This is a genomic window from Arthrobacter sp. 8AJ (assembly GCF_902506025.1).
In the GTDB taxonomy this organism is placed as follows: domain Bacteria; phylum Actinomycetota; class Actinomycetes; order Actinomycetales; family Micrococcaceae; genus Arthrobacter.
In genome coordinates this window covers 2,742,770-2,783,307 of record NZ_LR733289.1, presented here as the reverse complement: position 1 = coordinate 2,783,307, position 40,538 = coordinate 2,742,770, and the positions used below count along the sequence as shown (strand labels likewise).

Genomic DNA, 40,538 nt, shown 5'->3' with positions numbered 1-40,538 from the left:
GCCCCGGCGGCTCCGGCGCCGCAGGTCAACGGACCGCAGGCGTCCGCGCCGCAAGCACCTGCGCCATCGGCCACCATGCCTTCGCAGACCATGCCGTACACCTCGCCGGCGTCCTTCGCGCCGCCTGCGGCCGGCTCCCAGGGCGTTCCCCCGGGGCACCGGGTGCCTTCGCAGCATGTGGACGACGACGTCGAACGCACCCAGGTGCGTCCCGGCGCCGGAGGACCAGCCCAGGTGGCCGTCCTCCGCATCCGCCTGGACGACGGCCGCGACTTCCAGCTGGACCGCAGCGTCCTGGTGGGCCGGAACCCGGTGGGGCAATCGGGCGAACAGCACGCCCAGCTGCTGGCTGTAGACGACCCCGGGCGCTCCATCTCCAAGACGCACCTGCACCTGCTCACTGACGGTGCGGGCATCTGGGTGACGGATCGGCAGTCGACCAACGGAAGCGCCGTCACCACCCCGGACGGCCTGCGCACCCCCCTGGTGCCGGGCGTCCCCACGTTTGTTACCCCGGGATCCAGCGTGCACTTTGGAGACCGTACCTTTTACCTAGGACAGGCATGAACCAGCACCCCGCCAGTGTTTCCTCCACCATCCAGCCGGGGCCGGGCCTCAGCCTCACCTACGGCTACGGGACGGACAGGGGACTCCGCCGGGAGCTGAACGAAGATTCCTACATCGCCGCCGACCCGATCTTCGCCGTGGCTGACGGCATGGGCGGACACGAGGCCGGCGAAATCGCCAGCGGCCTGTGCGTGCGCGCCCTGGCAGAAATGCCCCAGGTCACCACGGGGGAGCGGAACATTACCGCGTCCCTCCTCCAGGAGTACCTGGTCCGTGCCGACGCCTCCATCCGCGAAGCCACAGGCGCCCGCGCCGGCACCACGCTGACGGGCGCTGTGGTGGTGGAGCAAATGGGCGTGCCGTACTGGCTGGTCATGAACATTGGCGATTCCCGCACCTACCGGCTCAGCCAGGGCCGGTTCGAGCAGATCAGCGTGGACCATTCCGAGGTCCAGGAGCTCGTGGACGCCGGCGAGATCACCGCACAGGAAGCCACCGTCCATCCCCGCCGCCACGTGGTCACCCGGGCCCTGGGCACCGGGGACGAGACGGAGGCGGACTACTGGCTCCTCCCCGTGGAGGAAGGCGACCGGGTGCTGGTCTGCTCGGACGGCCTCACCGGGGAATTGCCGGACGAGGAGATCCTCCGAATCCTCAGCACCGTGGCTGCGCCGCAGGACGCAGTGGATGCCCTGATCCAGGCCGCCCTGCGCAGCGGCGGGCGGGACAACGTGACGGCCATCGTGGTGGACGCCAGGAACGTAGCGAACGACGACGGCACCGGCACCACGGCACCCCGCCACACCCCGGCGGACGGGGACGAAGTGACGCTGCCGCGGCCGGCTGCGTCCGAAGCCGTCACGCAGCCCCTGCCGGCGCCCGTCGAAGCAAGTACCGACCAGGACGGAGAGCCCGGACGATGACCGGCGCCAGCTACATTCCCGGCACCTGGCTGGGCATCGTCCGGTCCGGGACCGCAGTCCTCCTGGGCCCGGAGACACCCGCCGGACTCGCAGGGGCCATTTGGGAGCTCCTGGCTTCGCAGCCCGAGCCGCACGAGGTCCTGGCAGCCGTCACCAGCAGTTCCGGTGGCTCCCTGACCCGTATCCCGTCCTTTGGCATCCTGGACTTCAACGGGTCCTTGCGGGTCTTCCTGCGTGGTGACCTCGACCTCACCGTGGAGCAGCCCGGCGGCCCGGTGGAGCTCGACGGCCGCGACGTGACCACCTGGAACGAGCGCAGGTTCGTCGTGCCCGGGACATGCCGGCTGGGTATCGCCGGCGGTGCCACGGCGGGGCAGGCCGCGGGACGCTCCGGCCAGCCGCTCGGTGAACAGCTGCTGGGTGAACAGCTGCTGGGGGAACAGCCGCTGGCTGAACTGCCGCTGGGGGAGGGGGTGGTGCTGCTCCAGTCGCTGACCCTGTGCGCGCCGGCCGGCCCTGCCGCCGTCGGTGGTCCTGCCGCAGTGGACCGCGAAGAATCCCCGGGGAAACCGGCCAGTGTTGATGGCCCGTTCGCCGTCAGTTCTTCCGGCGAGGTGGACGGCCCCGCCGGTTTCGCTCCGCCGTTGGCCCCCGAACCTGCCGCTGAAACGGTGGCGGCGGATCACCGGGAGGCGGCCGACGAGTCCCAGGGCCGGCCTGGCACTTTCACTCCAGCTGAATCTTCCGTGGACGTGCGCGAACCTGCGGACATGCCGGATCCGGAACCCGCCGTGCGCCACCTCGACCCGGAGGCCACGATTGCCCCCGGCGCGATCATTGACGCCGACGGAGAGCTTCTCGAAGCAACCGGCACCGAAGACCCGGCCGGCCCTGGGGACCCAGGATCGGAGCTGCCCGGTTCCGCGGGAGCAGGCATAGACTCAACCGCCCCTGCGGCAGGCCACGGTGATGCGGGTCCCGCGGTGGAGATGACCACGTCCTACGACCACCTCTGGGACCGGACCGTGATGCGGAACATCGAGGATGCCGCCGTGCGGGAGGACCCCGACGCCGACTCCGGACATGTAGTGCCGCAGCAACAGCCGGCGCTGCCCGCAGCCGAACCACTCCCTGCCCTGGGCACGGGGGAGGATGCGGCGCCGGGTGGCTCGTCGGCCGAATCCGGAGCAGGACTTGCCGGAGCAGCAGATGCCGGACCAGCAGATGCCCGTTCAGACGCTGCCGCCGGACACGGTGACGGCTCGAACGGCGCGGCTGCCACTCCGTCCCGTCCCGCTTCCTCCGGTGTCCTCATCGATTCCGTCCCCTGGCGCACTGCAGGGACGGCGCCCGCACCGACGGGACCCGGCACCGGCAGCGACGCTCCCGCCCGGGAGCCCGCGCCCTTCCAGGGACCTCCGGCTGCCTATGAGCCCGGTCCGGCTGCCTTCGGGCCTGCCCCGGTCCATGAGCTGCCTGCTGATGGGCCGCCCGCCCATAATCCGCCAGCCCATATTCCACAGGTCCAGCAGCCGGACACGGGCCAGGAAACCGGCGCCGGCTTCGATCCCGACCATGATGGCCAGACGGTCATGAAGAGCAGCGTCGCCGGATCAACGGCCGGCCCTGCCGCGGACGCACCTGCGGCCCGGCAGGATGCGGGCGGCGGCCCGCTGGTGCTGGCGCGCGTCTGCGCCCAGGGCCATGCCAATCCGCCCACCCGCGCCCAGTGCAGCGTCTGCGGGGCCGCCCTGTTGCCCGATGCGGTGCAGGTAGCGCGTCCCAGGCTGGGACGGATGCGGCTGTCCACCGGCGACCTGCTGGACCTCGACCAGTCCATGGTGATCGGCCGCCAGCCGTCGGTGTCCCGGGTCCAGGGCGGCGTGATGCCGCGCCTGGTGCAGGTGGCCAGCCCGGGCGGTGACATCTCGCGGTCCCACGTGGAGGTGCGGCTTGAGGGCTGGCACGTGATGCTCTGCGACCTCAAGGCCACCAACGGCACCGTCCTGGTCCGCGAAGGCCAACCGCCCCGCCGTCTCGCCCAGAACGAGATGGCCATCCTGCTCGACGGTGATATCGCCGAACTGGGCGACAACATCTCATTGCGTTTTGAGGAGATTCCTTGAGTTCCAAACGGCCTGTTGCGCCGCCGCCCCGCATTCCGGGGTTCACCTACATCAGCCTGCTCGGTTCGGGCGGCTTTTCCGACGTCTACCTCTACGAACAGGACAGGCCGCGCCGGAAAGTCGCCGTCAAGGTGCTGCTCTCGGACCTGAAGACCGAGGGCGCCCGGCGGCGTTTCGAGTCCGAGGCCAACCTCATGGCCCAGCTGTCCTCGCACCCGTACATCGTCACCATTTTCGAGGCGGAAGTGACGGACGACGGGCATTCCTACCTGGCCATGGAGTATTGTTCCCGGCCCAGCCTGGACGTGCGGTACCGGCGGCAGCGCTTCAGCGTTGATGAAGTCCTGGCCGTCGGCATCCAGGTGGCCTCCGCCGTCGAAACCGCGCACCGTGCCGGCATCGCCCACCGCGACATCAAGCCAGCCAACATCCTGGTGACGGACTACAACCGTCCCGCGCTGACCGACTTCGGGATCTCCGGTACCCTTGCCGGGGACTCCGACGACGACTCGGGCATGTCCATTCCCTGGTCCCCGCCGGAGCAGTTCCGCGACGGCAGTGTCGACGGCGTCATGGTGGACGTGTGGGCCCTCGGTGCTACCCTGTACACCCTGCTGGCCGGCCGCTCGCCCTTCGTCATGCCGGGGGCGGACAACTCGCAGCGGGAACTGATCAACCGGATCAGCAACTTGCCGCTGCCCCGGCTGGGCCGTCCGGACGTGCCGGAATCGCTGGAACTGGCCCTGGCCACCGCCATGGCCAAGTCGCCGCAGTCACGGTATTCCTCCGCGCACGCCTTCGCCCTGGCCCTCCAGCGGATCCAGGCTGAGCTCAACCTCTCCGTGACTCCCTTCGAAGTCCTCGAGGAACCCCAGCAGGAGGAAAGCCACCCGGACGACGGCACCGAGGAAACCCGCGTCCGCAGCATCGCCGCCATCGAGCCCCTGCCGTGCCCTCCATCCCGGCGGGCCCCGCCGGAGCGGTTGGCCCCCGAGCAGGCGCGGCCGACGGCGGCGGCCAGGGGGAGTGGGCACAGTCCACCGTCCTGCGCGGCAGCACAGGCGCGGCGAACTATGGTGCCCCGGTAAGCGACGACGCCGGGCCGGACACCTACACCGCCGACGCCACCGTCCACCGGCCCGTGAACGTGGACCAGCCCCAGGCGGAGCCGGCGGCAGACCATGGCAAGCGCAACCTCTGGCTCGCGCTGGCCGGCGGAACCCTCCTGGCCCTGGCGGCGGTGGTGGGCATCGTGGTGGCCAACACAGCGACCGGAACGCCCAAAGCCGTGGACACCCAGCAGGTCAGCAAGCCGCCGGCGGACGCCGTGGACAGCGGCACCGTCCCCAGTGTTGAAGGCCTCACGGCATCACGAAAGCCCGAAGATCCAAACACCATCATCTTCTCCTGGACCAACCCGCAGCCCAGGGAGGGCGACTCCTACAAATACCGCACCAAATCCGCCAAGGCGGACGGACCCTACGAAACCACCAAGGTACCGAAGACCTTTGTTTCCGGGTTCGGCCCCACTCCCATTTGCCTGGAAGTGATCCTGGTGCGGGCCGACGGCAGCGCCTCGCCGGAAGGCCAGGACTCCATCGCCTGCCTGCAGGACTAGCCAGCTGATGACGCAAACACATTGCCCACTGAGGAGGCACAGATCATGGGGGATCTAGCAATAGATTTCTGTGGCGAATGGTACGAGCCATCGGATGAGGACATCTTCAATATCGGCCGCGAAGGCGACGTTGAAGTGGACGACAACCCGTACCTGCACCGGCAGTTCCTGCAGGTGGCCCGCTACGACGGCATTTGGTGGCTGAGCAACGTCGGCAGCATGCTGTCCGCCACCGTGGCTGACGCGTCCGGCGGCATGCAGGCCTGGCTGTCGCCCGGCGCCCGGATTCCGCTGGTGTTCAGCCACACCAACGTCATCTTCACGGCCGGGCCCACCACCTACGAGTTCGCCGTGCACCTGAAGACGCCATCCTTCCGGCAGGAAGCCCGGGAAGGCGCCAGCAGCGGCGACACCACCATCGGCCCCGTGGTCTTCACCGACGCCCAGAAGGCGCTGATCGTGGCCCTCGCCGAGCCCGTGCTCCGGCGCGAAGGCACCGGGTTCAGCACCATCCCGTCCTCGGCGGCCGCCGCCAGGACCCTGGGCTGGGCGCTGACCCGTTTCAACCGCAAACTGGACAACGTCTGCGACAAGCTGGACCGCGTGGGCGTGGTGGGGCTGCGCGGAGGCGGCGGGAAACTGGCCACCAACCGCCGCGCCCGCCTGGTGGAGCACGCCGTCACCACCCACCTGGTGACACCCGATGACCTGTACCTGCTCGAAAAGATGAGGGGCGTGGACGAAGGATGAGGATCCGGCTGACACTCCGCCGCGAACCCGCCGACGCCAAGGACCTGGCCGTCACGGTGGACGGCCTGGCCACCGTGGCCGACATCGCCACCGTGCTCTGGGCGGCCGACCCTGACCGGAAGGGCACCCCTGCCCCGGACAACCTGTCCCTGCGCATCGACGAAGCCTTCGTGGGTGCCGGCATCAGCGGCAACGTCCTGGCCCGCGAAGACAACCTGCTCGAATCGGGCCTGCGCCCCGGCTCCGTGGTGTCGCTGGCCCAGGTCAGCGGGCAGTTCCACGAACCCGGAGCCAGCCGTGGGCCTGCTGCGGCCACGTTGCGCGTGTTGTCCGGGCCCGACGTCGGCCGCGAATTTTCGCTGCCCATCGGCACCAGTTACATCGGCCGGGACCGGGACGTGGATATCCGCCTGACGGATCCGCTCACGTCCAAACGGCATGCCCGGATCACGGTGGGAGAAAGCATCGAGATCGTGGACACCAATTCCGCCAACGGCCTCCTGATGGACGGGCTGCCGGTCACGCGCGCCACCCTGAACTCGTCCGACACGGTGACCCTGGGGGACACCACCGTCACTGTGGTGCCCCTGGGGCATAATCACGCGGCAGCGCCGACGTCGCCCCTTGTGGACTTCAACCGCTCCCCGCGCGTGGTGCCCCGCTTCGACGTGCCCAAGCGCGTCCTTCCTGCCGGGCCCAAGCGGCCCGAGGACCAGCCGTTCCCTTACATCATGCTGGTGGCACCCCTGATGATGGGCGCGGTCATCTTCGCGGTCACGCAGAACGTGCTGTCCATGGTGTTCATGCTGATGATGCCCCTGTTCATCGTGGGCCACTACGTGGACACCAGGATGCGGACGCGGAAGCAGCAGAAGGAACAGCTCAAGCAGTTCCGGGCGTCCATGGCCGCCTTCCGGCAGGACATCACCGAACTGCAGCAGGTGGAACGGGCGGTCCGGCTCCAGGAAGCGCCGTCGGTCAGCGACACCGTGGATGCCATCTACAAGCTCGGGCCACTGCTGTGGACGCACCGGCCCGAGCACTCCTCGTTCCTGGGCCTGCGCTTCGGGCTGGGGACCGGGCCGTCACGCATCCCGCTGGAGGAACCCTCCAACAATGACACCGAAGTCCAGTACGCCCGCGAGATCCAGGACTGCATCAAGCAGTTCAGCGAGATCGAAGGCGTCCCCGTGGTCTCCCAGCTGCGCACCTCCGGGGCCCTTGGCATCGCCGGCGCCCGCGGCCTGGTGGACGATGTTGCCCGCGGCATGGTGCTGCAGCTCGTGGGCCTGCATTCCCCGGCCGAGGTGGTCCTGACGGCCATCACGTCCGCGCAGTCCCGCGAACGGTGGAACTGGCTGCAGTGGCTGCCGCACGTGGGCTCGGGGCACAGCCCGCTGGGCGGGGACCACCTGGCAGCCGGGTCTGCCGGCGGCTCCTCCCTGCTGGCCCGGCTTGAGGACTTGGTGGACGCCCGCGAAGCGGCGGCCAAACGGACTGCCCCGGAACTGCGCCCCGGCATCGACCCCGTCAAGCATGAACTCGAAGAGCCCGTCCTTCCCTCGGTGCTGGTCATCGTGGAGGACGACGCTCCGGTGGACCGCGGCCGGCTCACCCGGCTGGCGGAACGCGGGCCCGACTCCGGCGTCCACGTCCTGTGGGTGGCCACCGACATCCAGGCCCTGCCCGCCGCCTGCCGCGACTTCATGGTGGTGGACGGCGACCACGGCACCACCACTGGCCAGGTGCGCCTGGGCCGCCACACCTATCCCGTCAGCTGCGAGAGCGTGGACGCGGAACTCGCCGCCCAGCTCGCCCGGATGCTGGCCCCCGTGGTGGACGTGGGCAAGCCCGTCAACGACGACTCCGACCTGCCGCGCGCCGTGTCCTACGCGACGCTGATCGGCAAGGACTTCCTGGACAACCCGCAGTCCGTGGCCGAGCGCTGGACGGAAAACAACTCCGTGCACGCCACCGCGGTGGCGAACCGCAAGGACAACGGCACGCTCCGGGCCCTGGTGGGGTCCAAGGGCATCGAGCCGCTGTACCTGGACCTGAAGAACGAGGGCCCGCACGCGTTGGTCGGCGGCACCACCGGCGCGGGCAAGTCCGAGTTCCTGCAGTCCTGGGTCATGGGCATGGCCGCGGCGTACAGCCCGGACAGGGTCAGCTTCCTGTTCGTGGATTACAAGGGCGGCGCCGCATTCGCGGACTGCATCAACCTGCCGCACACCGTCGGGCTGGTCACCGACCTGTCCCCGCACCTGGTGCGCCGTGCCCTGACGTCCCTGCGCGCGGAGCTGCATTACCGTGAGCAGCTGCTGAACCGGAAGAAGGCCAAGGACCTGCTGGCCCTGCAGCGCGAGGCAGACCCGGAGGCCCCGCCGTACCTGATCATCATCGTGGACGAGTTCGCCGCCCTGGCCAACGATGTTCCCGAGTTCGTGGACGGGGTGGTGGATGTGGCCGCCCGTGGCCGCTCCCTGGGCCTGCACCTGATCCTGGCCACCCAGCGGCCCGCCGGCGTCATCAAGGACAATCTCCGCGCCAACACCAACCTCCGGGTTGCGTTGCGCATGGCCGATGAGGACGATGCCACGGACATCCTGGGCGTCCCGGACGCCGCCTACTTCGACCCCGCCATTCCGGGCCGCGGTGCCGCCAAGACGGGGCCCGGCCGCATCCAGGGGTTCCAGACCGGCTACGCCGGCGGCTGGACCACCGACAAGCCGCAGCGGCCCCAGATCGACATCGTGGAAATGGCTTTCGGTTCGGGTCCCAGCTGGGAAGCGCCCGCCCCTGACAAGCCCGTTGCCCAGGAACCGGCCGGCCCCAACGACATTGCCCGGATGACTTCCACCATCGTGCACGCCGCGGACACCCTGGCCATCCAGCCGCCGCGCAAGCCATGGCTGGATGAACTGGCCAAGACCTACGATTTCTCGAAGCTGCCCAACCCGCGAACCGACGAACAGCTGCTCCTGGGCGTTGCCGACGATCCCGTGCACCAGGACCAGCCCACCGTGTTTTACGAACCGGACCGGGACGGCAACATGGCCATTTACGGAACGGGCGGTTCCGGCAAGTCCGCAGCCCTGCGCGGCATTGCCATTGCCGCCGCGGTCACCCCGCGCGGCGGCCCTGTCCACGTGTACGGCATCGATTGCGGTTCTTCGGGGCTGCGGATGCTGGAGGAGCTTCCGCACGTGGGCGAGATCATCAACGGCGACGACGTGGAACGCGTTGGGCGCCTGCTGCGCCTCCTGCGGGACATCGCCGAGCTGCGGTCCGCACAGTTCGCAGAGGTGCGGGCGTCCACCATCGTGGAGTACCGGAAGCTGGCCAACCGGCCGGACGAGAAGCGGATCTTCGTGCTGGTGGACGGCATGTCCGCGTTCCGGGAGGCATATGAGCACAGCAAGCTTTCCGGGCTCTGGGACATCTTCCTGCAGCTCGCCACCGACGGCCGCACCCTGGGCATCCACCTGGTGGTGACGGGGGACCGGCCCAACGCCGTCCCCGCGTCGCTGCTCGCCTCCATCCAGCGCCGGCTGGTGCTGCGGCTCTCCAATGAAGACGACTACATCTCGATGGACGTCCCCAGGGATGTGCTCACCGCCACGTCGCCCCCGGGCCGCGGGCTGCTGGACGGACTTGAGGTGCAGCTCGCCGTCCTGGGTGGCAACTCCAACCTGGCCCTGCAGGCCCGGGAAGTCCATAAGCTCAGCGAAGCCATGCTGCGCCAGGGCCTGGACACCGCGCCGGGCATCGAACGGCTGCCTGAGCAGGTGGACCTGGATGTCCTGCCCGCCGGCAGCCCGGACCTGCCGGTGATCGGCGTGGACGACGAGTCCCTGCAGCCCGCGGAGGTCATGGCGCGGGGCCCGCTGCTGCTGGCAGGCCCGCCGGGTGCCGGACGGACCGTGGCCCTGGTGACCCTGGCCTACGCACTGCGCCGGTCCAACCCCGCCACGGAGCTGATCTACCTCGGGTCGCGCCGGTCCGCCGTCGCCTCCCTTCCCATCTGGAACCGCTCGGTGGTGGGACCGGACGACCTCGCCGAGGTGGTGGAGGACCTGGTGGAGCACTCCACCGGGAATCCGGGAGCGGTGGCCTTCTTCATCGAGGGCCTGACGGAATTCACCGACACCATCGCTGAATCCGGCATGGCGCAGCTGGTGACCGCGTCGCTGAAGGCGGACCAATGGGTGGTGGGCGAGTCCGAATCCTCCACCTGGTCCAGTGCCTGGCAGCTTGCCCAGCCGTTCAAATCCGGGCGGCGGGGCCTGCTCCTCAACCCGGGGGACATCGAAGGCGACAGCCTGCTCAATACCTCGCTGGGCCGGGTGAGTCCGGACTTCATCCCGGGCCGCGGGTACGTGGTGGGACGCGGCAAAGCGCGGAAAATCCAGGTGGCGCTTCCACCGGAAAACCGGGACTGAGCAGGCCCGAAAAAGGCGGGGCCGCTGCTGCGGCGGATTTGCGGCCCCGCCCGGCGCTGTAGAAGACTACCGGGGACACCAGAAAGCCGTGGTGGGGGGGCTGCGCGCATCGAAAGGTAGCAATGACCCCGTCCGCCCCGGTCCGCCACGCTGTTACGACGACGGCTTCCGCAGCTGTCCTGGCCCTGGCCTTTGGCTTCTTCCCAACAGGCCCGGCACTTGCTGCCACTGCCGACCCCACGCCCGCTCCGGCGTCGGACACCCTGGCGCCAGCCGACTGCGGATTGCTGTGCATTCCCATCCTTGCCAGCAGCCCCGACGCCGGCCCAACCGGGCGCCCACGCAAATCAAAGGATCCCGTGCCGGTGGCACCGGTCCCCGACGATTCCGCCCCCGAAACCCCCTCAGCGACTGCCGGCTACCGCCCGCCCACCGGCCCCTCCAGTGGACAGGACTGGAACAGTCCCGTGACCCGGACCACTGCGCCCACCAAGTTGGCCGCCGTTGCTCCCGCCGGGGGCGGGGGCCCGGACGGGCCGGCACCGGGGCCGATCGCGATCGGAACACTGCTGGTGGGTGCGTCCGCCGGAGCTTTCGCCTGGTGGAACCGGAACCGCAACCGGCTCCGGTCGCACTGAGCCTGGGTGCCTGCCACGCCGCCGTGCCCGGTGGCTGTCGGAGGTGTAAGGCAAGATAGGTCTGTGAGCACAGGACCAGGACCCGCAGAACAGACCGCCGCCCGGACCACGGCACCGCACGAGCCCGAAGCGATTCCCACCGAGGCCATCCGCGAGGAATATGACAACCTCGCGGACCTGGTCCGGAAGTACCGGTTTGCGTACTACCAGGAGGACGCGCCGCTGGTATCGGACGCCGAGTTCGATTCCCTCTTCCGCCGCCTCGAGGAGATCGAGGCGCTGCACCCGGAACTGGTGGCCAACGATTCACCCACCCAGGAAGTGGGCGGCGAGGTGTCCGCCGCGTTTGCTCCGGTGCAACACCTGCAGCGGATGTACAGCCTCGAGGATGTCTTCTCCCTGGAGGAGCTTGAGGCATGGCTGAACCGGGCCGAGGCCGGCATCGAAAAAATCGGGGACGGCGGAGCAAAGGCGGCGTGGCTGACCGAACTGAAAATCGATGGCCTGGCGGTCAACCTCCTGTACCGCGACGGCAAACTGGTGCGGGCTGCCACCCGCGGCGACGGCACCACAGGTGAGGACATTACCCACAACCTGCTCACCATCAAGGAAATCCCGCAGGAACTGCGTGGCAGCGGTTTCCCCGCCGAAATGGAAGTGCGCGGCGAGGTCTTCATCCCGTCCAAGGCCTTCGCCGAGTTCAATGAGGCCCTGATCGAAGCCGGGAAGGCGCCGCTGGCCAATCCCCGAAACGCCGCCGCCGGCTCGCTGCGGCAAAAGGATCCGGCGGAGACGGCCAAGCGGCCACTGAAAATGTTTGTCCACGGCATCGGCGCCCGGGAGGGCCTTGCCGCCGGCAGCCAGTCGGAGACCTACGGCCTGCTGAAGGAGTGGGGCCTGCCGGTGAGCCCGTACTTCGAGGTGCTGGAAGCCCGGGACGACGTCCTCGGATTCATCAAGCGGTACGGGGACCAGCGCCACAAGCTGCTTCACGAAATCGACGGCATCGTCATCAAAGTCGATGATTTCGCCACCCAGCGCGCCCTGGGCAACACCACCCGTGTTCCCCGCTGGGCCGTGGCGTACAAGTACCCACCGGAGGAAGTCCACACCAAGCTGCTGGATATCCAGGTCAACGTGGGCCGCACCGGCCGCGTCACGCCCTACGGTGTGATGGAGCCGGTCAAGGTTGCCGGATCCACCGTGGAAATGGCCACCCTGCACAACCAGGACGTGGTCAAGGCCAAGGGCGTCAAGATCGGCGACATCGTCATCCTGCGGAAGGCGGGGGACGTCATCCCCGAAATCGTGGGCCCGGTCCTGAACCTCCGGGACCAGCAGGACCCGCCGGTACGCGACTTCGTGATGCCCACCGAGTGCCCATCCTGCGGTACCCCGTTGGCACCTGCGAAGGAGGGGGACGTGGATGTCCGCTGCCCCAACGCGAGGTCCTGCCCGTCCCAGCTCCGGGAGCGCGTGTTCCACGTAGCCGGCCGGGGTGCCTTCGATATCGAGGCCCTGGGCTGGGAGGCGGCCATCGCACTGACCCAGCCTGCCGAACCGGACACCCCTCCGCTGACCTCCGAAGCCCGCTTGTTCGACCTCACCCCCGAGGACCTGGCCGGTGTCCGGATCCGGCGTGAAAAGAAGAGTAAAGGCGTTCCCACCGGCGAATACGAGCTGGTGCCGTACTTCTTCAGCAAGGGCACGGCCAAGTCGCCGTCCAAGCCCACCGCCACCACCCAGAAACTGTTCAAGGAACTTGAAAAGGCCAAGACCCAGCCGCTGTGGCGCGTCCTGGTGGCCCTGTCCATCCGCCACGTCGGTCCCCGCGCATCCCGGGCCCTGGCGCAGGCGTTCGGCAGCATGGACCGCATCCGCGCCGCGTCCGAGGAAGAACTTGCGCATGTGGACGGCGTTGGCCCCACAATTGCCGCCGCACTGAAGGAATGGTTCGCCGAGGACTGGCACGTCGAGATCATCGACCGCTGGGGCGCCGCCGGGGTCCGCATGGAGGACGAACGCGACGAGTCCATGCCGCGCACCCTTGAGGGACTGACCGTGGTGGTCACGGGCTCCCTGCCCAACTTCAGCCGCGACGAAGCCAAGGAAGCCATCCTGCTCCGCGGCGGCAAGGCGGCCGGCTCCGTTTCCAAGAACACCAGTTACGTGGTGGCCGGCGAAAGTGCCGGCAGCAAGCTGGACAAGGCAGAGCAGCTGGGCGTCCGCGTCCTGGACGAGGACGGGTTCCGGCAACTGCTCGACGGCGGCCCGGCGGCCGTGGGGGATGCCGCGGCAAGAGATGCCGTGGAACCGGGCGGGGATGACGGGGGCAACGAAGAGGCGACCGTACCTGCCTCTGCAGGGGAGGACACAGTACAGGACAGCACCGTGGAGGAGAACGCATGACGTCCGCAACGGAATTGCTGGAGGTAGCCAAACAGGCCGCCGCGGCAGGCGCAAAAGTCCTGTCCGGCCGTGACGGCAACGCCCTGGACGCGAGCAACAAGGGAGCCGCCGGGGACTGGGTCACGGCCTTCGACCTGGCCGCGGAAAACGCCGTACGCCGCGTCATCACCGCTGCCCGCCCGGGCGACAGCATCACCGGCGAGGAACAGGGAACCACCCGGGCCGCCGACCCCACCGGTTACCGCTGGTCCATCGACCCCCTGGACGGCACCACCAACTTCATCCGCAACATCGTCTACTACGCCACCTCCGTGGCGGTTGCCGATGCCGACGGCGTCTGGCTGGCCGGCGTCGTCAACGCCCCTGCCTTGGGGCGGGTGTACTACGCTGCCCGCGGCCAGGGTGCGTGGCTGGACGAACGCGGCATTGTCACCAGGCTGGACGGACCGGTTCCGGGCCGCGCCGGGCAGATCCTGGCCACCGGGTTCAGCTACGAGCCCGATGTCCGCGCCCAGCAGGCGGCCGCCTTCGGTACTTTGATGGATGGCTTTGCCGATGTCCGCCGGCTTGGTTCCGCCGCCCTGGACCTGTGCATGGTGGCGGACGGAACCCACGATGCCTACGGCGAGCGGGGTCTGAATGAGCATGACTTTTCAGCCGGCGCCCTGATCGCGGAGGAGGCCGGCTGCTGGGTGCGCAGGCCGCGCCTGACGAGCCCCCTCGACGGCGGCCCCACCGATGGCGAACGCCTGGACGCCTGGACCTGTGCCGCCAGCCTGGAGCTGTCCGGCAAGTTTCCGCTCTGAGTCGGCATGGGAACCGGCCTCATCGAAAGAGCGGGGCCGCCCGTTCTGATAGTTCTGTCACGGAAAGTGCCTTCCTGCCGTACGGCGCCCCGGCCCGCCACTAGCATTGACGGGTGCAGCCGCAGATAACTATCCGTCCCGCCGTCGAGGCCGACTTCGCCGCCATTGCCCGCATCACCGGAGCTTCGTATCTTTCGGCAGGCTACTTCGACGACGCCGCGCACCCCTACATGGTGAAGATCATGGATGTGGCAGAGCGCGCGGAGCAGGCCACCATCTGGGTGGCGGAGCGGGACGGAGCTGTCATCGGTTCCGTCACGCTGGCACTGGCGGGGGAGCCGTACGCGGACATTGCCCTGCAGGATGAGCTGGAATTCCGGATGCTGGTGGTGGACCCTGCCGTGCAGCGCAGCGGCGCCGGCAAAGCCATGGTGGACGCCATCATCGGCCATGCCAGGACCCTTCCCGGCATCCGTGCGGTGGCCCTCACCACCGGTCAAACCTGGGAAAGCGCGCACGGGCTGTACCGCAAGACCGGCTTCCAGCGGGTGCCTGAGCGGGACTGGCTGGTCCCCGGAACCGACATAAAACTGCTGGTTTACCGGCGCGACCTGTAGCAGCCCTACAGTGGTGGCGACCCATTCCAGCTTTGAAAGGCCCACCCATGCGCAAAACCTTCGGCAGCGGATCCGTCTGGGAACAGACCCTCGGCTATTCCCGCGCCGTCCAGGTGGACAACACCCTCTACATCTCTGCCACCGCAGCCAGCGGTGACGACGGAATCGTGGGGGATGACTTCTACACCCAGACCCAGTACATCCTGCAGAAACTCGGCAAGGTCCTGGCTGAGGCCGGCTTCGGCTACGGGGACGTGGTGCAGTCCAAGCTGTACCTGACGGACATCAGCAAGTGGGAAGAGGCCGGCCGGGCCCACGGCGAGGTGTTCGGCGAGATCCGTCCCACCCTCTCCCTGGTCCACGTGCTCCCGTTCCTGGACCCGAAGATGCTCGTCGAGATCGAACTGGTCGCGCAGAAGAGCGAGTAAGTTTCCGGCCCTACCGTGCCGGCAGGCCGTAGCGGTGCTCGGGCCTGCCGGTGGTGCCGTAGCGGAGCTGGATGTCCACTGCGCCGTCGTCCGCCAGCGAGGACAGGTACCGCTGGGCGGTGGCGCGGGAAACGCCCACCCGGGCGGCCACCTCGGCGGCAGAGTACTGCTCGCCGGGGGCCAGCGATTCCAGTACCGCGGCCTCCGTCGCGGAGCGTGGTTTCGACGACGGCGTGACGTCCCCCGGAATCAGCGCGCGTTTGGCGCGCTCCACGGCGTCCTGGTCCAGTGCCCCGGGCTGGCCCAGGAGGCGCCGGTACCGGGCATAGGAACGCAGCTGCTGGGACAGTGACTCCGCCGTGAAGGGCTTGAGTAGGTATCCCAGTGCGCCGCGGCGGAACGCGACCCGGACCGACGCGGGATCAGACGCGGCGCTGAGGATGATCGTGTCCACATCCAGCTGCTGCAGCAGGTCCAGGCCGGAGGCGTCCGGAAGGTACACGTCCAGCAGCACCAGGTCCGGCCGCAGGCTGTGGATCGCCTGCAGGGCCAGCGACGCCGTTCCGACGGGCGCCAGCGCCAGGAACCCCGCCACCGAATCCACGTACGCGGCGTGCAGCTTGGCCACGTGGAAGTCGTCGTCCACGATCAGGACCCGAAAATCGTCAGCCATTCTTTTCCTTTCCGGCTTCCCCCGTGGTCTTTGCGGCAGGGCTCCCTGCCGTCGTGTGCGGAAGGGTGGCCATGAACACGGCCCCCGGGCCGCCCCTGGCTCCGCGGTCGAGCACCTTCACATCGCCGCCCCGGCGCCGTGCCAGCTGGCGGGCCAGCGCCAGTCCGAAGCCCTGGCCGCCGCCGGCGCGGACCGGGCCGGAAGCGGTGGTGAAACCTTCGGCAAACACGGCGTCCGTGTCTGTGCCTTCTGCCAGCCCGTCACCGGAGTCCGCCACCACGACGTGAAGCGTGCCGCCGTCATCGTCCGGCTCATCCAGCACCTCCAGCTCAACCCAGCGGTCCGCGGACGAGCCCGCCACGGCGGCGTTCACGGCGTTGTCGAGCAGGTTCCCCAGCACCGTGGTCACGTCCTGGGCCTCCGTCACCTGCCCGCGGACCAGGGTCTCCGGCCCGATGCGCAGTGCGACGCCCCGCTCGTCGGCCTCCACGCCCTTGGCGCCCACGAAGGCCTGCAGGTACGGGTCCTGCAGCAGCTCGGCCTGGTCCACCGGGAACTTCAGCGGGCCGGTAGCGGCGAGGCCGGCAAGGTAGTCGCGCGCCTCCTGGTGCTGGCCTATGCCCAGGAAGCCGGCAAGGGTGTGCAGCTGGTTGGCGAACTCGTGCCGCTGGGCGCGCAGCGCGGTGGACATGGTGCCCACGGCGTCGAGTTGCCGCGTAAGCTCCTGCAGTTCCGTCCGGTCACGCAGCATGACCACCCAGCCCAGGTCCTCCCGGCGGTGCAGGGCTTTGCGCGCATTCACCACCAGCACCCGGCCGCCGGCCACCAGCTCGAGGGCATCCTGGTTTGATCCGCCGGTGGCAACCGCCGGGCCCGCAACCCCGGTCCCGGGGCGCGTGAGGGACTTCAGCTGTTCCGGGACGGGCGCGTCCTCCCAGCGGGATCCCGACAGGTCCGGCAGTCCCAGCAGCCGCTGCGCTGCGGCATTGAAGACGCTGACCCGGCCGTCGGCACTGACGCCGATCACGCCGTCGTCCACGCCCTGCAGCACCGCCACCTGGTCATGGACCAGCGTGCTGATTTCTTCCGGTTCCAGGCCCAGGGTGAGGCGCTGCAGGCGCCGGCGCAGCAGGAAGGAGCCCAAAACCCCAGCCAGGAGTGCGCCCGCGGCGGTCAGTGCCACGGGCCCGATGTCCCGGGCCACGCTCTGGGCCACGGTTTCCATGGAGTAACCCACGCTCACCTCGCCCACCACCGCGCCGGTGCCGGGTGCGTAGACCGGAACTTTCGCGCCGGCGGACGGGCCGAGTGTTCCGGTGTTGCGGGTGGTGACCTCCTGCCCGGACAACGCCTCGGAGGGGTCCGTGCTGACCTTCTCACCGAGCCGTTGCGGATCCGGGTGGGCCAGCCGGATGCCCGTTTCGTCCGTGATGACCACGAACAGGGCGCCGGTCCTGGTCCGCGCCGCCTCGGCGGATGCCTGCAGCGGCCCGGCCAGGAGCTCTGCCGCCGGGGGAGTGCCGGGCTGTCCGCTGATGGCCAGCACATCGGCGCGGACCTCGGGGTCGGAGGCAACGGTCCGGGCCAGCGTCAGTGCCTGGTTCTCCGCATCGCTGCCCACCCGGTCATACGTCAGCCACGCGTGCACGGAGGTGCTCAGCAGCACCACCAGCAGCACCACGGCCAGCTGCAGCAACAGCGTCTGGGTGGAAAACCGCAGCGGCTGCCGGGGCGCGGAACGCTGCATTCATCCTCCTTGACGGGTGGCGGCGGGCCAGGGTTTCGGCGCCTAAGCGCCGTGAGCACAATGAGCAAAATGCTCCCAATAAGCAGTATGCCAATCAATTGAGCCAAAGGCACTGCCGTGACGCCCGCCACCCTACAGTCTGTAGCACGCGTCACACCGCTGTGCCGCTGTTCACAAGAAGGAGCCGGCTGTGCTGGTAATACTTGGATTCGCCATGATCGCGGTATTCATGGTGCTGATCATGACGAAGAAGTTGACGCCAGTGCTGGCGTTGATCATTGTCCCTACTGTTTTCGGCCTGTTCGCCGGTGCCGGCCTGGGCATCGGCGACATGGTGATGGACTCCATGAAGTCCATGACCTCCACCGCGGCCCTGCTGATGTTCGCCATCATCTACTTCGGCCTGATGATCGACGTCGGGCTCTTTGACCCGCTGGTGAAGTTCATCCTCCGCAAGCTGGGCAACGACCCCGCCAAGGTGGTCCTGGGCACCGCCATCCTGGCCGCCGCCGTGTCCCTGGACGGCGACGGGTCCACCACCTTCATCCTCACCACCGCCGCGATGCTGCCGGTCTACCTGCGCCTCAAGATGAGCCCCGTGGTCCTCACCTGCGTGGCCGGCCTGGCCAACGGCACCATGAACATCCTGCCCTGGGGCGGCCCCACGGCCCGCGCCGCCACCGCCCTGAAGATCGACGTCAACGACGTCTTCGTCCCCATGATCCCGTCCCTCGTGGCCGGCCTGGTGGTCGTCTTCGCCTTCTCCTGGCTGCTCGGCCTGCAGGAACGCAACCGCCTCCGCGCCACGGCCCCCGAGATCTGGGGCGTGCCGGACACTGCGGAAGAGTTCGACGGCGGCACCTCCACAGGTGCCTCAGGCACCGGCGCTTCCGGAACCGGCGCTTCCGGAACCGGCGCTTCCGGAACCGGCGCTTTTGGAAGTGGCCGCCGCAAGGGCGGCAACCCCGGCGGAGCAGCCCCCGCCGGTGGTTCGGTGGCGGTCCTGGACCGCACCGAAACCCTGGTGGACGAGCACGACTCCGCCATGGCGGACACCGCGCTCGACCCCAACCGCAGCACCCTGCGCCCCAAGCTGTTCTGGTTCAACCTGGCCCTGACCGTCGCCGTCATGGTGGTGCTCGTCGCCAACGTCATCCCGCTGCCGTTCGTGTTCATGGTGGGCGCCGCAATCGCCCTGCTGGTCAACTTCCCCAAGGTCAAGGACCAGGGCGCCCAGCTGATTGCGCACGCACCGTCCATCGTCGCCGTGGTCAGCATGGTCATGGCCGCCGCCGTCCTCACCGGCGTCCTCAAGGGCACCGGCATGGTGGAAGCAATGTCCGCGTGGCTGGTCCAGATCATCCCCACCTCCATGGGCCCGTTCATGGCGGTCATCACCGGTGTGCTCAGCATTCCCATGACGTTCTTCATGAGCAACGACGCGTTCTACTTCGGCGTCCTGCCCGTCCTCAGCGAAACCGCTGCCCACTACGGTGTCGGCGCCGCTGACATGGCCCGTGCCTCCATCACCGGCCAGCCGTTCCACCTGCAGAGCCCGCTGGTTCCGGCCATCCTGCTGCTGGTCTCGCTGGCCAAGGTGGACCTGGGCGACCACCACAAAAAGGTCCTGTGGCGCACCGCCGTCATCTCCCTGGTAATGCTCGGAGTCGGCATGCTTACCGGAGCCATTGGAATCGGCTAGTCTATAGCTGCCCGTGCTCCTGTCCCCGAGGCAGGCCGGGTATCGAAGGTGCCCGTCTGACGCCCGCTGGGGGATGTCAGACGGGCATCTGCGTTTCCGCACTAGACTGGATCGGAAAACAATTCGAACTTTGCAGGGGAGATCCATGGCTGCGATCAACCGTGACGACGTGGCGCATCTCGCGCGGCTCGCTCACATCGAGATGAGTGCAGAAGAGCTGGACAGGATGGCCGGCGAGCTCGCCGTCATCGTGGATTCGGTCAAGTCCGTCAGCGAGGCCGCGGGGGACGACGTCCCGGCCACCTCGCACCCCATCCCGCTGACCAACGTGTTCCGTGAGGACGTTGTGGGACACACCTTCACCGCGGAACAGGCTCTCTCCGGCGCCCCGGACTCCGACGAAAACCGTTTCAAGGTTCCGGCCATCCTGGATGAGGCATAGACATGACTGAAAAGAACACCAGCGCCGGCACCCTGATCCGGCTGTCCGCCGCACAGCTTGCCGAGAAGCTGCGCGCCGGCGAAGTCACCGCCGTCGAAGCCACCCAGGCCCACCTGGACCGCATTGCCGCCGTCGACGGGAAAGTCAACGCCTTCCTGCACGTCAACGCGGAAGAAGCGCTCGCCGTCGCCGCCGAGGTGGACGCCATCCGCGCCGCCGGCGGAGCGGAAGCAGAAGCACTGCACTACCTGGCCGGCGTCCCCATCGCCGTCAAGGACCTGATCGTCACCATCGGCCAGCCCACCACCGCCGGCTCGAAGATCCTCGAAGGCTGGCACAGCCCGTACGACGCCACCGTCGTCGAACGCCTTCGCGCCGCAAAGATGCCCATCCTGGGCAAGACCAACCTGGACGAGTTCGCCATGGGCTCCTCCACGGAGCACTCCGCCTACGGCCCCACCCGCAACCCCTGGGACCTGGACCGGATCCCCGGCGGCTCGGGTGGTGGCTCCGCTGCCGCCGTCGCCGCCTTCGAGGCGCCCCTGGCCCTGGGCACGGACACCGGCGGCTCCATCCGCCAGCCCGGCGCCGTCACCGGAACCGTTGGTGTGAAGCCCACCTACGGCAGCGTCTCCCGCTACGGCGCCATCGCCATGGCGTCCTCCCTGGACCAGATCGGCCCCGTCACCCGCACCGTGCTGGACTCCGCGCTCCTGCACCAGGTCATCGGCGGCCACGATCCCCGCGACTCCACCTCGCTGCCCGAACCCCTGGCGGACCTCGTTGCCGCCGCGAAGACCGGCAACGTCGAGGGCCTGCGGATCGGCATCATCAAGGAACTGCACGGCGAGGGCTACCAGGCCGGCGTCGAAAACCGTTTCAACGACGCCCTGGAGCTGCTCAAGGAAGCCGGCGCGGAGATCGTTGAGGTCTCCTGCCCCAACTTCCAGTACGCCCTGGGCGCCTACTACCTGATCATGCCGTCCGAGGCCTCATCCAACCTGGCCAAGTTCGACGGCGTCCGGTACGGCCTGCGCGTCCTCCCCGAAGATGGCCCCATGACCATCGAACGCGTGATGGGTGCCACCCGCGCCGCCGGCTTCGGCGACGAAGTCAAGCGCCGCATCATCCTGGGCACCTACGCCTTGTCCGCCGGTTACTACGACGCCTACTACGGCTCGGCCCAGAAGGTCCGCACGCTGGTGCAGCGGGACTTCGAGGCCGCCTTTGCGCAGGCTGACGTCCTGATCTCGCCCACCGCCCCCACCACGGCGTTCCCGCTCGGCGAAAAACTGGACGATCCGCTGGCCATGTACCTCAACGACGTCGCCACCATCCCGGCCAACCTTGCCGGCGTCCCCGGCCTGTCGCTGCCTGGCGGCCTGGCGGACGAGGACGGGCTGCCTGTCGGTATCCAGTTGCTGGCCCCGGCCCGCGAGGACGCCCGCCTGTACCGGGTGGGTGCGGTCCTTGAATCGCTGCTCGAAGCCAAGTGGGGCGGCCCGCTGCTGGCCCAGGCTCCCGACCTTGCCGTTGCCGGAACCCTCGAAACCCAGGAGGCAAAATAATGAGCACTGATGACATCCTGAGCTTCGAAGAGGCCATGGAGAAGTACGATCCCGTCCTGGGGTTCGAGGTCCACGTGGAGCTGAACACCAAGACCAAGATGTTCTCCTCCGCCCCCAACGTCTTCGGCGACGAGCCCAACACCAACGTCAACGAGGTGGACCTGGGTATGCCCGGCGTCCTGCCCGTGGTGAACAAGACGGCCATCGAGTCCTCCATCAAGATCGGCCTGGCGCTGAACTGCAAGATCGCCGAATCCTGCCGCTTCGCCCGGAAGCAGTACTTCTACCCGGACACCCCCAAGAACTTCCAGACGTCCCAGTACGACGAGCCCATCGCCTACGACGGCTACCTGGACGTCGAGCTCGAGGACGGCACCGTGTTCCGCGTGGAGATCGAGCGCGCGCACATGGAGGAGGACGCCGGGAAGCTGACCCACATGGGCGGCGCCACCGGCCGGATCCAGGGCGCCGACTTCTCGCTGGTGGACTACAACCGTGCCGGTGTTCCGCTGGTGGAAATCGTCACCAAGCCCATCGAGGGCGCCGGGTCCCGTGCACCGGAACTGGCCAAGGCCTACGTGGCGGCCGTCCGGGAGATCGTGAAGAACCTGGGCGTGTCCGACGCGAAGATGGAACGGGGCAACGTCCGCTGCGACGCGAACGTTTCGCTCCGCCCGCACGGCCGTGAGCGGTTCGGCATCCGTTCCGAGACGAAGAACGTGAACTCGCTCCGCGCGGTGGAGCACGCCGTCCGCTACGAGATCCAGCGCCACGCCGCTGTCCTGGACTCGGGTGAACCGGTGATCCAGGAGACCCGCCACTGGCACGAGGACACCCGCACCACCACGTCCGGCCGCGCCAAGTCCGACGCGGACGACTACCGCTACTTCCCGGAACCGGACCTGGTTCCCGTGGTGGCCTCCCGGGAATGGGTGGAGGAACTGCGCGCCACCCTGCCCGAGCCGCCGGCCGAGCGCCGCAAGCGCCTCAAGGCCGACTGGGGCTACTCCGACCTCGAATTCCGCGACGTGGTCAACGCCGGCGTCCTGGACGAGATAGAGGAAACCATTGCCGCCGGCGCCACCGCATCCGTGGCCCGCAAGTGGTGGATGGGTGAGATCGTGGGCCGCGCCAAGGCTGCCGACGTCGATCCCGGCCAGCTGGGCGTCGAGGCTGCCACGGTGGTGGAGCTGAGCCGCATGGTTGAGGCGGGCAAGATCAACAACAAGATGGCCTCCCAGGTGCTGGACGCCGTGCTCGCCGGTGAGGGCACCCCGGAGGAGATCGTGGAGAAGCGCGGCCTCGCCGTCGTATCCGACGACGGGCCCCTCCTGGAAGCCATCGACGCCGCACTCGCCGCGCAGCCCGGCGTCGCGGACAAGATCCGTGGCGGCAAGGTGCAGGCCATCGGCGCGATCGTGGGCGGGGTCATGAAGGCTACCCGTGGACAGGCCGACGCCGGCCGCGTGAAGGAACTGATCCTGGAGAAGCTGGGCGTCACCGTCTAGTACACCCCTGCAGGACCCAACTGGGTAGCGCCAGGTGTCGTTTTGAACCCTCATAACGACACCTGGTGCTACCCAGTTCCGCGTTAAGTACTCAGGCGGCGCTCAGTGAAACTACCCGTGGTTGGGCGCCTGCGGCGGACTTACACTGGAGCCCACAGGGCGCCGGTGCCCTGGCTGCGTGCGGGAGGAACAACCATGGTGGTCCGGGAACCTATGAGGATGCGCAAGGCGGTACTGGGCGGTGCCGTGGCCGTGGCACTTACCGGGACAGGGGCCGCCCTCGCCTGGTCGGCAACCGGGACGCCCGCACCCACGCCGTCGCCCTCACCATCATCACAATCAGCGCCCGGCAACTCAGGCAACGCCCCGGGGCCACATAAGCCCGGCAAGGCCGAGCGCGGGCAACTCCTGCACGGCGAAGGCGTCGCCAGGAAGCCCGACGGAACCTACCAGACGGTCCTGGAACAGAACGGGACCGTGGAGTCGGTCAGCGATACCGCCATCACCGTCAAGAGCGGGGACGGCTTCTCCCAGACCTACACCGTCAATGGCGACACGAAGGTGACCACGATTCCTCCGGCCGCCAATCCAGGTGCAACGCCAAGCCCGGAAGCGACGCCCAGCCCCGGTGGAAAGTCCGACGACGGCAAGCGGCTTAAGCCGAAGGAGGGGACCATCGCGGACATCGCCGCCGGGGACACCGTGCGCATCGCCGGCGTCAAGGACGGGGACAAAGCCACGGCCACGCGGATCGTGAAGGGCGCCGGTGACGGGCCCGGACTGGGGCTGGGGCGTGGGTTGGGACGCGGGCCGGGCCATGTCCCGGGTAACGGTCAAGGACTTGGACACAAGATGGGCAAGGGCAACCACCAGGACGGCCAGGACTCGTAGCCTCCAGTACGCCGGCCGGCTCAGCCCTGTTTCACCAGCCCCGCCATGATGTCCTCCAGCGCCTCGCAGACCATCACCACGGAGCGGCGCTTGAGGTTCTCCGGCCGGGCCAGCAGGTCGATCCTGCGGCGGGTGCTGATCCCCTCCAGGGGTCGCAGCACGATGTCCGGGTTCAGGACCGGGCCCGCCGTGTACCTGGGGAGCAGCCCCACCACACCGCCGGCAGCCACGAGTGCCGCCACGGTGGAATAGTCGTTGATGCGGTGCACGATATTAGGCTCGCGGCTGGAGACGGCGGCGACGGCGGACAGGACATCGGCGGGGGAGTAGCCGGGGTGGCTGGTCACCCAGGCCTCTGTACCGACGTCGTCCGCCGTGACCGTCTCCTGTTGGGCCAGGGGATGGCCGGCGGGCAGCGCCACGTCCAGCGGCTCATGCGCCAGCGGGATCACCGCAACCCGTTCCGCCGGCCAGCGGGGACTGTGGTCCATGCGGTGCGCCAGCACCAGGTCGTACCGGGCGGTGAGGGCCGGGAAGTCCTGTTGCGCGACGTCCTCGTCGGACAGCTCGATCCGCGGGTGCTCCGGCCGGTCCAGCATGCGGGCCAGAGGCGCGAACAGGGCCTGCCCGGCGCTGTGGAACCCGCTGACGGTCACCCTCCCGGCGGGCGAGCCGTGGTACGTGCCCAGCGCGCCCCGGGCGTCGGCCATGGCACTGACGACGGCGGCGCCCGCGTCGGCGAGAACCTGGCCGGCTTCCGTGAGCACCAGGTTCCGGCCTTCCTTGCGCGTCAGCGGCACCTCCACGGTGCGCTGCAGGTGCGCCAGTTGCTGCGATACTGCCGACGGGGTGACCATGAGCGTATCGGCCACGGCCTTCACACTGCCCAGGGCGCCCAGTTCCCGCAGGATTTCAAGCTGATGAACCTCCATACGTCCACTCTAATCATTAGGACTGCTACATCGTCGATTGAGAAAATCCCTGTTGTGCTAAAGCATCGGCAGGGCTTCAATGGGGACGTACCCCGCAGATTGAATGCCAAGCAGTAAGGATGCCAATGAAGGCCCTGTATAAAGCCGGCCCCCACGCCGGATTCGAGCTCGTCGAACGGCCCGAACCCGCAGCAGGCCCGGCTGACGTGAAGATCCGGGTCATGACCACCGGAATCTGCGGCACGGATCTGCACATCCAGTCCTGGGACGCCTGGGCGCAGGGGATCATCGAAGCCCCCCTGATTGCCGGCCACGAGTTCTACGGCGAAGTGGTTGAAGTGGGCGAGGACGTCCGGGAGGTCAAGGTCGGGGACAGGGTCTCCGGCGAAGGCCACGTGGTCTGCGGCATCTGCCGGAACTGCCGTGCCGGACGCCGCCAGATGTGCATCCACACGGTCAGCGTGGGAGTCCAGCGCGATGGCGCCTTTGCCGAATACGTCGTGATCCCCGAAACCAATGTCTGGGTCCACCATGATCCCTCCGTCACGCCCGAACTCGGTGCCATCTTCGACCCCTTCGGAAATGCCGTCCACACAGCACTCAGCTTCCCGCTGGTGGGCGAGGACGTGCTCATCACCGGCGCAGGCCCCATCGGCCTCATGGCCATCGCCGTGGCCCGCCACGCCGGAGCGCGGAAGATCGTCATCACGGACGTGTCCCGGCCGCGGCTGGACCTGGCACGGCAACTCGGAGCCGATCTCGCCATCGACGTCTCCACCACCCGGGTGCGCGACGCCCAACGTGAGCTGGGCATGCGCGAAGGCTTCGACGTCGGAATGGAAATGTCTGGCCACCCCTCGGCCCTGCCTGAGATGATCGACAACATGAACCACGGCGGCCGGATCGCCATGCTGGGCCTGCCCAGCCAGGAGATCACCATCGACTGGGGCAAAGTGGTCACCCACATGCTCACGCTCAAGGGCATCTACGGCCGCGAAATGTACGAAACCTGGTACGCCATGAGCGCCATGCTCTCCTCCAACCCGGTGCTGCACGCCGGTATCTCCGCCGTGGTGACGGACACGCTGCCCGCCACGGAATGGGAAAAAGGCTTCGAGATCGCCCGCAGCGGCGTGGGCGGCAAAGTTGTCCTCGACTGGACCCGACTGTAAGGAACCCCATGTACACCTCCCTCAAGGACCAGCTGCGCGAAGAACTGGACGGGATCCGCACCGCGGGACTGTACAAGACCGAACGCAGCATCAGCTCGCCCCAGTCCAGCCACATCACCGCCGGGCAGATTGGCGGCCCCGGAGCCGACGTGCTCAATTTCTGCGCCAACAACTACCTGGGCCTGGCTGACCACCCGGACATCATCAGCACCGCCAAGGCCGCCATGGATGAGCGCGGCTTCGGCATGGCCAGCGTCCGGTTCATCTGCGGCACCCAGGACCTGCACCTGGAGCTGGAAGCCAAGGTCTCCGCGTTCCTGGGCACCGAGGACACCATCCTGTTCTCCAGCTGCTTCGACGCCAACGGCGGCGTGTTCGAGTCCCTGCTGGGACCGGACGACGCCGTGATCTCCGACGCGCTCAACCACGCCTCCATCATCGACGGCATCCGCCTCTGCAAGGCCCGCCGCTACCGCTACGCCAACCAGGACATGGCCGAACTCGAGGCGCGCCTGCAGGAGGCACAGGACGCCCGCCGGACACTGATCGTCACTGACGGCGTGTTCTCCATGGACGGCTACCTGGCCCCGCTTGAGGCCATCTGCGACCTCGCCGAAAAGTACGGCGCCATGGTCATGGTGGACGACTCCCACGCAGTGGGCTTCATGGGCGCCACCGGGGCCGGGACTCCCGAGCACGCCGGTGTCTCCGACCGGGTGGACATCTACACCGGCACCTTCGGCAAGGCCCTGGGCGGAGCGTCCGGCGGGTACGTCTCCGGACGCGGGGAGATCGTGGCCATGCTGCGCCAGAAGGCGCGGCCCTACCTGTTCTCCAATTCCCTGGCTCCCGCCATTGTTGCCGCGACCCTCAAGGCGCTTGACCTGGTGCAGAACTCGGCCGACCTTCGCCGCCGCCTGTTCGAAAACGCCGGGCTGTTCCGCCGCCGGATGACCGAGGAGGGCTTCGACCTGCTTCCCGGCGAGCACGCCATTGTCCCGGTCATGTTTGGCGACGCCGTCATGGCGGCCAAGGTGGCGGACCGGATGCTGCAGCACGGCGTCTTCGTCACTGCCTTCAGTTTCCCGGTGGTTCCGCGCGGTGCCGCCAGGATCCGGGTGCAGCTCTCCGCTGCGCACTCAGCGGACGACGTCGAAGCGTGCGTAGGTGCCTTCGTCGCCAGCCGGGCCGAGGCAGCAGCCTGACGGGACTCCCCGACGGCGGGGTTTCAGTTCGCAGGAACTCTGTCAGGATGGACGAATGGCAGCACACTACGATGTCCTGATTGTGGGCGGCGGCATCGCCGGCCTGTCCCTGGCGTCCGCCCTCGCCGGCCGCTGCAGCGTTGCGCTGGTGGAGGCGGAGCAGGAACTGGCGTACCACACGTCCTCCCGCTCCGCCCGCCAGCTGATCCCCAGCTACGGGCCTCCCGTGGTGCAGGAGCTTACCGTCCGGACCCTTGAGTTGCTCGCAGCCCGCGACGCAGAATCGCCCGAACCCGTCCTGACGCAGCGCAGTTTCATGCTGGTGGGCTCTGCGGAGGATGTCGCCGCGGAGGCCAGCGGGCACATGCAGTCCATTGCCGTGGACCGTGCCCTTGAGCTGTGCCCTGCGCTGGTCCCGGGAACCTTTGAAGCCGCCGGACTGGATACCGGCTCCTTTGGCTGCAACGCGCCGCTGCTGCTGGAGGACCACCGCAAGCGGGCGCTCGCCGCCGGAGCCGACATCATCACCGGTGCCCGCGTTCATTCGGCACAACGGCTGGGTTCCGGGTGGCAGGTGGGTGCCGGTGCAGAGGGTTTTGAGGCCGGGGTGCTGGTCAATGCGGCAGGCGCCTGGGCGGACGAACTGGCGGTGCTTAGCGGCGTCGAGAAGCTGGGACTCCAGCCGTACCGGCGCACTGCGGCGATTGCCGCCGTCGACCATCCCTTGCCTGCCGCCACCCCCATGGTGGCAGCGGCGGACAACACGTTCTATTTCCGGCCGGACGGGCAGGACGTGCTGATTTCTCCCTCGGAGACTGTGCCCAGCGGGCCCGAAGATGCGCGCCCGCGTCCCGGCGATGTGGAACGCCTGGTGGAAAAGCTCAATGCATTCACCAGCCTGGGGATCAGCGGCATCCGACGGGCATGGACGGGCCTGCGCACGGAAGCCGCGGACGGGGTGCCGGTGGCCGGGTTCGACGCAGAGGCTGCCGGGTTCTACTGGCTGGCAGGGCAGGGCGGCTATGGCTTCCAGACCTCTGCCGCGATGGCCGAGTTGGCAGCGGGGCAGATTCTTGCCGCGCTGCACTCTTCCGGCGGTGCCGCCCCCGCCGATGGGGCTGCCGACGGTCCGGAATCCCGGACAGCACAGGCCCTGGCAGCCACACGCTGGTCCATCCGACGCTGAAGAATGATTCCATGAGCACCCTGATCACCAACATCGCCGAGCTGATGACGCAGGACCTGGAACACCGGGTCTTGAAGGACGCGGCGGTGGTGGTCGAGGGCGAACGGATCTCCTGGATTGGGGCAGCGGCCGATGCTCCCGCCGCGGATGACGCGGTCGATGCCGGCGGCCGGGCCATGCTGCCGGGGTGGGTGGACTCGCACAGCCACCTGCTGTTTGCCGGGGACCGCACCGCAGAATTCGAGGCACGGATGGCGGGGGAGGCCTACGCCGCCGGCGGCATCGCCGTCACCATGAACGCCACGCGTGCCACGTCCGATTTCGACCTCACCCGCCTGGCCATGGGGCGGGTGGCCGAGGCCGTATCCCAGGGCACCACTTACCTGGAAACCAAGACCGGCTATGGACTGGACGTTGAGCATGAGGCCCGGAGCGCGCGCATTGCCTCCACCATCGCGGACCAGGTGACCTACCTCGGCGCGCACCTGGTGCCTGCCGGGCAGGATCCGGAGGCTTATACGGACCTGGTCTGCGGGCCGATGCTCGCCGCGGTCCGCCCGTACGTCCAGTGGGCTGACGTCTTCTGCGAGGAGGGCGCGTTCAACGCGGAGCAGTCACACCGTGTGCTGGTGGCCTGCCGTGACGCCGGGCTGGGGCTGCGCGTGCACGGCAACCAGCTCGGTGAAGGCCCCGGTGTGCAGCTCGCCGTGGAGCTGGGCGCGGCCAGCGTGGACCACGTCAATTACCTTGCAGCGCAGGATGTGAAAGCGCTGGCAGCGTCCTGGTCGGGCTGGGACCCTGCCGTGGGGACGGGGGAGCGGGGCACTGTTGCCACCTGCCTTCCTGCCTGCGACCTGTCCACCCGCCAGCCGTTGGCCCCCGCCCGCGAACTCCTCGACGCCGGTGTGCAGGTGGCCTTGGCATCCAATTGCAACCCGGGCACGTCGTACACCAGTTCCATGGCTTTCTGCGTGACGACGGCCGTGCTCCAGATGCGCCTCAGCGTGCACGAGGCTGTCCGTGCCGCCACCTACGGCGGCGCGCTGGCGTTGCACAAGGAAGCCGGGCGGGATGCCGACGGCGAACGCGCCGTGGGGTCCATCGCCGTCGGACACCGGGCCGACCTGCACCTGCTGAACGCGCCGTCTGCTACGCATCTCGCTTACCGGCCGGGGATGCCGCTGACGTACGCTGTGTGGCGGGCCGGAACCCGGGAACGGTAATCACAGGCGCCGCTTTGATTGTTCCTGATTGTTTCCCTAGGGTTATAATCAGGAAACGTCATCAGGAGTGGTGGCTGATGGATCGAAAGGCCCGCTTGTATGACGCGCACCGACCGGCTGACGGCGATTCTTGACCTGCTGGCCAAGACCGGGCAGGTGGAGGTTGACGAGATCGTCAGCACCCTCAACGTTTCCCCTGCCACGGCCCGGCGCGACCTGGACAGCCTTGCCAAGCGACGCCTGCTGACGCGGACCCGCGGCGGCGCCACCACCGGCGCCCTCGCATACGACCTGCCCGGACGTTACAACCGCGACGACCATGCCGAAGCCAAGGAACAGATCGCGCAGTGTGCCTCTGCCTTGATCCGGCCGGGTGCGGTGATCGGTCTCTGCGGTGGCACCACCAGCACCGCCCTTGCGCAGATCCTGGCCACCCGCGAGGACCTGAACGCACCCTCCAACCAGCCCACCCTCACCGTGGTGACGAATGCCATCAACATTGCCGGCCAACTGGCGGTCCGGCCCAACATCAAGGTGATGGTGACCGGCGGCATCCTGAACCCGCGGTCGTACGAGCTCGTGGGCCCTTACACGGACATCATCATGCAGAAGGTGGTGCTGGACATCGCCTTCATCGGTGTCAACGGCATCGACCCAGAAGTGGGACCCACCAACACGGGGGAGGGGGAAGCCTCTGTCAACGCCTTGCTGGCTTCCCGCGCCAGGGTGTCCTACGTCCTGGCTGATTCCTCCAAAGTTGGCGTGCGGGCTTTTGCCACCATGGACGGCTATGACTTCACCCGGCTGATCACCGATTCCGGCATTTCTGCGCGCGACAAGGCAGCGTTCGAAGCCAACGGCACGGAAGTGATCGTCGCACCCGCCTAAACCCCTTGGGCGGTGCGCGGCCCGCGTACCGTGCTGTCCAACATCTGCAGCTCCATCAGGCCGGATCCAGAAACTGAAGGCAAGATGGGAACATGCTGGTTCCCTCCCGCCGTCGACTGCGGCTCGAAGTCTGGATCGTCCTGGGCCTGTCCCTGGGCCAGTCCGCTGTCTACTCCGTGGTGCAGCTGCTCGACAAGATGACCCGCGCCCCGCTGGCCGAGGGCACCTCCACCCTGAACCGGTCGCAAAGCACCCGCGAGTACTTCGACCTCACCTACCAGCTGCTGGACATCATCTTTGCGCTGGTTCCAGTACTGCTGGTTCTCTACTTCCTCACCGACCAGCGGCAGGCTTCGCCCGGCAACGCACGCAACTCCGGTTCGGCATTCCAAAAGCTCGGATTCAACTTCGCCCGGCCCGGGAGGGACCTCCTGCAGGGCGTCGGGCTCGCCGCGCTGATTGGCATACCGTCCCTGGGGCTTTACGCGGCCGGCCGGGCCCTCGGCATCACCACCGCCATCATTCCCAGTGCACTGGACTCGTATTGGTGGACTGTTCCGGTCCTGATCCTGTCGGCGATGCGCCATGCGGTGCTCGAGGAAGTCATTGTGGTGGGCTACCTCCTGGACCGCTTCGGCAAATTCGGCTGGAGCACGCCACTGGCCATCGCCGTGAGTTCCGTGCTGCGCGGCAGCTACCACCTCTACCAGGGCTTCGGGCCCTTCATTGGAAACGCGGTGATGGGGGTGGTCTTCGCCTGGCTCTACACCCGCACCAAGCGCGTCATGCCGTTGGTCATCGCCCACGCGCTGCTGGACATCGTGGCATTCGTCGGCTTCAGCCTCTTCGGTAAGGCCGTGGGGCTGGGATAGTGGCGCCGAGGCTTCGCTGCAAGGGGTAGAGGTTACCTGCACGGCACAAGTGCTGTGTCCCCGCAATGCCCAACACCACCCACATTCACATGCCCAGCAGCAGCTGCCAGTCCGCCTGCGGGTCAGCGGGCAGCTCGAAAAACTTTGCATGGAACTCATCCCACAAGGGATCAGTGGGGCAAAGCTCGCTGGGGTCCACCATGTTCTCACCTGGCGGTTCTTCGACAGGCGGATCTGGCCACTCCGGCATCCCCGCAAGGAACTCTTGCCACAACGGATCCTCCGATAGGTGCGGCCCGCGCCGTGGTGGCGCCGTAGCCAGTGGAACGGGGTCGCTAAGCCGGGCAGTGTCATCAAGTCCAGCCCTGGATCCGGGCCGAGCTGACGCGTCGACGGGCGCCGCAACAGCATCCATCGGCAAGCTTCCCGATGGCCACTGGGCCGGTTCGGGGTCGGGGTGTTCTGGGTTGTAGTGCCTGCCTGTGGGTGAGGTCCAGCCGGGTGGTTCATTCTTGTTGGCCGGATCTGGCGTCCATCTGGTGTGGTGTTTGAGCCGGTGGTGTTTGGGTCAGAGCTGGGCCAAGTTACTGGTTCCAGTGGTGCCGCCGTGTTCCCACGCTTGTAGGTGGTCGGTTTCGTTGTCGGGGGTGCGGTTGGTGCAGCCCCGGAAGGTGCACTTGGTATCGCGCATCCTGATCCACCGTTTGATGGCTTCGGTGAGCCGGTAGTTTTTCCGGCCGATTTCCAGTGGTGCGCCGTCGCGTGGGTCGATGAGGACCCGGTAGAAGGAGTCCGCCCCGTCGGCGACGAGTTTGCGGGCCATGGATGCCGGGATCGGCCCGAAACCATCAAGCATGGCGGGTTCGTCGGTGGCTCCGAGGAGGGCGAAGACGGGCACTGTGACCAGGACGTCGGCCCGCGGGGTGGGGACCTGCCCGACCGCCGAGGGATTCCCGGTTTGTGTAGTGTTCCCAGTACCGAGGAGCAGGGATGCGGCGATGTCGGGGCGGAGTTGGGTAAGGGTGCGGGGTTCGTCGGGGCCTTGGAGTCCGCGGGCGGTTGCGGTGGTGCGGTTCCAGATGGCGCAGGCGGTGTCCCCGGGGAGGTAGNCGCGCGGTGGCCGTGGTGCGGTTCCAGATGGCGCAGGCGGTGTCCCCGGGGAGGTAGAGGGAGACCCAGGCCATGCCGTCCTTGTCGGGGGTGTATTCCATCCGCCGGTCGGCCACCCCCATCACATGGCGTTTCTCGATCGATTCTGGATGGTGGCGTTCCCGCCAGCCACGGACCTTGGCTCGGAACCGGGACGGTGCGAGCTCGCCGGGGGTGGCGCCGCGGGCGGGCTGGGGTGCGTCAGGGTCGAAGAAGTGCGCCGCCAGCGACGCCGCGCCCTCAGTGGTGAGGACTTCGGTTTCGTCGGCAATGATGCGGGCGTGCTGCCAGGACATGTCCCCGGCGGACAGTGCATCGAACACCAGCGGCAGGGAGCAGATCCGGCGTGAGTGCTCCACCAAAGCGCCCGCGGCCGCGGAGCTGATGGTCAGCACCCCGGCGATCTCCTCCACCACCGACATGTCCGCGTAAGTGCGGTCCTGGACAGTGGCGTCCGGCGGCGTCATCGCCTGCTGGAAGGCAACGGCTTCGGCAGTATCCAGCGCCTTCATCGCGGCGAGCTGCGCCTCCAGCCGGGCCGCAACCTCCAGCCGTTCCAGCCGGATCTCATACCGCCGTTGAAGCACGTCAACACGGGAACCAATGCCGGCGCCGGCAGCCAGGGAAGTATCTTCGAAATCAAGCGCATCGAGAGCAGCAACAGAGGAACGAACACCCTCCAAAGCCACCTCAACACCACCGCTGATTCCCATAGCCACATCATGCAACGAGGCACTGACATTCAAAGTGTGCGCGGTTCATGCTGGCGTCCCTCATAACGGCGCAGGGGGCAGCTTCTTAAATTAATTCGGCCGCCATTGGGTGGTGACGCCGTTGTCACCACCCAATGGCGGCCGAAGTTTGCCCGGGCACAACCCGGGGACCTCCCCGAAGAAATCCGGGGAGGAACGGGGGAGGGTCAGATGGTGACGGCTCCGTTGGAGGTTTCAAAGGTGACCGAGAGGATGCCCGGGGTTCCGTGCGGGGCGACCCACTCCACCGCAACGTCCTCGAGCGGCTTCTCCACCGGCTCACCCAGCCACTCGGTGACGCGCGAGGCGGAACCGGCGATGGTCAGGCAGCTCATCTTGAGGTTGCTCTCGTACGCGTGGGACGGGTGGAGCGAGGGATCGCCCTCCCACTTGAGCATGTACGGCACCTGGGGATCGGCGATGAGGCCCAGGATGCCAATCTGCTTCCAGACCAGTTCGCGGCCGTCCGGGAACTTGCGGTTGCCGTTCACGGCGGCGCGGCCCAGGCGTTCCTCGAAGGGGGCGAGGTCGTCCACTTCGACGCACCAGCCCATCCATCCGCCACCAGCAGCGGAGCGGGCACGTACTGCCTGTCCGAACGGTGCCTTGTCCGATGCCGGGTGGTCCAGGACCTCAACGACTTCGAGGTACTTGTGGCCGGCGAGCGGGATGATCATATTCCGGGTTCCGAAGCGGGGGTGTACGCCACCCTTCACTGCCTCAACGCCGAGGGCAGTTGCAATACGTTCGGTAGTGGCCGCGAGGCCATCGTGTTCACAGGCGTAAGAGACGTGATCCATGCGCATGCGAACATCTTGGCACTTTGTGATCAGGCTCTCAGCTAAGGGTACCCTTACTAGCATTTGTGGCGCCCGGCGCCCCCGTTATTCAGCCGAGACAGTGGCCGGAAGACCATGTTCGTCACAATGCTGTCCACGGCAACCGTCCGGTTCCTAGACTGGGCCCAGGTCATGAGTGCCAGCGCCAAGCCCCGGCTCGCTGGCCGGCAACCCTCCATCCGCGGTGGGGTGCCCCGGGTGAAGACCTGGCTCTTCGGCAACAGCCGGGAGCAAGCGCGGCCCGTACTGCCGGTGAGCATGCCGGGCCCATGTCAAAGGAGATTTGGATGTCCAACGGATGGTCCTTCGAAACCCGCCAGATCCATGCAGGCCAGGCGGCGGACAGCGCCACGGGTGCCCGCGCCCTGCCCATCTACCAGACCACGTCATTCGTGTTTCCCAGCGCTGAAAGCGCCGCCAACCGTTTTGCCCTGGCTGAACTTGCGCCCATCTATACCCGCATCGGCAATCCCACCCAGGACGCCGTCGAGCAACGGATTGCCAGCCTCGAAGGAGGCCTGGCCGCGCTGCTGCTGAGCTCCGGGCAGGCCGCCGAAACCTTCGCTGTCCTGAACATCGCCGAGGCAGGGGACCACATCGTGGCCAGCCCCAGCCTTTACGGCGGAACCTACAACCTGTTCGCGCACACGCTGAAGAAGTTCGGCATCTCGGTGACCTTCGTGGCCGATCCGGACAACCTGGACCAGTGGCGCGATGCCGTGCAGCCCAACACCAAGCTCTTCTTCGGTGAAGTGGTCTCCAACCCGCGCCAGGATGTCCTGGACATCGAAGGCATCTCCGAGGTGGCCCACCAGGCCGGAGTTCCTCTCATCGTGGACAACACCTTGTCCACCCCTTACCTGATCCGCCCGCTGGAGTGGGGTGCGGATATTGTCCTGCACTCGGCCACCAAGTACCTGGGCGGCCACGGCTCGGCCATTGCCGGAGTCATCGTCGATTCCGGCAAGTTCGATTTCGGCAAGGATCCGGAACGGTTCCCCGGCTTCAACACCCCGGACCCCACCTACAACGGCCTGGTCTACGCCCGCGATCTCGGTGAAGGCGGCGCACTCGGCGCCAATCTCTCCTACATCCTCAAGGCCCGTGTGCAGTTGCTGCGCGACCTCGGCTCAGCCGTCTCGCCCTTCAACGCGTTCCTGATTTCCCAGGGCCTGGAGACGTTGAGTCTGCGGGTGGAGCGCCACGTTGCGAACGCCACGGAAGTGGCGCGCTGGCTGGAGGCAAGGGACGACGTCGAATCCGTCGCCTACGCGGGGCTGCCCTCCAGCCCCTGGTACGAGCGTGGCCGCAAGTACGGACCCAAGGGGACGGGCGCCGTCGTGGCCTTCAACCTGGCCGGCGGGGCAGAGGCGGGCAAGCGCTTCGTCGACGCCCTGGAGCTGCATTCCCACGTGGCCAACATCGGCGACGTCCGCTCCCTGGTCATCCACCCCGCGTCCACCACGCACAGCCAGCTCTCGCCGGAGCAGCAGGTTGTGGCCGGCGTGCACCCGGGCCTGGTCCGGCTTTCCGTTGGCCTGGAGCACATCGACGACATCCTGGCCGACCTGGAGGCAGGGTTCCGGGCAGCCAAGGGCGCCGACGCGTAGCCCCAAACGCGAGCGTCGCAGCATGTGCCGGCCGGCAAACCGGGAAGTCACAACCAGTCATACTCTTGGCCTGGAGTGGGGGGTGTTTCGTACACTCGAACCAGGTCATGAGTGCCAGTGACAGCCCCGGCTTGCTGGCCGGCAACCCTCCATCCGCGGTGGGGTGCCCCGGGTGAGGACCTGGCCTGCCGGTCAGACGACGGCAGGCAAGCGCGTAGAAGAGGTCTTGCCATGACGGTTACCGTCGCCCGAACCACCATCCCCCAACACGGAATCGTCCGTTACGCCTCCATCGGGGGACTGGAACTCGAAGCCGGGGGATACCTCCCGGACGTCACCCTGGCCTACGAAACCTGGGGGACGCTCAACGCGGACGCCAGCAACGCCATCCTGATCGAGCATGCGCTGACCGGCAGCACCCACGTGACCCGCGGCGACACCGACGAAGAAGGCTGGTGGGAACAGCTGGCCGGCCCCGGCGCTCCCGTGGACACGGACCGCTTCTTCGTGGTGTCCATCAATATCGTTGGCGGCTGCTACGGATCTACCGGCCCGTCATCGCCCGCGCCGGACGGAAAGCCCTGGGGCTCCAGGTTTCCCCTCGTCACACTGCGCGACAGCACCGTTGCCGAGGCAAGGCTCGCGGACCAGCTGGGCATCAAGAGCTGGTTCGCCGTCCTCGGCGGATCCATGGGCGGCGCCCGCGCCCTGGAATGGGCGGTGACGTACCCGGAAAGGGTGCAGCGCTGCGCGGTGATCTCCGTGGGAGCCGCCAGTACTGCCGAACAGATTGCCTTCGCGCAGGCCCAGACGCTGGCCATCCGGCAGGACCCCAATTTCAACGGCGGGGACTACTACGGCGGTCCGTGCCCGGAAGACGGGCTGGCGCTCGCCCGGCGCATCGCCCACATCACCTACCGGTCGGCTGCCGAACTGGAAGGCCGCTTCGGCCGGGCACCCCAGGCGCCCGAGTCGCCCCTGCAGGGGGAAGTTCTTGCCTCCCGCGGCCGCTACCAGGTGGAAAGCTACCTGGACCACCAGGGCAACAAGCTGGTGAAGCGCTTCGATGCCAACAGCTATATCGCCCTGACCGAGGCACTGATGAGCCACGATGTGTGCCGGGGACGGGGAACCTTGACCGAAACCCTCGCCGCCTCTACGGCACGGTTCTTCGTGGCCGCCGTCGACTCGGACCGGCTCTATTTTCCGTCGCAGTCCCACGAACTGGCCCAGGCGCTGCCCGGGGACGTGGACGTCCATGTCATCCAGGCACCGATCGGGCACGACGGGTTCCTCACCGAGATCGGGCAGTTGGGCGGCCGGCTGCGGAGCAGCTTCCTGGTCTAGGCGCCGCCTGGCGCGCAGCCCTTAATGTGCATTCCTGCAGATGCGTTCTGCACTAATCGGCGTTGAGGTTGCGCCGCAGGCAGACCATACTCATCGAATCCGGCTTTCGTGGTGTGCATCACACCCGTCTGCCATTGACTGGTCCCCGTGGTGTCGACGACGACGCCGAAGGAGTTCGCATGAGTACGGAAAGCTCCGCCGCAAGGCGTATAGAGGAAACCGACGTCAAGGCCTCAGGCCTGAAGAAAGTGGTGACGGCCTCCATGGCCGGCACGGTCGTGGAATGGTACGAGTTCTTCCTCTACGCATCGGCCGCCACCCTGGTGTTCGGGAAGGCCTTCTTCCCCAACGCCGGCACGGAACTGGACGGCATCATCGCTGCCTTCCTCACCTATGCCGTCGGTTTCGTCGCACGCCCTATTGGCGGCATTGTCTTTGGCCACTTCGGCGATAAGTTCGGCCGCAAGCAGCTGCTGCAGCTGAGCATCATCCTGGTGGGGGTCTCCACCTTCCTCATGGGCTGCCTGCCCACCTTCGGACAGATCGGCTACTGGGCGCCCGCGCTGCTGGTCTTCCTGCGGTTCGCCCAGGGCTTTGCCGTGGGCGGGGAGTGGGGCGGCGCCGTGCTCCTCGTGGCAGAGCACAGCCCCAGCAAGTCACGCGGCTTCTGGGCCAGCTGGCCGCAATCGGCAGTGCCGCTGGGCAACCTGCTGGCCACGGCCGTGCTGTTCGTCCTCTCCTCCACGCTGACGCAGGACGCGTTCCTGGGCTGGGGCTGGCGCGTGGCGTTCTGGCTCTCCGCCGTGATCGTCATCATCGGTTACTACATCCGCACCAAGGTCAACGACGCTCCCATCTTCCTGGAGGCCCGCAAAGAGGTGGACGCCGGCCACAAGGGCTACGGCGTAGCCGAGGTGTTCCGGCGCTACCCGCGCGGCGTCTTCACCGCCATGGGCCTGCGCTTCGCGGAAAACATCCTCTACTACCTGGTGGTCACGTTCTCCATCACCTACCTGAAGACGGTGGTGCAGGCTGACACCACGCGGATCCTGCTGCTGCTGCTCCTTGCGCACGCCGTCCACTTCGCCGTCGTGCCCATGGTGGGCAAGCTGTCGGACCGCTTCGGCCGCAAGCCCGTCTACATGGCCGGCGCCATCATGGGTGCCACCTGGGGCTTCTTTGCCTTCCCCATGATGGACACCAAGAACGATGTCATCATCCTGGCGGCCATCATGATCGGCCTGGTGTTCCACGCCTTCATGTATGCCGGGCAGCCCGCCATCATGGCGGAAATGTTCCCCACCCGGATGCGGTATTCCGGCGTCTCCCTGGGATACCAAGTGACGTCCATCGTGGCGGGCTCACTGGCGCCGATCATCGCCGCGTCCCTGCTGGGTACCTACAAGTCCTCCGTCCCGGTGGCGGTGTACCTGCTCATCGCGTGTGCCATCACCGCCGTCGCGGTCTTCTTCCTGAAGGAAACCCGGGGCATCTCGCTGCACGACGTTGACGCGGCCGACGCCAAGGGCACGGCAGACCTGCTCGCTGCCAGCAAGAAGTAGGCCCATGAAAGCCGCCGTCCTCTATTCCACCGTTCCCGCCCCGGCCAGCGCCGAGGGAAAACAGAGCTACGCCGAGTCCCGGCCCCTGCTGGTGCAGGAGCTGGAGCAGCCGGAGCCGCGCGCCGGTGAGCTCGGAGTCTCCATCACCTACTCAAGCCTGTGCCATTCGGACCTGTCCGTCGTGGACGGTTCACGCGTCCGGCCCCTTCCCATGGCCCTGGGACACGAGGCCGTGGGGCGGGTGGTGTCCGTGGGCGACGGCGTCTCCGACGTATCCGTGGGGGACCATGTGGTTCTGGTGTTCGTGCCCAGCTGCGGCCAGTGCCGGGCCTGCCTTTCCGGCAGGCCCGCGCTCTGCCACCGGGCAGCTGAGGTGAATGGATCCGGAGACCTGCTCCATGGTCCGGCACTGTTGCGTACGCCGGCGGGGGAGCGGATCAACCACCACCTGGGCGTTTCCGCCTTCGCTGACTACGCGGTGGTTGCGCGGGAATCAGTGGTGGTGATTGACGACGACGTCCCGGACACCGTGGCGGCGATGTTTGGTTGCGCCGTGCTCACCGGAATGGGAGCGGTGTTCAACACCGCCGCAGTCGGCCCCGGCCAGTCCGTGGCAGTGTTCGGCCTGGGGGCGGTGGGCCTGTCCGCCGTGATGGCGGCCCGCCTGGCCGGGGCCACGAGCGTCATCGCCATCGACCCCAACCAGGGGAAGCACCAGCTGGCCCGCGACGCCGGGGCCACCGCGGTAGGGATGCCGGAGGACGCGGGGCGGCTGATTGAGGAAGCAGCCGGCGACGGAGTCGACGTCGCCATCGAAGCGGTGGGCTCAGCCGGTGTCATCGCATCCTGCCTGGAGCGGGTCACCAGGGGTGGCGCGGTGGTCTCCGTGGGCCTGCCCCACCCCTCCGCAGAGTTGACGGTCCCGGCCCTGCAGTTTGCCGGGGCCGGCAAGCGGCTGCTGGGCTCCTACATGGGCGACGCCGTTCCAGCGCGGGACATCCCCAGGTACCTCGGGTACTGGCGGGAGGGCAAACTGCCGGTTGAGCTGCTGCACACCGACACCCGGCCACTCAGCGAGATCAACGAGGGCCTTGATGCGCTCGCAGCGGGACAGGTAGTGCGGCGGCTCTTCCGGGCCTGAACCGTCAGGCAGGTTCTTCACCCGGCCCGGTTCCTCACCCGGCGAGCAGCAACGAGCGCTCCTTCACCTCGTCCTTCAGGGCCGCGATCACGGCCTGCACCCGCGCTGACCGGAGCGACTCCGGCCGTGCAACGGCCCAGATGGGCAGCTGGCGCTCAAAATCACCTGGCAGGACGGGGACGAAATCTTCACGGTCTCCCACCATGAAGTTCGGCAGCAGCCCAATGCCGGCGCCCTGGCGCACCGCCTCCACCTGGGCGAACACGCTCGTGGCCTGGAAGCTTGTCCTGGGCGTCGGAAGCTGTGATGACCAGCGGGGCCCAAGCTCCGCCACTTGGAGCGCAGACTCCACGTAAGAGACAAACGCGTGCTGCCCCACGTCGTCGAGCGTTTCCGGCAGGCCGTGCTGCGCGGCATAGCCGGGGCTGGCGTAGAGGCGCAGGTAGTAGTTGCTCAGGAAGATGGTCTGCGCGGTGCTGACGTCGGCCCGGCCCACCACGATCTCCAGGTCCACCCCTGACCGGTTCTGGCTGACTTTCCGGGTGGCGCTCAGCATTTCGATGTTCAGCTGCGGGTTTTGCTGCTGGAGCCGCACCAGCGACGGGGTGACGAATACGGCTCCAACTCCGTCGGTGGTGGCGACCCGGACCAGGCCGGCAAGGGCACTCTGGTCCTGGCTGATCAGGCCCGACAACGAGCCAAGGGTGCTTTCGATCGCCTCCGCCGCCTCCACTGCGGCCGCACCAAGCTTCGTCAATTCCCAGCCGTGCGGGCTGCGCTCCAGGGTGCGCCCGCCCAACTGTTT

31 protein-coding genes, 2 pseudogenes and 2 riboswitches (1 of these 35 cut by a window edge) are annotated in these 40,538 nt (G+C 67.8%); of the genes and pseudogenes, 27 read left to right on the top strand and 6 right to left on the bottom strand.

Features of this window, described 5'->3' with window-relative positions; all coding sequences use genetic code 11:
- From BACI349Y_RS12975 to BACI349Y_RS12925, 12 genes and pseudogenes are all read left to right on the top strand, one after another.
- Window positions 1-567: pseudogene (locus tag BACI349Y_RS12975) on the top strand (RDD family protein); the annotation flags it as partial.
- Window positions 564-1,490, top strand: a complete 927-nt coding sequence (locus tag BACI349Y_RS12970) for a PP2C family protein-serine/threonine phosphatase (protein WP_159632444.1) — start codon at window positions 564-566, stop codon at window positions 1,488-1,490. The pseudogene BACI349Y_RS12975 and the gene BACI349Y_RS12970, both read left to right, overlap by 4 nt.
- A complete protein-coding gene (locus tag BACI349Y_RS12965) occupies window positions 1,487-3,616 on the top strand; it encodes an FHA domain-containing protein (RefSeq protein WP_159632443.1) in 2,130 nt (709 codons plus the stop codon). Before BACI349Y_RS12970 ends, BACI349Y_RS12965 begins: the two co-directional genes overlap by 4 nt.
- The gene (locus BACI349Y_RS12960) at window positions 3,613-4,704 is read left to right on the top strand and encodes a serine/threonine-protein kinase (protein ID WP_236560825.1); all 1,092 of its coding nucleotides are present in this window, start codon (window positions 3,613-3,615) and stop codon (window positions 4,702-4,704) included. Before BACI349Y_RS12965 ends, BACI349Y_RS12960 begins: the two co-directional genes overlap by 4 nt.
- A 53-nt stretch (window positions 4,705-4,757) precedes the next feature.
- Window positions 4,758-5,234, top strand: a complete 477-nt coding sequence (locus BACI349Y_RS20305; protein WP_236560824.1) for a hypothetical protein — start codon at window positions 4,758-4,760, stop codon at window positions 5,232-5,234.
- A 45-nt stretch (window positions 5,235-5,279) separates the two neighbouring features.
- Window positions 5,280-5,984 (top strand): hypothetical protein, encoded by a 705-nt coding sequence (locus tag BACI349Y_RS12955; RefSeq protein WP_159632442.1) that lies wholly within the window; start codon window positions 5,280-5,282, stop codon window positions 5,982-5,984.
- Window positions 5,981-10,426, top strand: a complete 4,446-nt coding sequence (locus tag BACI349Y_RS12950; protein ID WP_159632441.1) for an FtsK/SpoIIIE domain-containing protein — start codon at window positions 5,981-5,983, stop codon at window positions 10,424-10,426. The genes BACI349Y_RS12955 and BACI349Y_RS12950 overlap by 4 nt, the downstream gene beginning before the upstream one ends.
- Window positions 10,427-10,548: 122 nt before the next feature.
- On the top strand, window positions 10,549-11,064 hold the full coding sequence (locus BACI349Y_RS12945; protein WP_159632440.1) for a hypothetical protein: 516 nt from the start codon (window positions 10,549-10,551) through the stop codon (window positions 11,062-11,064).
- Window positions 11,065-11,196: 132 nt separating this feature from the next.
- Complete coding sequence (ligA, locus tag BACI349Y_RS12940) at window positions 11,197-13,473, top strand: NAD-dependent DNA ligase LigA (RefSeq protein WP_236561039.1); 2,277 nt, start codon at window positions 11,197-11,199, stop codon at window positions 13,471-13,473.
- Entirely contained in the window at window positions 13,470-14,279 is an 810-nt protein-coding gene (locus BACI349Y_RS12935) for an inositol monophosphatase family protein (RefSeq protein WP_159632438.1), read from the top strand. The genes ligA and BACI349Y_RS12935 overlap by 4 nt, the downstream gene beginning before the upstream one ends.
- A 113-nt stretch (window positions 14,280-14,392) precedes the next feature.
- On the top strand, window positions 14,393-14,896 hold the full coding sequence (locus BACI349Y_RS12930) for a GNAT family N-acetyltransferase (RefSeq protein WP_159632437.1): 504 nt from the start codon (window positions 14,393-14,395) through the stop codon (window positions 14,894-14,896).
- A gap of 47 nt (window positions 14,897-14,943) precedes the next feature.
- Window positions 14,944-15,324, top strand: a complete 381-nt coding sequence (locus tag BACI349Y_RS12925) for a RidA family protein (RefSeq protein WP_159632436.1) — start codon at window positions 14,944-14,946, stop codon at window positions 15,322-15,324.
- A 10-nt stretch (window positions 15,325-15,334) separates the two neighbouring features.
- On the opposite strand, the gene BACI349Y_RS12920 is transcribed toward BACI349Y_RS12925, so the two are convergent.
- Both BACI349Y_RS12920 and BACI349Y_RS12915 read right to left on the bottom strand, forming a co-directional pair.
- Window positions 15,335-15,997, bottom strand: a complete 663-nt coding sequence (locus BACI349Y_RS12920; protein ID WP_159632435.1) for a response regulator — start codon at window positions 15,995-15,997, stop codon at window positions 15,335-15,337.
- Window positions 15,990-17,744, bottom strand: coding sequence for a sensor histidine kinase (locus BACI349Y_RS12915; protein ID WP_159632434.1), 1,755 nt, complete (start codon window positions 17,742-17,744; stop codon window positions 15,990-15,992). Before BACI349Y_RS12915 ends, BACI349Y_RS12920 begins: the two co-directional genes overlap by 8 nt.
- A gap of 190 nt (window positions 17,745-17,934) precedes the next feature.
- Here BACI349Y_RS12915 and BACI349Y_RS12910 point away from each other — a divergent pair, with 190 nt between their 5' ends.
- The 5 genes from BACI349Y_RS12910 to BACI349Y_RS12890 all read left to right on the top strand — a co-directional run bounded on the left by BACI349Y_RS12910 (window position 17,935) and on the right by BACI349Y_RS12890 (window position 23,855).
- Window positions 17,935-19,446: a CitMHS family transporter gene (locus BACI349Y_RS12910; protein ID WP_159632433.1), complete on the top strand. Its 1,512-nt coding sequence runs from the start codon at window positions 17,935-17,937 to the stop codon at window positions 19,444-19,446.
- Between the two features lie 145 nt (window positions 19,447-19,591).
- A complete protein-coding gene (gatC, locus tag BACI349Y_RS12905; RefSeq protein ID WP_141940678.1) occupies window positions 19,592-19,888 on the top strand; it encodes an Asp-tRNA(Asn)/Glu-tRNA(Gln) amidotransferase subunit GatC in 297 nt (98 codons plus the stop codon).
- Window positions 19,889-19,890: 2 nt separating this feature from the next.
- Window positions 19,891-21,456, top strand: coding sequence for an Asp-tRNA(Asn)/Glu-tRNA(Gln) amidotransferase subunit GatA (gene gatA / locus BACI349Y_RS12900; RefSeq protein WP_159632432.1), 1,566 nt, complete (start codon window positions 19,891-19,893; stop codon window positions 21,454-21,456).
- Window positions 21,456-22,964 carry an Asp-tRNA(Asn)/Glu-tRNA(Gln) amidotransferase subunit GatB gene (gatB, locus tag BACI349Y_RS12895; RefSeq protein WP_159632431.1) on the top strand — a complete coding sequence of 503 codons (1,509 nt, stop codon included), beginning with the start codon at window positions 21,456-21,458 and terminating at the stop codon, window positions 22,962-22,964. The genes gatA and gatB overlap by 1 nt, the downstream gene beginning before the upstream one ends.
- A 219-nt stretch (window positions 22,965-23,183) precedes the next feature.
- Complete coding sequence (locus tag BACI349Y_RS12890; RefSeq protein ID WP_442858424.1) at window positions 23,184-23,855, top strand: hypothetical protein; 672 nt, start codon at window positions 23,184-23,186, stop codon at window positions 23,853-23,855.
- 20 nt (window positions 23,856-23,875) lie between these two features.
- On the opposite strand, the gene BACI349Y_RS12885 is transcribed toward BACI349Y_RS12890, so the two are convergent.
- A complete protein-coding gene (locus BACI349Y_RS12885) occupies window positions 23,876-24,787 on the bottom strand; it encodes a LysR family transcriptional regulator (RefSeq protein WP_159632429.1) in 912 nt (303 codons plus the stop codon).
- 125 nt (window positions 24,788-24,912) lie between these two features.
- Here BACI349Y_RS12885 and tdh point away from each other — a divergent pair, with 125 nt between their 5' ends.
- The 6 genes from tdh to BACI349Y_RS12855 all read left to right on the top strand — a co-directional run bounded on the left by tdh (window position 24,913) and on the right by BACI349Y_RS12855 (window position 31,333).
- Window positions 24,913-25,959, top strand: coding sequence for an L-threonine 3-dehydrogenase (gene tdh / locus BACI349Y_RS12880; RefSeq protein WP_159632428.1), 1,047 nt, complete (start codon window positions 24,913-24,915; stop codon window positions 25,957-25,959).
- Between the two features lie 8 nt (window positions 25,960-25,967).
- A complete protein-coding gene (locus BACI349Y_RS12875) occupies window positions 25,968-27,164 on the top strand; it encodes a glycine C-acetyltransferase (protein WP_159632427.1) in 1,197 nt (398 codons plus the stop codon).
- Between the two features lie 55 nt (window positions 27,165-27,219).
- Entirely contained in the window at window positions 27,220-28,350 is a 1,131-nt protein-coding gene (locus BACI349Y_RS12870; protein WP_159632426.1) for an NAD(P)/FAD-dependent oxidoreductase, read from the top strand.
- An 11-nt stretch (window positions 28,351-28,361) separates the two neighbouring features.
- Window positions 28,362-29,573 (top strand): imidazolonepropionase, encoded by a 1,212-nt coding sequence (hutI, locus tag BACI349Y_RS12865; protein WP_159632425.1) that lies wholly within the window; start codon window positions 28,362-28,364, stop codon window positions 29,571-29,573.
- A 99-nt stretch (window positions 29,574-29,672) separates the two neighbouring features.
- The gene (locus BACI349Y_RS12860; RefSeq protein ID WP_159632424.1) at window positions 29,673-30,461 is read left to right on the top strand and encodes a DeoR/GlpR family DNA-binding transcription regulator; all 789 of its coding nucleotides are present in this window, start codon (window positions 29,673-29,675) and stop codon (window positions 30,459-30,461) included.
- 92 nt (window positions 30,462-30,553) lie between these two features.
- Window positions 30,554-31,333: a CPBP family intramembrane glutamic endopeptidase gene (locus tag BACI349Y_RS12855; RefSeq protein ID WP_159632423.1), complete on the top strand. Its 780-nt coding sequence runs from the start codon at window positions 30,554-30,556 to the stop codon at window positions 31,331-31,333.
- A 415-nt stretch (window positions 31,334-31,748) separates the two neighbouring features.
- On the opposite strand, the pseudogene BACI349Y_RS20300 reads toward BACI349Y_RS12855, so the two are convergent.
- Both BACI349Y_RS20300 and BACI349Y_RS12845 read right to left on the bottom strand, forming a co-directional pair.
- Window positions 31,749-32,442, bottom strand: a pseudogene (locus BACI349Y_RS20300) (DUF222 domain-containing protein); the annotation flags it as partial.
- Window positions 32,443-33,401: 959 nt separating this feature from the next.
- A complete protein-coding gene (locus BACI349Y_RS12845; protein WP_159632422.1) occupies window positions 33,402-34,040 on the bottom strand; it encodes a VOC family protein in 639 nt (212 codons plus the stop codon).
- Window positions 34,041-34,201: 161 nt separating this feature from the next.
- Window positions 34,202-34,316: riboswitch (SAM riboswitch) on the top strand.
- A gap of 44 nt (window positions 34,317-34,360) precedes the next feature.
- On the opposite strand from BACI349Y_RS12845, the gene BACI349Y_RS12840 reads away from it, so the two are divergent.
- The 4 genes from BACI349Y_RS12840 to BACI349Y_RS12825 all read left to right on the top strand — a co-directional run bounded on the left by BACI349Y_RS12840 (window position 34,361) and on the right by BACI349Y_RS12825 (window position 39,733).
- Window positions 34,361-35,683 (top strand): bifunctional o-acetylhomoserine/o-acetylserine sulfhydrylase, encoded by a 1,323-nt coding sequence (locus BACI349Y_RS12840; protein ID WP_159632421.1) that lies wholly within the window; start codon window positions 34,361-34,363, stop codon window positions 35,681-35,683.
- Between the two features lie 103 nt (window positions 35,684-35,786).
- Window positions 35,787-35,902: riboswitch (SAM riboswitch) on the top strand.
- A 12-nt stretch (window positions 35,903-35,914) separates the two neighbouring features.
- Complete coding sequence (metX, locus tag BACI349Y_RS12835) at window positions 35,915-37,030, top strand: homoserine O-acetyltransferase MetX (protein ID WP_159632420.1); 1,116 nt, start codon at window positions 35,915-35,917, stop codon at window positions 37,028-37,030.
- 179 nt (window positions 37,031-37,209) lie between these two features.
- Window positions 37,210-38,592 carry an MFS transporter gene (locus BACI349Y_RS12830; RefSeq protein ID WP_159632419.1) on the top strand — a complete coding sequence of 461 codons (1,383 nt, stop codon included), beginning with the start codon at window positions 37,210-37,212 and terminating at the stop codon, window positions 38,590-38,592.
- Window positions 38,593-38,596: 4 nt separating this feature from the next.
- Window positions 38,597-39,733 carry an alcohol dehydrogenase catalytic domain-containing protein gene (locus BACI349Y_RS12825; protein ID WP_159632418.1) on the top strand — a complete coding sequence of 379 codons (1,137 nt, stop codon included), beginning with the start codon at window positions 38,597-38,599 and terminating at the stop codon, window positions 39,731-39,733.
- A 34-nt stretch (window positions 39,734-39,767) separates the two neighbouring features.
- Here BACI349Y_RS12825 and BACI349Y_RS12820 read toward each other — a convergent pair whose 3' ends face one another.
- Window positions 39,768-40,538, bottom strand: the 3' portion of a protein-coding gene (locus BACI349Y_RS12820) for a LysR family transcriptional regulator (RefSeq protein ID WP_159632417.1). The gene runs 162 nt beyond the window's last position; the window shows 771 of its 933 coding nt (coding positions 163-933); its start codon lies off the right edge, out of view; it ends in the stop codon at window positions 39,768-39,770.

Bases quoted from the DNA above. Each gene is read 5' to 3' on its own strand.
- BACI349Y_RS12855 (WP_159632423.1), top strand. From the start codon at position 30,554: ATGCTGGTTCCCTCCCGCCGTCGACTGCGGCTCGAAGTCTGGATCGTC.
- BACI349Y_RS12885 (WP_159632429.1), bottom strand. From the start codon at position 24,787: ATGGAGGTTCATCAGCTTGAAATCCTGCGGGAACTGGGCGCCCTGGGC.
- BACI349Y_RS12950 (WP_159632441.1), top strand. From the start codon at position 5,981: ATGAGGATCCGGCTGACACTCCGCCGCGAACCCGCCGACGCCAAGGAC.
- hutI (WP_159632425.1), top strand. From the start codon at position 28,362: ATGAGCACCCTGATCACCAACATCGCCGAGCTGATGACGCAGGACCTG.
- BACI349Y_RS12925 (WP_159632436.1), top strand. From the start codon at position 14,944: ATGCGCAAAACCTTCGGCAGCGGATCCGTCTGGGAACAGACCCTCGGC.
- BACI349Y_RS12965 (WP_159632443.1), top strand. From the start codon at position 1,487: ATGACCGGCGCCAGCTACATTCCCGGCACCTGGCTGGGCATCGTCCGG.
- BACI349Y_RS12825 (WP_159632418.1), top strand. From the start codon at position 38,597: ATGAAAGCCGCCGTCCTCTATTCCACCGTTCCCGCCCCGGCCAGCGCC.
- BACI349Y_RS12915 (WP_159632434.1), bottom strand. From the start codon at position 17,744: ATGCAGCGTTCCGCGCCCCGGCAGCCGCTGCGGTTTTCCACCCAGACG.
- BACI349Y_RS12890 (WP_442858424.1), top strand. From the start codon at position 23,184: ATGCGCAAGGCGGTACTGGGCGGTGCCGTGGCCGTGGCACTTACCGGG.
- metX (WP_159632420.1), top strand. From the start codon at position 35,915: ATGACGGTTACCGTCGCCCGAACCACCATCCCCCAACACGGAATCGTC.
- BACI349Y_RS12875 (WP_159632427.1), top strand. From the start codon at position 25,968: ATGTACACCTCCCTCAAGGACCAGCTGCGCGAAGAACTGGACGGGATC.
- BACI349Y_RS12970 (WP_159632444.1), top strand. From the start codon at position 564: ATGAACCAGCACCCCGCCAGTGTTTCCTCCACCATCCAGCCGGGGCCG.
- BACI349Y_RS12860 (WP_159632424.1), top strand. From the start codon at position 29,673: ATGACGCGCACCGACCGGCTGACGGCGATTCTTGACCTGCTGGCCAAG.
- BACI349Y_RS12945 (WP_159632440.1), top strand. From the start codon at position 10,549: ATGACCCCGTCCGCCCCGGTCCGCCACGCTGTTACGACGACGGCTTCC.
- BACI349Y_RS12845 (WP_159632422.1), bottom strand. From the start codon at position 34,040: ATGCGCATGGATCACGTCTCTTACGCCTGTGAACACGATGGCCTCGCG.
- BACI349Y_RS12840 (WP_159632421.1), top strand. From the start codon at position 34,361: ATGTCCAACGGATGGTCCTTCGAAACCCGCCAGATCCATGCAGGCCAG.
- tdh (WP_159632428.1), top strand. From the start codon at position 24,913: ATGAAGGCCCTGTATAAAGCCGGCCCCCACGCCGGATTCGAGCTCGTC.
- gatC (WP_141940678.1), top strand. From the start codon at position 19,592: ATGGCTGCGATCAACCGTGACGACGTGGCGCATCTCGCGCGGCTCGCT.
- BACI349Y_RS12870 (WP_159632426.1), top strand. From the start codon at position 27,220: ATGGCAGCACACTACGATGTCCTGATTGTGGGCGGCGGCATCGCCGGC.
- BACI349Y_RS12955 (WP_159632442.1), top strand. From the start codon at position 5,280: ATGGGGGATCTAGCAATAGATTTCTGTGGCGAATGGTACGAGCCATCG.
- BACI349Y_RS12920 (WP_159632435.1), bottom strand. From the start codon at position 15,997: ATGGCTGACGATTTTCGGGTCCTGATCGTGGACGACGACTTCCACGTG.
- gatA (WP_159632432.1), top strand. From the start codon at position 19,891: ATGACTGAAAAGAACACCAGCGCCGGCACCCTGATCCGGCTGTCCGCC.
- gatB (WP_159632431.1), top strand. From the start codon at position 21,456: ATGAGCACTGATGACATCCTGAGCTTCGAAGAGGCCATGGAGAAGTAC.
- BACI349Y_RS12935 (WP_159632438.1), top strand. From the start codon at position 13,470: ATGACGTCCGCAACGGAATTGCTGGAGGTAGCCAAACAGGCCGCCGCG.
- BACI349Y_RS12830 (WP_159632419.1), top strand. From the start codon at position 37,210: ATGAGTACGGAAAGCTCCGCCGCAAGGCGTATAGAGGAAACCGACGTC.